Annotated in this window: 51 protein-coding genes (1 of these 51 running past the window's edge); 29 read left to right on the top strand and 22 right to left on the bottom strand. The window is 65.0% G+C overall.

Going from position 1 to position 57,671, the window contains the following annotated elements:
* Positions 1–715: the 5' portion of a LacI family DNA-binding transcriptional regulator gene (locus FFS18_RS02005; protein WP_137869573.1), read on the bottom strand. The gene continues 335 nt to the left of window position 1, outside the view; the window shows 715 of its 1,050 coding nt (coding positions 1–715); its start codon is at positions 713–715; the stop codon falls past the left edge of the window.
* Here FFS18_RS02005 and FFS18_RS02000 point away from each other — a divergent pair, their 5' ends adjacent.
* From FFS18_RS02000 to FFS18_RS01980, 5 genes are all read left to right on the top strand, one after another.
* A complete protein-coding gene (locus FFS18_RS02000; protein ID WP_137869572.1) occupies positions 716–910 on the top strand; it encodes a hypothetical protein in 195 nt (64 codons plus the stop codon). It begins immediately after the preceding gene.
* A 15-nt stretch (positions 911–925) separates the two neighbouring features.
* Positions 926–1,579, top strand: coding sequence for an RpiB/LacA/LacB family sugar-phosphate isomerase (locus FFS18_RS01995; protein WP_137869571.1), 654 nt, complete (start codon positions 926–928; stop codon positions 1,577–1,579).
* Position 1,580: 1 nt separating this feature from the next.
* Positions 1,581–2,336, top strand: coding sequence for a 2-dehydro-3-deoxy-D-gluconate 5-dehydrogenase KduD (gene kduD, locus FFS18_RS01990; RefSeq protein WP_120217576.1), 756 nt, complete (start codon positions 1,581–1,583; stop codon positions 2,334–2,336).
* 121 nt (positions 2,337–2,457) lie between these two features.
* The gene (locus FFS18_RS01985; protein ID WP_137869570.1) at positions 2,458–3,471 is read left to right on the top strand and encodes a sugar kinase; all 1,014 of its coding nucleotides are present in this window, start codon (positions 2,458–2,460) and stop codon (positions 3,469–3,471) included.
* On the top strand, positions 3,458–4,984 hold the full coding sequence (locus tag FFS18_RS01980) for a carboxylesterase/lipase family protein (RefSeq protein WP_249340257.1): 1,527 nt from the start codon (positions 3,458–3,460) through the stop codon (positions 4,982–4,984). The genes FFS18_RS01985 and FFS18_RS01980 overlap by 14 nt, the downstream gene beginning before the upstream one ends.
* 88 nt (positions 4,985–5,072) lie before the next feature.
* Here the strand turns inward: FFS18_RS01980 and FFS18_RS01975 are convergent, their stop codons facing one another.
* Genes FFS18_RS01975 through FFS18_RS01965 form a run of 3 tightly spaced genes read right to left on the bottom strand, consistent with a single transcriptional unit; the run spans position 5,073 to position 7,818 of the window.
* Positions 5,073–6,044, bottom strand: a complete 972-nt coding sequence (locus FFS18_RS01975; protein WP_137869569.1) for an alpha/beta hydrolase — start codon at positions 6,042–6,044, stop codon at positions 5,073–5,075.
* A complete protein-coding gene (locus FFS18_RS01970; RefSeq protein WP_137869568.1) occupies positions 6,041–6,442 on the bottom strand; it encodes a cupin domain-containing protein in 402 nt (133 codons plus the stop codon). The genes FFS18_RS01975 and FFS18_RS01970 overlap by 4 nt, the downstream gene beginning before the upstream one ends.
* Before the next feature lie 2 nt (positions 6,443–6,444).
* Positions 6,445–7,818 (bottom strand): pectate lyase family protein, encoded by a 1,374-nt coding sequence (locus FFS18_RS01965; protein WP_137869567.1) that lies wholly within the window; start codon positions 7,816–7,818, stop codon positions 6,445–6,447.
* A gap of 260 nt (positions 7,819–8,078) precedes the next feature.
* On the opposite strand from FFS18_RS01965, the gene FFS18_RS01960 reads away from it, so the two are divergent.
* Together FFS18_RS01960 and FFS18_RS01955 are read left to right on the top strand one after the other, a co-directional pair.
* On the top strand, positions 8,079–10,940 hold the full coding sequence (locus tag FFS18_RS01960; protein ID WP_137869566.1) for a TonB-dependent receptor: 2,862 nt from the start codon (positions 8,079–8,081) through the stop codon (positions 10,938–10,940).
* Positions 10,941–11,033: 93 nt separating this feature from the next.
* Complete coding sequence (locus FFS18_RS01955; RefSeq protein ID WP_137869781.1) at positions 11,034–12,623, top strand: family 43 glycosylhydrolase; 1,590 nt, start codon at positions 11,034–11,036, stop codon at positions 12,621–12,623.
* A 188-nt stretch (positions 12,624–12,811) separates the two neighbouring features.
* Here FFS18_RS01955 and FFS18_RS01950 read toward each other — a convergent pair whose 3' ends face one another.
* Positions 12,812–14,317: a UxaA family hydrolase gene (locus tag FFS18_RS01950; RefSeq protein WP_137869565.1), complete on the bottom strand. Its 1,506-nt coding sequence runs from the start codon at positions 14,315–14,317 to the stop codon at positions 12,812–12,814.
* 43 nt (positions 14,318–14,360) lie between these two features.
* Between FFS18_RS01950 and FFS18_RS01945 the strand changes: the two genes are divergently transcribed.
* The 4 genes from FFS18_RS01945 to FFS18_RS01930 are packed head-to-tail and all read left to right on the top strand — an operon-like array spanning position 14,361 to position 19,201.
* Positions 14,361–15,143: a 2-keto-4-pentenoate hydratase gene (locus FFS18_RS01945; RefSeq protein ID WP_137869564.1), complete on the top strand. Its 783-nt coding sequence runs from the start codon at positions 14,361–14,363 to the stop codon at positions 15,141–15,143.
* Positions 15,144–15,163: 20 nt separating this feature from the next.
* On the top strand, positions 15,164–16,471 hold the full coding sequence (locus FFS18_RS01940) for an MFS transporter (protein ID WP_137869563.1): 1,308 nt from the start codon (positions 15,164–15,166) through the stop codon (positions 16,469–16,471).
* Between the two features lie 4 nt (positions 16,472–16,475).
* On the top strand, positions 16,476–17,888 hold the full coding sequence (gene uxaC / locus FFS18_RS01935; RefSeq protein ID WP_137869562.1) for a glucuronate isomerase: 1,413 nt from the start codon (positions 16,476–16,478) through the stop codon (positions 17,886–17,888).
* Positions 17,885–19,201 (top strand): mannitol dehydrogenase family protein, encoded by a 1,317-nt coding sequence (locus FFS18_RS01930; protein WP_249340256.1) that lies wholly within the window; start codon positions 17,885–17,887, stop codon positions 19,199–19,201. The genes uxaC and FFS18_RS01930 overlap by 4 nt, the downstream gene beginning before the upstream one ends.
* A gap of 115 nt (positions 19,202–19,316) precedes the next feature.
* Here FFS18_RS01930 and FFS18_RS01925 read toward each other — a convergent pair whose 3' ends face one another.
* Positions 19,317–20,204: a LysR family transcriptional regulator gene (locus FFS18_RS01925; RefSeq protein ID WP_137869561.1), complete on the bottom strand. Its 888-nt coding sequence runs from the start codon at positions 20,202–20,204 to the stop codon at positions 19,317–19,319.
* 98 nt (positions 20,205–20,302) lie between these two features.
* Between FFS18_RS01925 and FFS18_RS01920 the strand changes: the two genes are divergently transcribed.
* From FFS18_RS01920 to mmsB, 9 genes are all read left to right on the top strand, one after another.
* Positions 20,303–21,796: a CoA-acylating methylmalonate-semialdehyde dehydrogenase gene (locus FFS18_RS01920; RefSeq protein WP_137869560.1), complete on the top strand. Its 1,494-nt coding sequence runs from the start codon at positions 20,303–20,305 to the stop codon at positions 21,794–21,796.
* Positions 21,797–21,850: 54 nt separating this feature from the next.
* Complete coding sequence (locus FFS18_RS01915; RefSeq protein WP_137869559.1) at positions 21,851–22,363, top strand: hypothetical protein; 513 nt, start codon at positions 21,851–21,853, stop codon at positions 22,361–22,363.
* Between the two features lie 23 nt (positions 22,364–22,386).
* A complete protein-coding gene (locus tag FFS18_RS01910; RefSeq protein ID WP_137869558.1) occupies positions 22,387–22,692 on the top strand; it encodes an I78 family peptidase inhibitor in 306 nt (101 codons plus the stop codon).
* The gene (locus tag FFS18_RS01905) at positions 22,685–23,086 is read left to right on the top strand and encodes a RidA family protein (RefSeq protein ID WP_137869557.1); all 402 of its coding nucleotides are present in this window, start codon (positions 22,685–22,687) and stop codon (positions 23,084–23,086) included. The genes FFS18_RS01910 and FFS18_RS01905 overlap by 8 nt, the downstream gene beginning before the upstream one ends.
* Entirely contained in the window at positions 23,083–23,550 is a 468-nt protein-coding gene (locus FFS18_RS01900) for a hypothetical protein (RefSeq protein ID WP_120217563.1), read from the top strand. Before FFS18_RS01905 ends, FFS18_RS01900 begins: the two co-directional genes overlap by 4 nt.
* 2 nt (positions 23,551–23,552) lie before the next feature.
* On the top strand, positions 23,553–24,698 hold the full coding sequence (locus tag FFS18_RS01895) for an acyl-CoA dehydrogenase family protein (RefSeq protein ID WP_137869556.1): 1,146 nt from the start codon (positions 23,553–23,555) through the stop codon (positions 24,696–24,698).
* Positions 24,695–25,741 (top strand): enoyl-CoA hydratase/isomerase family protein, encoded by a 1,047-nt coding sequence (locus tag FFS18_RS01890; protein WP_137869555.1) that lies wholly within the window; start codon positions 24,695–24,697, stop codon positions 25,739–25,741. The genes FFS18_RS01895 and FFS18_RS01890 overlap by 4 nt, the downstream gene beginning before the upstream one ends.
* Positions 25,742–25,855: 114 nt before the next feature.
* On the top strand, positions 25,856–26,638 hold the full coding sequence (locus tag FFS18_RS01885; protein ID WP_137869554.1) for an enoyl-CoA hydratase-related protein: 783 nt from the start codon (positions 25,856–25,858) through the stop codon (positions 26,636–26,638).
* A 118-nt stretch (positions 26,639–26,756) separates the two neighbouring features.
* Positions 26,757–27,632, top strand: a complete 876-nt coding sequence (gene mmsB, locus FFS18_RS01880; protein ID WP_137869553.1) for a 3-hydroxyisobutyrate dehydrogenase — start codon at positions 26,757–26,759, stop codon at positions 27,630–27,632.
* A gap of 230 nt (positions 27,633–27,862) precedes the next feature.
* Here mmsB and FFS18_RS01870 read toward each other — a convergent pair whose 3' ends face one another.
* The 10 genes from FFS18_RS01870 to FFS18_RS01825 all read right to left on the bottom strand — a co-directional run bounded on the left by FFS18_RS01870 (position 27,863) and on the right by FFS18_RS01825 (position 39,172).
* Positions 27,863–28,090, bottom strand: coding sequence for a hypothetical protein (locus FFS18_RS01870; RefSeq protein ID WP_249340255.1), 228 nt, complete (start codon positions 28,088–28,090; stop codon positions 27,863–27,865).
* Between the two features lie 153 nt (positions 28,091–28,243).
* Complete coding sequence (locus tag FFS18_RS01865) at positions 28,244–30,277, bottom strand: 3-hydroxyacyl-CoA dehydrogenase NAD-binding domain-containing protein (protein ID WP_137869550.1); 2,034 nt, start codon at positions 30,275–30,277, stop codon at positions 28,244–28,246.
* A 110-nt stretch (positions 30,278–30,387) separates the two neighbouring features.
* Positions 30,388–31,590, bottom strand: a complete 1,203-nt coding sequence (locus FFS18_RS01860; RefSeq protein ID WP_137869549.1) for a serine hydrolase domain-containing protein — start codon at positions 31,588–31,590, stop codon at positions 30,388–30,390.
* Between the two features lie 10 nt (positions 31,591–31,600).
* Entirely contained in the window at positions 31,601–32,404 is an 804-nt protein-coding gene (locus tag FFS18_RS01855; protein ID WP_137869779.1) for an SDR family NAD(P)-dependent oxidoreductase, read from the bottom strand.
* Positions 32,404–33,180 carry an SDR family NAD(P)-dependent oxidoreductase gene (locus tag FFS18_RS01850; protein WP_137869548.1) on the bottom strand — a complete coding sequence of 259 codons (777 nt, stop codon included), beginning with the start codon at positions 33,178–33,180 and terminating at the stop codon, positions 32,404–32,406. Before FFS18_RS01850 ends, FFS18_RS01855 begins: the two co-directional genes overlap by 1 nt.
* On the bottom strand, positions 33,177–34,244 hold the full coding sequence (locus tag FFS18_RS01845) for a phosphotransferase family protein (protein WP_137869547.1): 1,068 nt from the start codon (positions 34,242–34,244) through the stop codon (positions 33,177–33,179). Before FFS18_RS01845 ends, FFS18_RS01850 begins: the two co-directional genes overlap by 4 nt.
* Entirely contained in the window at positions 34,241–35,332 is a 1,092-nt protein-coding gene (locus tag FFS18_RS01840; protein ID WP_137869546.1) for a Zn-dependent alcohol dehydrogenase, read from the bottom strand. Before FFS18_RS01840 ends, FFS18_RS01845 begins: the two co-directional genes overlap by 4 nt.
* A gap of 123 nt (positions 35,333–35,455) precedes the next feature.
* Positions 35,456–36,745, bottom strand: a complete 1,290-nt coding sequence (locus FFS18_RS01835; RefSeq protein WP_137869545.1) for an acyl-CoA dehydrogenase family protein — start codon at positions 36,743–36,745, stop codon at positions 35,456–35,458.
* Positions 36,746–36,857: 112 nt separating this feature from the next.
* Positions 36,858–38,318 carry an MFS transporter gene (locus FFS18_RS01830; RefSeq protein ID WP_171005191.1) on the bottom strand — a complete coding sequence of 487 codons (1,461 nt, stop codon included), beginning with the start codon at positions 38,316–38,318 and terminating at the stop codon, positions 36,858–36,860.
* Positions 38,315–39,172: an SDR family NAD(P)-dependent oxidoreductase gene (locus FFS18_RS01825; RefSeq protein ID WP_137869543.1), complete on the bottom strand. Its 858-nt coding sequence runs from the start codon at positions 39,170–39,172 to the stop codon at positions 38,315–38,317. Before FFS18_RS01825 ends, FFS18_RS01830 begins: the two co-directional genes overlap by 4 nt.
* A 170-nt stretch (positions 39,173–39,342) precedes the next feature.
* Here FFS18_RS01825 and FFS18_RS01820 point away from each other — a divergent pair, with 170 nt between their 5' ends.
* The 4 genes from FFS18_RS01820 (at position 39,343) to FFS18_RS01805 (ending at position 43,440) form a co-directional block, all read left to right on the top strand.
* Positions 39,343–40,524 (top strand): acyl-CoA dehydrogenase family protein, encoded by a 1,182-nt coding sequence (locus tag FFS18_RS01820; RefSeq protein WP_137869542.1) that lies wholly within the window; start codon positions 39,343–39,345, stop codon positions 40,522–40,524.
* 3 nt (positions 40,525–40,527) lie between these two features.
* A complete protein-coding gene (locus FFS18_RS01815; RefSeq protein WP_137869541.1) occupies positions 40,528–41,646 on the top strand; it encodes an acyl-CoA dehydrogenase family protein in 1,119 nt (372 codons plus the stop codon).
* 153 nt (positions 41,647–41,799) lie between these two features.
* Positions 41,800–42,603, top strand: coding sequence for an SDR family oxidoreductase (locus FFS18_RS01810; protein ID WP_137869540.1), 804 nt, complete (start codon positions 41,800–41,802; stop codon positions 42,601–42,603).
* 318 nt (positions 42,604–42,921) lie between these two features.
* Positions 42,922–43,440, top strand: coding sequence for a hypothetical protein (locus FFS18_RS01805; protein WP_137869539.1), 519 nt, complete (start codon positions 42,922–42,924; stop codon positions 43,438–43,440).
* A 96-nt stretch (positions 43,441–43,536) separates the two neighbouring features.
* Here FFS18_RS01805 and ppc read toward each other — a convergent pair whose 3' ends face one another.
* The 3 genes from ppc to FFS18_RS01790 all read right to left on the bottom strand — a co-directional run bounded on the left by ppc (position 43,537) and on the right by FFS18_RS01790 (position 48,101).
* Entirely contained in the window at positions 43,537–46,215 is a 2,679-nt protein-coding gene (gene ppc / locus FFS18_RS01800) for a phosphoenolpyruvate carboxylase (protein WP_137869538.1), read from the bottom strand.
* Positions 46,216–46,322: 107 nt separating this feature from the next.
* Positions 46,323–47,459, bottom strand: a complete 1,137-nt coding sequence (locus FFS18_RS01795) for an MBL fold metallo-hydrolase (RefSeq protein ID WP_137869537.1) — start codon at positions 47,457–47,459, stop codon at positions 46,323–46,325.
* Between the two features lie 3 nt (positions 47,460–47,462).
* Positions 47,463–48,101 (bottom strand): DUF1013 domain-containing protein, encoded by a 639-nt coding sequence (locus tag FFS18_RS01790; protein ID WP_120218340.1) that lies wholly within the window; start codon positions 48,099–48,101, stop codon positions 47,463–47,465.
* Between the two features lie 281 nt (positions 48,102–48,382).
* On the opposite strand from FFS18_RS01790, the gene FFS18_RS01785 reads away from it, so the two are divergent.
* Entirely contained in the window at positions 48,383–48,727 is a 345-nt protein-coding gene (locus FFS18_RS01785) for a hypothetical protein (RefSeq protein ID WP_120217543.1), read from the top strand.
* On the opposite strand, the gene FFS18_RS01780 is transcribed toward FFS18_RS01785, so the two are convergent.
* A complete protein-coding gene (locus FFS18_RS01780) occupies positions 48,724–49,704 on the bottom strand; it encodes an NAD(P)H-quinone oxidoreductase (protein WP_120218339.1) in 981 nt (326 codons plus the stop codon). The two genes, FFS18_RS01785 and FFS18_RS01780, sit on opposite strands and share 4 nt — an antisense overlap.
* Before the next feature lie 119 nt (positions 49,705–49,823).
* On the opposite strand from FFS18_RS01780, the gene FFS18_RS01775 reads away from it, so the two are divergent.
* Positions 49,824–50,021, top strand: coding sequence for a DUF1192 domain-containing protein (locus FFS18_RS01775; RefSeq protein WP_120217542.1), 198 nt, complete (start codon positions 49,824–49,826; stop codon positions 50,019–50,021).
* Positions 50,022–50,173: 152 nt separating this feature from the next.
* On the opposite strand, the gene FFS18_RS01770 is transcribed toward FFS18_RS01775, so the two are convergent.
* Positions 50,174–51,646, bottom strand: coding sequence for a helicase HerA domain-containing protein (locus FFS18_RS01770; protein WP_137869536.1), 1,473 nt, complete (start codon positions 51,644–51,646; stop codon positions 50,174–50,176).
* Between the two features lie 286 nt (positions 51,647–51,932).
* Here FFS18_RS01770 and FFS18_RS01765 point away from each other — a divergent pair, with 286 nt between their 5' ends.
* The 3 genes from FFS18_RS01765 (at position 51,933) to map (ending at position 56,424) form a co-directional block, all read left to right on the top strand.
* A complete protein-coding gene (locus FFS18_RS01765; RefSeq protein WP_137869535.1) occupies positions 51,933–52,202 on the top strand; it encodes a hypothetical protein in 270 nt (89 codons plus the stop codon).
* 817 nt (positions 52,203–53,019) lie between these two features.
* Complete coding sequence (gene clpA, locus FFS18_RS01760; protein WP_137869534.1) at positions 53,020–55,368, top strand: ATP-dependent Clp protease ATP-binding subunit ClpA; 2,349 nt, start codon at positions 53,020–53,022, stop codon at positions 55,366–55,368.
* A gap of 216 nt (positions 55,369–55,584) precedes the next feature.
* A complete protein-coding gene (map, locus tag FFS18_RS01755; RefSeq protein ID WP_120217536.1) occupies positions 55,585–56,424 on the top strand; it encodes a type I methionyl aminopeptidase in 840 nt (279 codons plus the stop codon).
* A 54-nt stretch (positions 56,425–56,478) separates the two neighbouring features.
* Here the strand turns inward: map and argJ are convergent.
* The coding region (gene argJ, locus FFS18_RS01750; protein WP_137869533.1) for a bifunctional glutamate N-acetyltransferase/amino-acid acetyltransferase ArgJ at positions 56,479–57,671 on the bottom strand (1,193 nt) is incomplete at its 5' end.

The raw sequence follows: 57,671 nt of genomic DNA, 5'->3' as shown, positions 1-57,671 counted from the left end.
CGATCCCGGCGGCATAGCGGTAATTGCCCGGCGCGTTATAGGCGTCCGGCAGGTCGAGCCCCGCTTCGGCGAGCGCTTCCATAAATCCCTTTTCGCGCTCGGCGGCCGAGCGGAAGCCGACCGGACCGCGCACGAAACCGATGCGGCGATGGCCGAGCGTGATCAGCGCGCGGACCGCTTCGGCAACCACCTCGCGGTCATTCGACGACACGCAATGTTTAGCATCGTCGAGCGGCGCCGACCCGACGCGCACATAGCGCACACCAAGATCTTCGCAGAGCGCGGCCAGCGCGTTGTTTTCGGAAATCGGCGGCAACAACAGCGCACCGATCGGGCGCTGCTTTTCGAGAAAGGTGCGGACGTCGTCAAGCAGCTGATCGGATCCGCGATCGACCGGGCGGACGAGCAGCGCCAAGTCGCTGTCCTTGATCGCGTCGAGTACGCCTTGCTGAAAGTTCAGCACCGTCTGGGCATTCGGATTGTCGTGCAGCAGCGCGATCAGGAAATTGCGCCGGAACGCCAGCGCACGCGCTTGCGGGTTGGGAACAAAACCCAGCGTCTCGATCGCCTGTTCGACCGCCTTGCGCGTCTTTTCGGTCAGAAATTCCGACCGGTTGATCACCCGGCTGACGGTCTTTTTCGATACCCCGGCGAGCGCCGCGACATCGTTGATCGTCGGCTGCTTGCCCCCCGGCCCCTTGGTCTGTGCCGCCATATGCGCCTTTTCCTCTGCGGGTTCCCGATGCTGTCCCGCCGTTCGCCCGCCGTGATGGGCGCGGGGCCGGGCGAAATCAACCGCGACAACCGCCATCTGCCGAAAACTGATACCGGTGTCCAGCGCAAGCCTCAAATCGTCAAGGCAGTGATATTGACACCGGTTACCAAAATGATTAGCGTGTCGCAAACCTAGCAAAGGAACCGCATCATGAAGATCGCGCTGATCACCGAGAACAGCCAGGCTGCCAAGAACGCCATCATCCACGACGCGCTGACCACGGTGGCCGAGCCGCTGGGACATCAGGTGTTCAATTACGGCATGTATTCGGCCGACGACAAAGCGTCGCTGACCTACATCATGAACGGCCTGCTCGCGGGCATCCTGCTCAACTCGAAGGCCGCGGATTTCGTCGTGACCGGTTGCGGCACAGGCATGGGCTCGATGCTCGCGTGCAACGCGATGCCGGGGGTGTTCTGCGGGCTGGTGATCGATCCGACCGATGCCTTCCTGTTCGGCCAGATCAACGACGGCAATGCAATTTCGATGCCTTATGCCAAGGGTTTCGGCTGGGCCGCCGAGCTCAACCTGCAAGATGTCTATCGCAAATTGTTCGATGGCGAACGCGGGCTGGGCTACCCCAAGGAGCGTGCTGAAATCATGCGGACGAACCGCGGCATCCTGAAAGATCTCAAGGCCGCGTCGTGCCACGACATGCTGACCGTGCTGAAAACGGTCGATCAGGACCTGCTGCGCGCCGCGATCGCGGGCGAGAAATTCGCAGAATATTTCTACGCCAACTCGCAGGACGAGGCGATCAGCGCTTATCTGAAGAGTGTTTCGGCGGAGCCGGCGCTCGCCTGACATGAGCAAGCTGTTTGACCTTTCGGGCAAGGTGGCGCTCGTCACCGGCGCCAATACGGGCATTGGGCAGGGGATTGCCCTCGCGCTCGCCGAAGCGGGGGCGGACGTCGCCGCTGCGGGGCGCTCGGCCGCCGATCAAACCGTGGGCAAGGTGCGCGCACTTGGCCGCAAGGGCGAAAACTTCGCCGCCGACCTGTCGAGCGTCGGCGCGGTGCAGCCGCTGGTCGATGCGGTGCTCGCCGAATTCGGCCGCATTGACATCCTCGTCAACAATGCCGGGATCATCCGCCGCGCCGATGCGGTCGACTTCACCGAGGCCGACTGGGACGCGGTGATGGACACCAATTTGAAGACCTTGTTCTTCCTCTGCCAGAGCGTCGGGCGCCACATGATCGCGCGCGGTAGCGGCAAGATCATCAACATCGCATCGATGCTGACCTTTCAGGGCGGCATCCGCGTGCCGAGCTATACCGCGTCGAAATCAGGGGTCGGCGGGCTCACCAAGCTGCTCGCGAACGAATGGGCGGCGAAGGGCGTGCAGGTCAACGCGATCGCACCCGGCTATATTGCAACCAACAACACCGCCGCGCTGCAAGGCGACGAAACGCGCAATCGTCAGATCATGGAGCGCATTCCCGCGGGCCGCTGGGGCGACCCCGCCGACATCGGCGGCGCCGCGGTGTTCCTCGCGTCGGGCGCGTCGGACTATGTGCAGGGGCATATCCTCGCCGTCGACGGCGGCTGGCTCGCACGCTAGGCTCGAAAACATCACCGTAGCCCTGAGCAAGTCGAAGGGCGCTTATCCGCGTTAGGCGCCCTTCGACAGGCTCAGGGCTATGGTCAAGATATAAGCCGGTTATCCGGCGAATGGAGTTGGGATGGGGCAAGGCAAGCTAGTCTTTTTCGGCGAATTGCTGATCCGCCTGACCGCGCCGGGCAACGAACTGCTGATGCAGTCGCCGTCGCTGGCGCTCCATGTCGGCGGCGCCGAGGCGAATGTCGCGATCGGGCTGGCGCACCTTGGCCATGACTGCGCGATGGTCAGCAGGGTTCCTTCGAATGCTCTGGGTCGCGGAGCAGTGGCGGCGGTGCGCGGCGGCGGCGTCGATTGCACCGCCGTCACCACGGGTCCCGGCCGGATGGGCCTCTATTTCCTGAGCGTCGGTGCAGGGCTACGGTCGTCCGAAATCGTCTATGATCGCGCGGGGTCCAGTTTCGCGGCGACCGGTGCCGACGATTATGACTGGGACGCCCTGCTCGCCGGTGCAGGCCTGCTCCACCTGTCGGGCATTACTCCTGCGCTCGGGCCGCGCTCGGCAGAGGCTGCACTCGCGGCGGCGCGCGCGGCGAAGCGGCTCGGCGTGCCGATAAGCTTCGACGGCAATTACCGCGCGATGCTGTGGGAGGCGTGGGACAGCGATCCGCGCGCAATCCTGTCCGAACTGATCGGCCTCGCCGACATCCTTTTCGGCAACCACCGCGACCTGTCGCTGGTGCTGGGGCAGGAATTCAGCGGCGACGGGGCGGACAGGCGGCGCGAGGCCGCCGAGGCCGGGCTCGCTGCCTTTCCGGACCTCCGGCTGATTGCCTCGACCGCGCGGCACACCGTCACCGCCGATCACCACCGCATCGCTGCGCGCGTCGATGTGCGCAGCGGTGGCCACCAGACCGGCGAGATCGACGTCACGGGCATCGTCGACCGGATCGGCGCGGGCGATGCCTTCGCCGCCGGGGTGCTCCATGCGCACCGCGCGAGCGGCGATGCGCGGGCGATGGCGGAAAGCGGGCTCGCGCTGACCGCGCTCAAACATTCGCTGCCGGGCGACGCGAGCCGTTTCGGGCAGGCCGACATCGATGCGTTCCACGGCGGCGGGCTTGATGTCCGGCGCTGACCCGATCGACCGCCGCGCGCTACTGGCTACGGCTGGCAGCACGCTCTTTCTTTCGGGGCTTGTGCGCGCCGAGATTGTGACTCCAATCCACCATATCGGGGCGGTCAGCGCGCCCGACGGTTCTTATCGTTCAGATAAGCGTCGCAGCTTTGGTGACGGCCAGTCCTGGAGCTTCACGGGTATCCGCTATGGCCGTGCCGCGCGTTTTCGTGCGCCGGTCGCGGTGACCAGCGCCGAGCAATTGCGCGGCGACGTCTTTGGTCCCGCCTGCCCCCAGACGGGCAGCCGTTACCAGCCGCAGGACGAGGATTGCCTGTTCCTCAACGTCTGGACGCCCGACATCGAACGGCCAGCGAAGCGCCCGGTGATGGTCTATTTCCACGGCGGCGCCTATTCGACCGGCAGTGTCACCGATCCGGTCAACGACGGCGCGCGCCTCGCCGCGCGCGGCGATGTCGTGGTCGTCACCGTCAACCACCGGTTGAACGCGCTCGGCTATCTCTATCTCGCCGGGCTCGATGCGCGCTTTCCTGACAGCGGCAACGCGGGGCAACTCGACCTGATCGTTGCGCTCCAATGGGTCCAGCGCAATATCGCTGCCTTTGGCGGCGATCCGGCCAATGTCACCGTCTTCGGCCAGTCGGGCGGCGGCGCCAAAATCGCGACGCTGATGGCGATGCCCGCGGCGAAGGGGCTGTTCCACAAGGCGATCACGATGAGCGGGCAGCAGGTCACCGCGTCGGGTCCGCTCAACGCGACGAAGCGCGCGCAGGCGTTTCTCGAAAAGCTCGGCAAGGATGTCGATCCGGCGACGGTGCCGGTCGAGCAATTGATCGCGGCATTGTCGGCCACCGATCCGATCCTCGGCGGCGGGGTTTATATGGGGCCGGTGCTCGACATGAGGCATCTGACGCGCCACCCCTTCTGGCCCGACGCCGCGCCGCAGTCGCTCGCTATTCCGATGATGCTCGGCAATACGGTGATGGAAACGCGCGCCTTCTATTCGCCGGACGGCAAACAGCTTGCCGGGCTGGGTTTCGATAATCTCGCGGCTCGCATCGCGCCCGAAATGCGGATCGACATCGAACCATCGTGGGTCGTCGCGCAGTTTCGGGGACGCTATCCTGCGGCAGATCCGCTCGAACTGTTCCACCGCATCGTCACCGCGGCGCGCAGCTGGCGCGGGCAGGTCGAGGAGGCCGAAGCGCGCGCGCGGGCGGGGCATCCGGGGTTCGTCTATCAGCTCGATTTCGAGGCTGCGAAGCACGCCGACGATATTGCGCTCAGTTTTGGCACCGTCGCTGACCCGACCCCGGCGCAGCAGGCGATGAGCGACCGGATGATGGACGCCTTCGTCCGCTTTGCGCGCACGGGCAATCCGGGCTGGTCGGCCTATGATCTGGCCAAGCGGCAGACGATGATCTTCGACACGGAAAGCCGGGTCGAAAATGGCCCGCGCAAGTGGGAGCGCGAGCTGTTCGCGCGCGCGCCGTATATCCAGCCGGGATCCTAACGCGTCATTGCGAGCGAAGCGAAGCAATCCAGAGCGGCTTACGCCACGCTGGATTGCCGCGTCGCTTCGCTCCTCGCAATGACGGAGATCAGACGATCCCCTGCGATCCGAGCCAGTTCCACAGCAGTTCGGGCCAGATCGCGACGGGCAGCCCTGCGGTCTTCATCAACCCGAAGCCATGCTCGCCGCGCTCGAAGAAATGCGCTTCGGCGGGTGCGCCGATGCCGCGCGTCGCTTCGCGGAGCCGCACGCTGTTGGCGACCTTGACGACGCTGTCATCCTCGGCGTGGAGCAGCCACAGCGGGGGCTGGTCGGCGCGGACGTTAAGCTCGGGCGAATAGAGTTTCTCGCGCGCCGCATCGGGCGTCGCGCCGATCAGTTTCTCGCGGCTCACCGCATGCGCGATCGCAGGGTCCATCGACACGACGGGATAGATGGCGGCAAGCGCGTCGGGCCGTGCGGGCAGCGGGTCGGCAGCGTCGACCGGATCATAGACCTCTGCGTCGAAGCGCGTGAGCAGGCTCGTCGCAACCTGTCCGCCCGCCGAGAAACCGCCAAAGGCGACACGCGCCGGATCGATGCCGTCGAGCTTCGCGCGGCTGCGCACCAGCCGCACCGCGCGCTGCGCATCGGCGAGCGGGGCGTCGGCGCCGTTCGTCCAGCCGTCGCCGGGCAGGCGATAGAAGAGGACATAGACGGTGACGCCGCGGTCCTTCAGCCAGCGCGCGAGCTCATAGCCTTCCTTGTCGATCACGACATAGCGATAGCCACCGCCAGGGGCGAGGATAACCGCCGCGCCGTTGGGCTTTGCCGGGCGGAAGATATCGAGGCGCGGGCGCGTGATCTTCTCGAGCATCCGGTCGCTGGCGTTCGGATCATCGCTGCGCTGGACGACCGCTTCGACGAGGCCCGGTGGCGGCTTGATATGGCCGTCCGGCCACAGCGCGATGCTCGCGTCGGGCGTCAGGCCCGCGGGCCGCGTCCACGCCGCCTCGGCCGCCGCGCTCGCAAAGGGCAGCGTCAGCCCCGCCGCCAACAGCGTGCGGCGACCCAGCGTCATGGCGCGGGCGCCTTGTTGGGATAGGCGATAATCAAGACCAGGGGTTCGCCGCCGGTCTGGCGGATACCGACCTTTGCGCCCTTGTAGAGCCACGCCGCGGTTCCGGCCTTCAATTCCTGTTCCTCGCCGTCCGAATGGACGATGCCGGTGCCGGAAAGGACATAATATATCTCGTCATGGTCGATCGGGTGGATGCCGATCGCAGCGCCCACGTGCAGCGCGCGCTTGCGAAATTCGAAGCTGCGCGGCGCCGGGACCGAATCGCTGATCCGGTAGGCAGTCGACATCCCGATTGCGCCATGCGGCGGCGCCTCCTCACGGACCGTCGTCGTCTCGTCGATCACGACCATCGCGGGGGCAGTTCCGCCAGCGAGGAGCAGGGCGAGCAGCGCGCTCATCGTCAATTCCCCGTCCGCGACGCGCGGTCGCGCGCCGACAGATTTTCCTGCGGCAGCGGCGCCGTCTGGCCGGGATAGATGCCCGACTTCGGCTCCATCGTCGCAAGATCCCAGTCTCCCTCGACAAAGGGCGCGCGCACCTCCTTGACCTTGGGGTAGGCGCTTACTTCCTGCTCGTCGTCGATCACTTGCCCACGCCCTTCGGCGACGAAAAAGAGCACACGGATTTCATCGGCGTCGCGCGCCCAGGGCCGCGCGCCGGCGGTCGACAGCACCGATGTTTCGACATCGCGCACCGGCAGGATGGTATAGCCGCCCACCGGCGCGAGCGGCGCCTTGGCGCGGATCAGCTTCGCCTGCGTCTCGCCATAGCGGCCGAATTCGGGCAGCGCCGCGCCGTGGCGATCGACGTGGAGATTGTCCTTGCCATAATATTCAAGGTCGCCGTCGCCGCCCAGCATCAGGAACGGCAGCTGCTCGTCGGTGTCGTTGCCGCCGCGCATCACGTTGCCGATCGCGGTGATCTGCCCTGTCACATAATCATGCCCGACCCATTCGAGGTTCATGAGGTTGTAATGCACCGCGCGGTGCTGCGGGTTATAGATCAGATTGTTGATCATCAGCGCCTGTCCGCCGCCCTTGATCAGCGGGTTGCGCTCGACATTATGCGCCCAGACATTGCGGTAAAAGACGATGCCCGTCGCATTGTCGTGGATCAGCGACCCCTTGCTGTGCTCGCCCTTGGGATGGCTCGCGTCGGCGAGGCCTTCGGCGGCGAGGTTGTTCGAAAAAGTGATATTGTGGCTCGTACCCGCCCGCCATTCGGCGACGCTGTTGCCGGTGAAGCGGGGGCCGGACGCCGACATATTTTCGTCGATCCCCCACATCAGCGTGCAATGGTCGACAATGACATTATGCGCCGCCACGGTCGAAAAAGTGTCGGCTTCCCAGCCGCTGCGTTTCGGTTGCCCATCGACCCCGGTGTAGATGCGCAGGTGGCGGATCACGACGTCGTGGGTCTTTACGTCGATGCCGGTGCGGATCAGCGTGATCCCGGGCCCCGGCGCGGTCTGCCCGGCGATGGTCAGAAATGGATGGGTGACGCTGATCGTCTGGCGTCCCATGTCGATGACGCCGCCGACCTCGAACACGATGATGCGCGGTCCGGGGGTCTCGATCGCAGCCTTCAGCGACCCCGGCCCGTCGGCCGCCAGCGTGGTCACGCGCAGGATCTGGCCGCCGCGACCGCCAATGGTGTGCGCAGCGGGGCCGACCGCACCCGGGAAGGCCAGCGGCGCCGCATCGGCGGCGAGCGCTGGGCTCGCAGGCAGTGCAAACGCCAGAAAAAGCGCGGCCAACCAAGGTTTTTTGGGCATCCCGTCTCTCCGATTCATTGGGGTATTGACACGGCTGTTCCAATCCCTCTATCTTCCTGACACCGGTTACCCCAATCGGTCAACGAGAAAATTTTCAAGGGAGAGGGGATAGGGCGGCCAGTCGCGACAGGCGACGGCGCCATCATCACTCTCAAAAAAAATTCCGGCCAGGCGATCATGCCGATTTGTCTGGTCTCGCAAAGTAACCGGTGTCATTTCTTGCTTCGGCAAGAGTTTCGGCCGATCAAGGGAGGATGATAATGGCTATTCATGCAACGCGGGGCCTTCGCGCTTTGACCCAATTGGCGTGCGGCGCTTCGCTTGCCGCGATCGCGGTGTCACCGGCTTTTGCCCAGGACGCCGCCGCGCCCGTCGCCGACGATACGGTCGCGACCGAAGACGAGATCGTCGTCACCGGCTTTCGCGCCTCGCTCGACAAGGCGCTCGACGTGAAGCGCGATTCGGTGGCCGCGGTCGACGCGATCGTCGCCGAGGACATCGCCAAATTCCCTGATCAGAACCTCGCGGAATCGTTGCAGCGCATTCCCGGCATCACCATCCAGCGCGACGGCGGCGAGGGCCGCGGCATCACCGTGCGCGGTCTCGGATCGCAATTCACGCGCGTTCGAGTCAACGGGCTCGAAACCGTTGCGACCTCGACCGACGGCGCCTCGGCGAACCGCGACCGCGCATTCGACTTCAACGTCTTTGCTTCCGAACTGTTCAGCTCGATCGTCGTCCACAAGACCGCGTCGGCCGAACTCGACGAAGGCTCGCTCGGCGCCGTCGTCGACCTCAACACCGGCAATCCGCTGGCGGGCAAGAGCGGCTTTACCGCGGCGCTGTCGGCGCAGGGCAGCTACAACGACCTGTCCGAAAAGGTCGGCCCGCGCGTGGCGGGCCTGCTCAGCTGGGTGAACGACGCCGGAACGCTCGGCTTTGCGGTGTCGGCGGCCTATTCGGACCAGAAGACGCTCGAGCTTGGCAACAACACGGTGCGCTGGGCGCAGGCGCGCTTCGATTCGGTCAATGGCGCCCCGTGCTTTACCACCACCGCAACGAGCGGCATCGGCGTCGCCAATTCGGGCGGCGTTTATACCAACGGCCGCTCCGCCGCGTGCGATTCGGTGGCGCTCGCCTTTCACCCGCGCATCCCGCGTTATGGCGAGATCGCGCACGACAAGAAGCGCCTCGGCATCACCGGTTCGATCCAGTTCGCGCCGACCGATGCGACCAAGATTTCGCTCGACGGGCTCTTCTCGAGCTTCAAGCATCAGCGCCGCGAGCGTTGGGGTGAAGTGCTGCTGCGCAGCAACGAACGCTCGATCAACGTCCGCGACTATGTGATCGACAACGACAATAACATGATCTCGGCGACGCTCGACGACGCATGGGTGCGCACCGAACATTATCTGCGCCAGGCCAAGACCGAATTTTATCAGTTCGGCGGCAGCTGGGATCAGGATGTCGGCGACAATTTCCGCTTCACCCTGCTCGGCGGCCTGTCGAAATCGATCGCGTCGATCCCGCTGGAAACCACGCTGGTCTTCGACGACCGCGACGCGCAGGGCTATCGCTACGACTATACCGACATGGCGAACCCGGTGCTGACCTTTGGCACCAGCGTCACCAATCCGGCGAATTTCCAGCTCGCCGAAATCCGTGACCGCCCGTCGGAGGTCGAGAACAAGTTCCGGACCGCGCAGCTGCGCACCGAATGGGACGTCACCGACGGCTTCACGGTCAAGGCGGGCGGCGTCTATCGCCGTTTCGATTTCACCAGTGTCGCCTTTACCCGCGACACCGTGGTGTGCGGCAACGGCGGTGTCGATCGCGTGCTCGGCACGCTGACCTGTTCGCCGTCGTCGGCGTTCGGCCCGACTGCGATCTACGGTTTCCCGGTGACGTCGTCGCTCGCCGAGCTGTTCAGGCTGGGGAAGGCGGGGCAGCCCGCCGGAACGACCACCGAATGGCTGGTCCCGAATCTGGAGGCGGGGACCGCCTTTACCGGCCTGTATAACCGCACCCCCGCGCTCGACGCCGGCAACAACCGCAGCGTGCGTGAAGAGGTCACCGGTGGTTATCTGCAATTCGACGCCAAGGGCGAATTGGGCGGGCTCGACTATGCGCTCAACGCCGGGATCCGTTACGTCCACACCGCGCAGACGTCGAGCGGGCTCAGCAGCGGCGCTGCGGTGACCGTGAAGCGCAGCTATGAAGATTGGCTGCCGTCGGTGAACCTGGCGTTGTTCCCGCACGAAGACATCATCATCCGCGCTGCGGTTGCCGATGTGATGACGCGCCCGACGCTCGGCAACCTGACCCCCGGCGGCTCGGTCGACGGGTTCAACTATCGGATCAACTACGGCAACCCGTTCCTCGATCCGTTCCGCGCCACCGCGTACGACCTGGCTTTCGAATGGTATTTTGCGCCGCAATCGATCTTTTCGGTCGCGCTGTTCAAAAAGGACATCGCAAGCTTCCCGGTCGCAACGACGAGCAGCGGCACCTTTGCCTCGACCGGTCTACCGACGTCGATCATCCCGCCGAGCAGCCCTGCCGCGATCAACCCCGAAGGCCAGCTGTGGACGATCAACTCGATCGGCAATGGCGAAGGCGCCAGTCTGAAAGGGGTCGAAGTTTCGCTGCAGGCTCCGTTCACCTTCCTGCCAGGGTTCCTTTCGAACTTCGGCGGCATCGTCAACGCGACCTTCATCGACTCGGACGCCGACTATTCGGTGGCGGGCCCGTCGGTCGTGCCTGGCGGTGCCAACGTCGGGGCGATCCGCAACGGCACGCTCTTCAACCTGTCGAAGCGCGCCTATAACGGCACGCTCTATTATGACGACGGCAAGTTCAGCGCCCGTGCCTCGATCAGCTATCGCAGCCGTTATGCCGACGCCAACAGCGGCACCGGCAATGTGTTCGAAGGCTATGGTTCGACGATCAACGTCGATGCGTCGATGCGCTATGCGATCACCGACAACATCGAAATCTCCGTCGAGGGCATCAATCTGACCGACGAATATCGCTATCGCTTCACCGACATCGACGCGAACCGCAATTACGAGAACAACCATTTCGGTCGCACCTTCCTGTTCGGTGCGCGCGTCAAGATTTGACGTCGACAGGTTAGTCCCGGTGAGGCCCGGTCTTCGCTTGCGGGGGCCGGGCCTTTCTTTTTCAAGGAGAGCAAATTGACCGATCGCCGCGAGATGCTGAAGCTGGCCGGGACGGGATTGATGGCTACCGGTCTGTCGGGCCTCGCCGGACCGTCGGCGCTGGCCGCCGCGTCGTCATCGCCATCGGCCCCGCCATGGGCGAAGGGCTTCGACGGTCAGCGCAAGCCCGATCTTGGCGACGGGCGTTTTCTCAATCCGATCATGGCCGGCGACCATCCCGACCCGTCGATCCTGAAGGACGGCGCCGATTATTACATGACCTTCTCGACCTTTGACTCCTATCCGGGGCTGGTCATCTGGCATTCGCGCGACCTGGTGAACTGGCGCCCGATCGGTCCGGCGCTCCACAAGAATATCGGATCGGTGTGGGCGCCCGAGCTGGTGAAGCATGGCGGCCGTTTCTTTCTGTACATCCCCACCAAAGGCCCGAACACCAGCTGGGTGATCTGGGCCGACACGATCGAGGGGCCGTGGAGCGAGCCGGTCGATCTGAACCTGCCCGACCATATCGACCCCGGTCATGCGGTCGGCGAGGACGGATCACGCTGGCTGTTCCTGTCGGGCGGCGACCGCGTGCGATTGTCCGACGACGGGCTGTCGCGAATCGGCGAGCCGGAACATGTCTATGATCCGTGGCGCTACCCCGCCGACTGGGTGGTCGAGGGTTTCGCACCCGAGGGGCCGAAGATCACGCGCCACGGCGACTATTTTTACATGATCACCGCGGTCGGTGGCACCGCGGGTCCGCCGACGGGTCATATGGTGATCGCGGCGCGGTCGAAGTCGATCCACGGTCCGTGGGAAAATTGCCCCGCGAACCCCATCGTTCGCACCACATCGGCCGCCGAAAAATGGTGGTCGCGCGGCCATGCGACGCTCGTCGAGGGCCCGGGGGGCGACTGGTGGAGCGTCTATCACGGGTTCGAAAATGGCTATTGGACGCTGGGGCGGCAGGCGCTGCTCGACCCGATCGAATGGACCGCCGACGGCTGGTTCCGCATGAAGGGCGGCGACCTGTCGCAACCGATCGCCAAACCGGCAGGCGGGACCGTCGCGGGGCCCCATGGCATGGCGCTGTCGGATGATTTCGGCGCGCTGGCGCTCGGCGCGAAATGGAATTTCTTCAAGCCCGGCCCCGACGAGCGCAGCCGTGCGCGCGTCGCGGATAACGCCCTGGTGTTGACGGCGCGCGGCAAGGCGCCGGTCGATTCATCGCCCTTGCTCTTGATCGCGGGCGATCAGGCCTATCGGTTCGAATGCGACATCGAGATCGCACCCGGCGGCACCGCGGGCTTGATCCTCTTCTACGACGAGAAGCTCTATTGCGGGCTCGGCTTCGACGGCGGGCGCTTCGTCACCCACCAATATGGCATCGAACGCGCGCGCCCCGCCAATCCGCACGGGCGGCGGATGCGGGTGCGCGTCACCAACGACCGCCATATCGTGACATATGACACCAGCGGCGATGGCGGGAAGACCTGGGTCCGTTTCGACCGCGGCATGGAGGTGTCGGGTTACCACCACAATGTCCGCGGCGGTTTCCTGATGTTGCGCCCCGGGCTTTACTCAGCCGGGGCGGGCGAGGCGCGGTTCCGCGACTTTCGCTTTGAGGCGCTCGGGTAGCGATTTTTCGTTTCGCACAAAGACACAAAGACACGAAGAGGGATCATCATTTTTCCCAAAGGCGGTTTCCCGCCGAAGGCGATATTTGAAAGCGCTTCGCGCTAATCGCAACCTACGGCAGGCCATGGAGCAGACCCCTTCGTGTCTTTGTGTCTTTGTGCGAAATTTTTCCCAGCGCTACGTTGGCTTCAAAGCGTCACGCCCGATTTCCAGATCGCTATGTCGCGTTCCTCATTGGCTTCCGCCTTGGTGATGGCGCCTGACGCGGTGGCGACGATCAGATCGCGCAGTGCGTTCGACGCCGCGTCAAACCCGTCGTCGATCACCGTCCCGGCATCAAAGTCGATCCACCCCGCCTTGCGCGCGGCCAGATCGCTGTTCGAGGCGATCTTCAGCGTCGGCGCCGGAAAGCCGAGCGGCGTGCCGCGTCCGGTGGTGAACAGGATCACCGTCGCACCCGCGGCGGTCAGCGCGGTCGACGACACCGCGTCGTTGCCCGGCGCTTCGAGCAGCGTCAGCCCCGCCAGCCGCGCCTCGCCGCCGTAGCGCTGGACATCGACGAGCGGCACCTGTCCACCCTTCTGCACCGCGCCCAGCGATTTTTCCTCGAGCGTCGTGATCCCGCCGGCGATATTGCCGGGCGAGGGGTTCTCGCTCACCGGCTCGCCGTTGCGGATGAAATAGTCCTTGAAGTCGCGGACCAGCGCCGCGGCTTCGTCGAACACCGCGCGCGATACGGCGCGGTCCATCAATATCTGCTCGGCGCCGAAAATTTCCGGAATTTCGGTAAGGATGACCTGGCCGCCCGCGGCGGCAACGGCATCGGCCATGCGCCCGACGAGCGGGTTGGCGGTGAGGCCCGAGAGGCCGTCCGACCCACCGCATTTCACCCCCAGGGTCAGCTTGGACAGCGGCACCTCGCGGCGCGGCGTATCGGCGCATCCGGCGACGAGTTCGTCGATCAGTGCGAGGCACGCGGCCTCGTCATCCTCGACCGCCTGCGCCGACAGGGTGCGGATATGCCCGCGGCGGTCGGCGGGGATCAGCGCGGTGAGCGCGCCGAGCTGGTTGCTCTCGCACCCGAGCCCGACGATCAGCACGCCCCCGGCATTGGGATGCTGCGCCAGTGCGGCGAGCACGGCGCGCGTATGGCCAAGGTCGTCGCCAAGCTGCGAACAGCCAAAGGGATGTTTGAAGGCATGGATGCCGTCGACGCGCCCGGCATGGCGAATGCCCGCGATGCGCGCGACGCGCGCGGCGAGATTGCCGACGCAGCCGACGGTCGGCAGGATCCAGATTTCGTTGCGCGTGCCGACGCGCCCGTCGGCGCGGACATAGCCCGAAAAGCCCGGCGCCGATGCTGCGGTGGGCGGTGCGTCGGTCGGCACCCCGGTATATTGATAGTCGCCGTCGCTACCGAGCGCGGTCGCCAGATTGTGGCTGTGGACATGCTCGCCGGGCGCGATGTCGGCGGTCGCGATGCCGATCGGAAAGCCATATTTGATCACCGCAGCGCCCCGCGCGATCGGCGCGGTCGCAATCTTGTGCCCGCGCGCGACGGCAATTGCGGCGCAAACATCGTCGCGTGCGATCGGCTTCGCGCCCGCCGCAATATCGGCAATCGCGGTCGCGACATTGTCCGCCGCATGCACGCGGATGGCCTTGTCGATCGGATATTCGCTTGCTTTTGACACCGGTGTCTCTTAGACGGTTTCGCGGAAGAGGGAAATGACAAAGATGCCGGCAACAGCTGATCACGAAAATGTCGCCCGCGCGTTTCTGGCCGCTCGCGCGAAAAAGACACCGCTTACCTTGTATCCGGGAGCGATGCCGCAAACGATGGCCGACGCCTATGCGATCCAGGATCGTGCGATTGCGCTCGACGGGCGCCGCGTCGGCGGATGGAAGGTCGGGCGAATCGCGCCCGATCTGGTCGATCGCTACGGCGGCAACCGCCTGACCGGCCCGATTTTTGTCGACGAAATTCATGATGGGTCCGCGCAGCCGGCGATGCCGGTCTATGCCGACGGTTTCGCCGCCGCCGAAGCCGAGATATTGCTCTGCTTTGGCGAGGTCGGAACGCGCGATTATGACATCGACAGCGTGCGCGATTGCATCGTCGACGTTCGCACCGGGATCGAGATTGCAAGCTCGCCCTTTCCCGAAATCAACCGCCACGGCCCCGCGGTCACCGCGTCGGATTATGGCAACAACAAGGGGCTGGTGCTTGGTCCTTCGATCGTCGGCTGGCAGGACGCCGACCTTATTCGCATGCCGGTCGAAATGGCGATCGACGGTGAAACGGTCGGTGCCGCGACGATGGAGGCGATGCTCGACGGTCCGTTCGGATCGGCGCTGTTCCTGATCGAAATCCTGCGCGCGCGCGATATTGCGATTCCGCCCGGTACCCTGGTGTCGGCGGGCGCGATCACCGGCATCCATGAAGTCAGGCCCGGGCAACGTGCCGAAGCGCTGTTCGACGGAAAAATCCGCGTCGGTTGCTCGATTACAAGCTATTAAAGCAAGAACGGGAGAGGTTTATGGCACAGGCATTCGCGGACGGAGGGACGGCGGCGCCAGTGCCGCGGTCGGGGCGGTATCGCTGGCTGATCGTCGCGCTACTGTTCGCCGCGACCACGGTCAATTATATCGACCGCACCATGCTCGGCCTGCTCGCGCCGACGCTCGGGCAGGAGCTCGGGTGGAGCGAGAATGACTATGGCAACATCGTCACCGCGTTCCAGGCCGCCTATGCGCTTGGCTTCCTCCTCATGGGCTGGCTGATCGACCGTTTCGGACCGAAAATCGGCTATGCGATCGCGATCAGCATCTGGACCGTCGGCCATGTCGCGCACGGCTTCGCCTCGTCGGTCGCCTCCTTCATGATGGCCCGCGTGATTCTCGGCGTCGGCGAGGCAGGGCATTTCCCGTCGGTCGTGCGCGCGTCGAGCGAATGGTTCCCGCAAAAGGAACGCTCCTACGCGATCGGCTGGGTGAACAGCGCGACGACGATCGGCGTCATCCTGACCGCGCCGACGATCGCATTGTTCATGGTGTGGATGGGTTTCGACTGGCGTGAAACCTTCATGTATACCGGCGCCTTCGGCGTCATCCTGCTTGTGCTCTGGCTCTGGCTCTACAGCAACCCGCGCGAGAGCGGGAAAGTGAGCGAAGCCGAGCTGGCGTGGATCGAACATGATCCGCCCGAAAAGATGGAGCGGCTCGGCTGGGGCGCGATCGTCACCAAGCGCGAGGCGTGGGCCTATGCGATCGGCAAATTCCTGACCGATCCGGTCTGGTTCCTGATGCTTTTCTGGCTGCCCAAATATTTCAGCACCACCTACAATGTCGATTTGAAAGTCGTGCTGTTGCCGATGATCATCATGTATCTGCTGTCGGACGTCGGCAGCATCCTTGGCGGCTGGGTATCGTCGAAGCTGATCCAGACCGGACATAGCGTCAATTTCGCGCGCAAGGCGACGATGCTCGGCGCGGGTTGCTGTGTGCTGCCTTTGCTGTTCGTTTCGGGGCTCGACAATATGTGGCTCGCGGTGGTGCTGATCGGCATCGCGCTCGCGGGGCATCAGGCCTTTTCGTCGACGATCCTGTCGATCCCGCCCGACATGTTTCCGAAACGCGCGGTCGGGTCGGTGATCGGGCTTGGCGGCTTTGCGGGCGGCGTCGGCGGGATGATCATGGCGAAGTCGACCGGGCTCGTGCTCGACGCGACGGGGGGCAATTACACGATCATCTTTGCGGCCTGTACCGTCGTCTATTTCCTCGCTGTGGCTGCGATCCATAGCCTGAGCCCGCGGCTTGCACCGGTCACCGTGGGCGTGGTGAAATAAGTCGATGCCGCGTCCGTTGCTGCTGTCTCCCGACCGTCTCTTTCCGTCCGACCCGGCGCAGCGCGACATCGCGCGCCGGCTCTATGCGGAGGTTGCGGACCTGCCGATCATCAGCCCGCACGGCCACACCGACCCGAGCTGGTTCGCGGGCAATGCGCCGTTCGGCAATGCGGCGGAGCTCTTGCTCCATCCCGACCATTATGTGTTCCGGATGCTCTATTCGCAGGGCGTTTCGCTCGATGCGCTCGGTATCCGCAATCCGGACGCCGACCCGCGCGAAAGCTGGCGGCTGTTTGCGCAAAATTACCATCTCTTCCGCGGCACCCCGAGCCGCATGTGGATGGACTGGGTGTTCGCTGAGGCGTTCGGTTTCGACGTGCAATTTTCCGCCGAAACCTCGGACCTCTATTACGATCGCATCACCGAGGCGCTGACGACCGACGCTTTCCGTCCGCGCGCGCTGTTCGACCGCTTCGGGATCGAGGTGATCGCGACGACCGAAAGCCCGATCGATACGCTCGAGCATCACGCTGCCATCCGCGCTGCGAACGACAGCGGCGAATGGGGCGGGTGCGTAGTCACCGCCTACCGCCCCGACCCGGTCGTCGACCCCGAATTCGAACGCTTTCGCGACAATCTGCAACGCTTCTCCGACCTTTCGGGCGAAGATGCCTTCTCCTATGCCGGCTATCTCGCCGCGCACCGAAACCGCCGCGCCTTCTTCGCCGCGATGGGTGCGACCTCGACCGACCACGGCCACCCCACCGCGGCGACCGCCGACCTATCGGAGGCACAAGCCGAGGCGCTGTTCGCGCGTGTGACCGGCGCCGACGTCAGCGCAGCCGACGCCGAGCTGTTTCGCGCGCACATGCTCACCGTGATGGCGGGGATGAGCCTCGACGACGGGCTGGTGATGCAGATTCATCCCGGCGCCCTGCGCAACCACAATCCCTGGCTGTTCGACCATTATGGCCGCGACAAGGGCGCCGATATCCCGACGGCCACCGACTATGTCCATGCGCTGCGCCCGTTGCTTGGGCGTTATGGCAATGAGGCGGGGCTGACCATCATCCTCTTCACGCTCGACGAGACGAGCTACGCGCGCGAACTGGCGCCGCTCGCGGGCCATTATCCGGCGCTGAAGCTTGGCCCCGCCTGGTGGTTTCACGACAGCCCCGAAGGGATGCGCCGCTTCCGCAGCCAGACGACCGAGACCGCGGGCTTCTACAACACAGTCGGTTTCAACGACGATACGCGCGCCTTCCTGTCGATCCCCGCGCGCCACGACGTCGCACGCCGCATCGACTGCGGTTTCCTCGCGCAGCTCGTCGCCGAGCACCGGATGGAGGAATGGGAGGCCGCCGAACTCGCCGCCGACCTCAGCTACAATCTCGCCAAGGCTGCGTACAAGCTGTGAGGCTGTCGGCTGAAACGCCGCTCCCGGCGTCGGTGCAGGCGCCGGGTTACGACCGCGCCTCGCAGGCGGCGGGGATCGCCCATATCGGCATCGGCGCGTTCCACCGCGCGCATCAGGCCGTCTATACCGACGATGCGATGGGGGCGGGTGAGCGCGATTGGGGCATAGTCGGCTTGTCGCTTCGTTCTCCCGGTGTTGCCGCGCAGCTAAATCCGCAGGACGGGCTCTATACGGTCAGCACGCGCAGCGCTGCGGGGACCGGGTTGCGCCTGATCGGGGCGGTGCAGAAGGTGCTTGTCGCGGCCGACGAGCCGCAGGCCGTCATCGACGCTATCGCCGCATCGCCGACGCACATCGTCAGCTTCACCGTCACCGAGAAGGGCTATCTGCGCCGCTCTGACGGCACGCTCGATCTCGATGCGGCCAAGGGACCGTCGAGCCTCTACCGCTTTATCGGCGCCGGACTTTCCGCACGCAAGGCGAAGGGCTTGCCGGGCCTGACCCTGCTCAGCTGCGACAATCTGGCGAACAATGGCGCGGTGCTGAAGGCACTGATGCGCCAGTATCTTGCCGTGGAATATCCCGTTCTGGTGGATTGGTTCGACCGCGAATGCCGCTGTCCCGCGACGATGATCGACCGCATCGTGCCCGCGACCACTGACGCCGACCGCGCGGCGATCGAGGCCGAACTCGGCGTCCGCGACGAAGGCGCTGTCGTCACCGAAGGCTTCAGCCAGTGGGTGATCGAGGATGATTTTGCGGGGCCGCGCCCGCGCTGGGAACAGGTCGGCGCGCAGCTCGTCGCCGATGTTGCCCCCTATGAGACGGCAAAGCTGCGCATGCTCAACGGCGCGCATTCGGCGCTCGCCTATATCGGGCTGGGGGCAGGGCATGACTATGTCCATCAGGCGATCGCCGATCCCGCGATCCGCCCCGTCATCGACCGGCTGATGCGCGATGAGGCCGCGCCGACGATCGACGCCGCCCCGGGGCAGGATCTCGCCGCCTATGCCGATGCGCTGCTCGAGCGCTTCGCCAATCCGGCGCTTCACCACCGGCTGATCCAGATCGCGATGGACGGCAGCCAGAAGATTCCGCAGCGCTGGCTCGAAACGCTGGCATGGCATCAGGCGCGCGGGGCGCGCTGCTCGTCGCTCGAAGCGGCGATCGCCGCGTGGATCGCTTTTCTTCGGAGCGACCATCCGATCGACGATCCGCTGGCCGATCGGCTGAGGGCCGCAGCGGCGGGTCCCTATGCGATCGAACGGATATTCGGCGACGGCGGGCTGGTCGCCTCGGATTGGTGGCCATAAGCCCATATGAAATCCGTTCGTGCTGAGCTTGTCTAAGCACCGTTCTTCTTTTTTCCGACGTCGCAAGAAAGAACGGCCCTTCGACAAGCTCAGGGCGAACGGATTGAGGTAGGCGCTAAACCGGCACCAGCAGCCCTTTACTCTCCCTTACCTCGGCATCCAGCCAGTCGATGAACGCCCGCATCCGCGGTTGCGGCGCGACGTCGCGGTGGAGCGCAAGCCAGAAGGCACGCGCGATCGCCTGATCGGGACGCACGCGGACCAGCGCGGGATCGCCCGCTGCGAGGAAGCAGGGGAGGACGCCGACCCCCGCGCCGCCCGCGATCATCCGCCGCTGCGCGAGGATCGACGAAGACCGGACATTGGCGCGTAGCCCCGGCTCGATTTCGCCCAGATAGTCGAGTTCGGGGGCGTAGAGGATGTCGGGCATATAGCCGATCACCGGGATGCCCGCGCGCGACAACGGCGCTGCGGTCACAGCCGCCTGCCAGTCGCTCCGGTCCGCGGGCGCATAGAGGCCAAGGCTGTAGTCGGACAGCTTGCGCGTGATCAGTGGGCCTTTGCGTGGCCGCGCCAGCAGCACCGCCATATCGGCCTCGCGCCGCGACGGATTGAGAAAGCCCGACGAGGCGACAAGGTCGATCTCGAGCTCGGGATGCGCATCGACGAATTTGCCGAGCCGCGGGGCGATGAAGCTGTTGCCGAAGCCTTCGGACACGCTGATGCGCAATTGCCCTGACAGCGGCGATCCGCCGTCGGGCGCCATGTGGATGCGCGCCGCCGCCGCCGCCATCGCCTCGGCGTGCGGAACGAGCGCCCGACCTGCCGCCGTCAGAACGAAACCCGTCGGCGCCCGTTCGAACAAGGTCTGCTGGAGCGCGGCTTCGAGCGCGCTGACCTGACGGCTGACCGTCGTCGCATCGACGTGCAGCGCCGCCGCGGCACGCGCCAGCGTGCCGTGACGCGCGACAAACAGGAAATATTGCAGCTTGTCCCAGTCCATATGCCTGCAAATATGCAGGATAAGGCTGCAAGTCTATCCCTTGCAATCGCCCCCTAACTCGGCTGTTGCAGCGGCAACATTTTTTGGGAGACTCGGATATGCGACAGATCGACCATCATATCGTCGGCGGCGCCGGCAGCAGCAGCCGCTTCGGCGACGTCCTCGACCCCAATAATGGCGGCGTGCAGGCGCAGGTCGCATTGGGCGACCGCGCTATCCTCGACCGCGCCGTCGCCGCGGCGAAAGCCGCGCAGCCCGCCTGGGCCGCAACGAACCCGCAGCGCCGCGCGCGCGTGATGTTCGAATTCAAGCGCCTCGTCGAAGCCAATATGAACCAGCTCGCGGAGATGTTGTCGAGCGAACATGGCAAGGTGATCGCGGACTCGAAGGGCGATATCCAGCGCGGGCTCGAGGTCATCGAATTCTGCTGCGGCATCCCGCATGTGCTGAAGGGCGAATATACGCAGGGCGCGGGGCCGGGCATCGACGTCTATTCGATGCGCCAGCCGGTCGGCATCGGCGCGGGGATCACCCCGTTCAACTTCCCCGCGATGATCCCGCTGTGGATGGGCGGCGTCGCGACCGCGACGGGCAACGCCTTCATCCTCAAGCCCAGCGAGCGCGACCCGTCGGTGCCCGTCCGCCTGTCGGAGCTGTTCCTCGAAGCCGGGTTGCCCGAGGGCATTTTCCAGACCGTCCATGGCGACAAGGAGATGGTCGACGCGATCCTCGACCATCCCGACATCGGCGCGGTCAGCTTCGTCGGCTCGTCGGACATCGCGCATTATGTCTATAATCGCGGCGTCGCGAACGGAAAGCGCGTGCAGGCGATGGGCGGCGCGAAGAACCACGGCATCGTCATGCCCGACGCCGATCTCGACCAGGTCGTCAATGACTTGACCGGCGCCGCCTTCGGCTCGGCGGGTGAGCGCTGCATGGCGCTCCCCGTCGTCGTCCCCGTGGGCGAGGACACCGCGAACCGGCTCCGCGAAAAGCTGATCCCCGCGATCGAAGCGCTGCGCGTCGGCGTGTCGACCGATGCCGAGGCGCATTACGGCCCCGTCGTGACGCAGGCGCACAAGGAAAAGGTCGAAGGCTGGATCGCCAAATGTGCCGAGGAAGGCGCCGAACTGGTTGTCGACGGCCGCGGCTTCACCTTGCAGGGGCATGAAAAGGGCTTCTTCGTCGGCCCGACGCTGTTCGACCATGTCACCACCGACATGGAAAGCTACAAGGAAGAAATCTTCGGCCCGGTGCTGCAGATCGTCCGCGCCCCCGATTTCGAAACCGCGCTCGAACTGCCCAGCAAGCACCAATATGGCAATGGCGTCGCGATCTTCACGCGCAACGGCCACGCCGCGCGCGAATTCGCGGCGCGCGTGCAAGTCGGCATGGTCGGCATCAACGTGCCGATCCCGGTGCCCGTCGCCTATCACACGTTCGGCGGCTGGAAGCGTTCGGCGTTCGGCGACACCAACCAGCACGGCATGGAAGGCGTCAAATTCTGGACCAAGGTCAAGACGATCACCGCGCGCTGGCCCGACGGGTCGCCCGACGGCGGTAATGCGTTCGTGATTCCGACGATGGGTTGACGGGGGCAACCCGTGAGCCGGCTCGGACATTTCTCCTGTCGAAGGAGAAGGACGATGAAGATCTGGACGATGCCCGCGCTGCTGCTGCTCGCGGCGTGCGGCGGTGGCGACGAGCGATCTGACGCGGAGGATGCGGCTGCGCCCGCGACCCCCGCCGATGTGCCGAATACCGAAGTCGATGCCGACCTGCGGACAGCAAAGGAGGAAGCGTCGACCAATCCCGCGAGCGATCCCGTCGCGGGCGCTGGCGCGGCGATCCCGGCGGCGATCCGTGGCCGCTGGGCGCTGAACACTGCCGATTGCACCGCGAAAAAGGGCGCCGATCTGACCGCGGTGACGATCGATGCGACGAACCTGCGCTTTTACGAATCGCATGGCGAACTCGCGCGCGTCCGCGAAGGCGGTGCGAACCGGCTGGTCGCCGATTACCGGTTCAGCGGCGAGGGGCAGGAATGGGATCGGCGGATCGAGCTCGCGCTTGCCGATGGCGGCAAAATGCTCGTCCGCCGCGATATGGGTGAGGGTGCCGCGGCGGGCGCGATGCGCTATACGCGCTGCGCCGGATGACGGTTTTGAAAGGGAGACTCACGATGGATATTCGCTGGATTGCAATTGCCGCCGCCCTGCCGCTCGCCGCCTGCGCGAGCAGCGAAGCCCCGGTCGAGTCGACCCCGGCGGCACCCGAAGCCGCAATGACGTGCAAGGCCGATGCGGTGCAGAGCCATGTCGGCCATGTTGCGAGCGCGGAAATGGGCGCGGCGATCCTCAAACAATCCGGCGCCCGCACCTTGCGCTGGGGCCCGCCGCGCAGCGCGATGACGATGGACTACCGCCAGGACCGCGTGAACATCATGTACGACGACGCCTACAAGATCACGCAGGTCACCTGTGGCTGATTCGGGTCGTCGCAATCATAGCTCGGCCTCCCCGTTCGAACCCGTTTATGGCTACAGCCGCGCGGTTCGGGTGGGGGACCGTATCGATGTCGCGGGCTGCGCGCCGATCGAGGCCGATGGCAGTTCGACGCTCGGCGATGCGGGGGTTCAGGCGGCGCGCTGCCTGACGATCATTCGCGAGGCGTTGGAAGCGCTTGGCGGTTCGCCCGCCGACGTCGTGCGCACGCGCATGTATATCACCGATCCGGCGGACGCGGATCTGGTGGGGCGGGCGCATGGCGCGATGTTCGGCGACATCCGCCCCGCCTCGACGATGCTCGTCATCCCCGCGCTGATCCGCCCCGAGTGGAAAGTCGAAATCGAAGCCGAAGCCATCGTTGGGGGCAACGGATGATATGGCGCCTTTTCCTGATAGGATGCGCTGCTGCGATCTCGTGCGACGCTCCTGCTATAGCCGCCGAATTGGACGGTCCGGCCCGGTTTTGCGGTTATTCGCCTATCATCGATCTCCTGCCTGGAGAGCGTGTCGAAACGCTCACTGGAGGAATCCATGGTGGCTCCTTCCGTTGGAGCGGCGATTTCGGATCACTTGTCGTTCATGGCAACGGGTGGGCGAGTAAGCCTAAAGGTGCTGTCGCGTTAAAGCGAAATGCAAAGGGCCACGTCCGTTACGCTTCGCGGAAAAGCGGAGGCGAATACGGGGTTGCCATCTGGAACCGCAGGCACGGGGCTGCTTATTTTTCATCGCCGAAGCCACTGACCGATGCGCAATTGACCGCAATCGACCGGGTCGATCTCTTCAACGAGGGTGAAGACCCAGACGGCTGCGATTTGCGAACAATTTTTTCTTGGGAATGACCATGACCGACCAGTTCCAGCTTACCGACGACCAGCTCGCCATTCAGGACATGGCGCGCAAGTTCACCGCCGACCGCATCACGCCCTTTGCCGCCGAATGGGACGAGAAATGCCATTATCCGGTCGAGGTGTGGAAGGCCGCGGGCGAGCTTGGCTTCGGCGCCATTTATGTCGCTGAGGAATCGGGCGGCATCGGGCTGGGGCGGCTCGAGGCGGCGCTGATCATGGAGGCGATGGCCTATGGCTGTCCCGCCACCAGCGCTTATGTGTCGATCCACAATATGGCGACGTGGATGATCGACCGTTTCGGCGGCGCGGCGATCAAGGACCGCTACCTGCCGAGCCTGGTCAGCATGGACAAGATCGCGAGCTATTGCCTCACCGAACCCGGCTCGGGGTCCGACGCCGCGGCACTCAAGACGACCGCGAAAAGGGACGGCGACCATTATGTGCTGAACGGCACGAAGCAGTTCATTTCGGGCGCCGGGGTCAACGACATCTATGTCTGCATGGTCCGCACCGGCGAGGAAAAATCGAAGGGTATTTCCTGCCTCGTCATCGAAAAGGACACGCCGGGATTGAGCTTCGGCGCCCCCGAAAAGAAGCTCGGCTGGAATGCCTCGCCCACCGCGCAGGTGATCTTCGAGGATTGTCGTGTACCGATCGAAAATCTCGTCGGTGCCGAGGGCGACGGCTTCCGCTTTGCGATGGCGGGGCTCGATGGCGGCCGCCTTAACATCGGCGCCTGTTCCTTGGGCGGTGCGCAGCGCTGCCTCGACGAGGCGATCGCCTATACCAAGGACCGCCAGCAATTCGGGCAGCCGGTCGCCGATTTCCAGAACACCCAGTTCATGCTCGCCGACATGGCGACCGACCTCGAAGCCTCGCGCGCCTTGCTCTATCTCGCCGCGGCCAAGGTCACCGCGAATGCGCCCGACAAGTCGCGCTTCTCGGCGATGGCGAAGCGGCTCGCGACCGACAATGGCAGCAAGATCGTCAACGACGCGCTGCAATTGTTCGGCGGCTACGGCTATTTGCGTGATTATCCGATCGAGCGTTTCTGGCGTGACCTCCGCGTCCACTCGATCCTCGAAGGCACCAACCAGGTGATGCGGATGATCGTCGGAAGGGATTTGCTGCGCCAATGACCGAAGACATTCTCATCTCCACCGACGGTCGCATCGGCCGCCTGTCGCTCAATCGCCCCAAGGCGATCCATGCGCTCAACCTCGCGATGTGCGAAGCGATGATCGACGCGCTCATCAAATGGCGCGATGACGACGCGATCGAAGCGGTGATCATCGACCATAGCGAGGGGCGCGGCTTCTGCGCTGGGGGCGACATCCGCATGCTCGCCGAGAGCGGTGCGAAGGACGGGGTCGAAGCGCGCGCCTTCTTCCATACCGAATATCGTCTCAACCATCTGCTGTTCACTTACCCCAAGCCCGTCGTCGCTTTCATGGACGGGATCACGATGGGCGGCGGGGTCGGCATTTCGCAGCCGGCGAAATATCGCATCGCGACCGAGCATACGCGCTTTGCGATGCCCGAGACGGGGATCGGCCTGTTCCCCGACGTCGGCGGCGGCTGGTACCTCCCACGACTCGAAGGCCGCGTCGGGGTGTTCCTTGCGCTTACCGGGGCGCGGCTCGACGGCGCCGAATGTCTCGCGCTCGGACTCGCGACGCATTATCTGCCGTCCGAACATCTGGCCGAAGCGAAAAAGCGGATCGCCGTGCATCCCGATCGCATCGGCGGCATATTGGGCGAACTGTCGGTCACCGCGCCGCCCGCGGAGATCACGCACCAGATCGACAAGATCAACCGGCTGTTCGCCAGCGACACCTATGAAGACATTCTCGCCGCGCTCGAAGCCGATGGCGGAGAATGGGCGGAAAAGGAGCTTGCGGCGCTGCACAGCAAATCGCCGCAGACTTGCAAGGTCGCGCTCCGCCAATTGAAGGAAGGCGGGGCGATGCACGACTTTGCCGCGCAGATGACACAGGAATATGCGATCGGCAGCCGCGTCGTCGCGATGCACGATTTCATCGAAGGCGTCCGCGCGCTGATCATCGACAAGGACAACAGCCCGAAATGGGATCCGCCGACGCCCGAAGCGGTGACCGACGACTGGATCGACGCGATCTTCGCGCCGCTGCCCGAGAATGAGAAATGGACGCCGCTTACCTGAGCCTTTGCCGCTACCCTGCCTCGTCACCCCGGACTTGATCCGGGGTCCATTCGGGCCTCGCTGGAATGGATGCCGGATCAAGTCCGGCATGACGATTGATCGGAGAATTTGAAAATGACCTACGAAACCCTCCTCGTCGAAACGCGCGGTGCCGTCACGCTGGTGACGCTCAACCGCCCGCAGGCGCTGAATGCGCTCAACTCCAGCGTGCTCGACGATCTGATCGCGGCCTTCGCGGCGTTCGAGGCCGACGACAGCCAGCGCTGTGCGGTGCTCACCGGATCGGGCGACAAGGCCTTCGCCGCGGGCGCCGACATCAAGGAAATGGCCGACAAGCCCGCGTCCGATTTCTACCTCGAGGACTTTTTCTCGAAATGGACAAGCGATTTTGTGAAGAAGGTGCGCAAGCCCTGGATCGCCGCGGTCAACGGCTTCGCGCTGGGCGGCGGGTGCGAACTGGCGATGATGGCCGACTTCATCATCGCGTCCGAAAAGGCGAAATTCGGCCAGCCCGAAATCAAGCTCGGCGTCGCGCCTGGCATGGGCGGATCGCAGCGGCTGACGCGCGCGATCGGCAAGGCGAAGGCGATGGAAATGTGCCTGACCGGCCGGATGATGGACGCTGCCGAAGCCGAACGCTCGGGCCTCGTCGCCCGCGTCGTTCCGCATGACACGCTGGTAGACGAAGCGGTGAAGACCGCGACCATCATCGCGTCGATGCCGCCGATGGCCGCGATGGTGAACAAGGACATGGTCAACGCCGCCTTCGAAACGACGCTCGATCAAGGGCTGATCTACGAACGCCGCCTGTTCCAGATCCTCGCCGCGACCGAGGACAAGGCCGAGGGCATGGCCGCCTTTATCGAGAAACGCGAAGGCGTTTGGAAGGGGCGGTGAGCCCAGTCCCCCTCCCGCTTGCGGGAGGGGTTAGGGGAGGGTCTGTTTCCTCTCCACCAGTTCAATATTCGGGACAGGGCCTCCCCCGGCCCCTCCCGCAAGCGGGAGGGGAGACAAAATGAAAATCGCATTCATCGGACTCGGCAACATGGGCGGCGGGATGGCCGCGAACCTCGCCAAGGCGGGCCATGAGGTCCGCGCCTTCGACCTCAGCGAAGAGGCTCTCGCACGCGCCGTCGAGGCGGGCTGCACCCGCGCCGCCTCCGCCGCCGACGCGGTGACCGGCGCCGAAGCGGTCGTCACGATGCTGCCCGCGGGCAAGCATGTCGCGTCGGTATATGAAGCCGACGTCTTTCCGAACGCCGCGCCGGGCACGCTGCTCCTCGATTGCTCGACGATCGACGTCGCGACCGCGCGCGCCAATATCGAAGCCGCGACGGCCAAAGGCCTCGTCGCGGTCGATGCGCCGGTTTCGGGCGGCATCGCCGCTGCCAATGCGGGGACGCTCACCTTCATGGTCGGCGGTACCGATGAAGGCTTTGCACGCGCGGAACCGATCCTCGCCAAAATGGGCAAGGCGGTGATCCATGCGGGCGATGCTGGGGCGGGGCAGGGCGCGAAGATCTGCAACAACATGCTGCTCGGCGCGTCGATGGTCGCGACGTGCGAGACGCTTGCGCTCGCGCAGAAGCTCGGACTCGACCCGCAGAAATTCTTCGACATCGCCAGCGTGTCGTCGGGGCAGTGCTGGTCGCTGACCAGCTATGCGCCGCTGCCCGGTGTCGGCCCGACGACCCCCGCCGACAATGACTACAAGGGCGGGTTCGCCGCGGCGCTGATGCTCAAGGACTTGCGGCTGGCGATGGAAGCGGCGGCCAGCGTTAACGCCGATGTTCCGATGGGATCGAAGGCGCGTGCGCTGTACGAAGCGTTCGTCGAGGCCGACAAGGACGGCCGCGATTTTTCGGCGATCATCCAGACGTTGCAGGGCTGACGCATTACACCCAACTCCGTTCGCATCGAGCGAAGTCGAGATGCGTCTGGCGCTGTTCTGCCGTGTCTCGACTTCGCTCGACACGAACGGGAGTTTGGGTCGGTTCTAGGGTCGGCCCTGCTCAGGCTGAATCAAGCCATCGTAGCCCTGAGCCTGTCGAAGGGCGCTTCTCGGCGAGAAGTGCCCTCCGACAAGCTCAGGGCTACGGATCAATTTGAACAGGACAGACTCTAGTAAAAATCCGCCGTCTGGCCGCCGTCCTTGCGTTCGCCGCGATGCACCTGCGTCGGCGCGCGGCGGTCGCCCGTCCGCACCTCGATCCGGCCATCGACGCGTCGCACCTCGGCGGGCGCCAGGACGCGCGCCCGCGCCACTCCGACCGCGCTTGCTGGCGGAGCGGCTACCGGAGCGGCGACCGGAACGCTGCCCGTGAGCAGCAGCAGGGCGAAAAACGACATGGCAATCATGCTCTGCCGTAACGGCAGGCGTTGCCAGCGCTTTAACCCTGAATCGCAACTATTTGCGTCCGCCCGCGGCGGCATTCGGCAAAAGCAAAGGCCGCCTGCCCCGGGTCGGGACAGACGGCCTGCTGATCGTAATCGAAAGCGGGTTTAGAAGCCGCTCTTTGCCTCGGCCTTTTCCTTGAGCAGCGGTGCGATCTCGAACCCGTGCTTCTCGAGCGCCGCGACGATCTTGTCGGTGCCTTCCAGCCCCGCCCAGAACATCGGGCCGCCGCGATAGACTGGCCAGCCATAGCCATAAATCCACACGACATCGATATCCGAGGCGCGCTGCGCCTTGCCTTCGGAGAGGATTAGCGCGCCTTCGTTGACCATCGGGTACAGCGTGCGTTCGATGATCTCCTGATCGGTGATCTCGCGCTTCTCGACCCCCGCCTTGCCGCGGAACTCCTCGATCAGCTCGGCAACGCGCGGGCTCTCCGACGGCTGGCGCTTTTCGTCATAATCGTAAAAGCCCGCCTGCTTCTTCTGGCCCCAGCGGCCCTCGGCGCACAGCGCATCGCGGATGCTTTCGATGCGATTGGGGTCGCGGTGCCAACCGATGTCGACACCGGCAAGGTCGCTCATCTGGAACGGCCCCATCGGCATCCCGAATTCGACATGCACCTTGTCGACCTGCGCCGGTGTCGCGCCTTCCATCAGCAGCTTCATCGCTTCCAGCTGGCGCGGCTTCAGCATGCGGTTGCCGATGAAGCCGTCGCAGACGCCCGCAACGACCGCCACCTTGCCGATCTTCTTGCCGATCGCCATCGCGGTGGCGAGCGCGTCGGGCGCGGTCTTTTCACCGCGCACGACTTCGAGCAGCTTCATGACATTGGCGGGCGAGAAGAAATGCATGCCCAGCACGTCGCCGGGGCGGCTCGTCGCGGTGGCGATTTCGTCGATGTCGAGATAGCTGGTGTTCGACGCCAGGATCGCGCCGGGCTTGGCGATCTTGTCGAGCTTGCCGAAGATGTCCTTCTTGACGTCCATATTCTCATAGACCGCCTCGATGATCAGATCGCAGTCGGCAAGATCGTCGAGGCTGAGGCTGGGGGTCAGGATGCCCATCATCTGGTCGACCTGTTCGGGCTTGAAACGCCCCTTGGCGGCTGACGCGTCGTAATTCTTGCGGATCACCCCGACGCCGCGGTCGAGCGCGTCCTGCGCCATTTCGACGATCGTCACCGGAATGCCCTTCTGCAGGAAGTTCATCGAAATCCCGCCGCCCATCGTGCCGGCGCCGATCACGCCGACCTTCTTGATGTCGCGCAGCTGCGTGTCCTTGGGCAGGCCGTCGATCTTCGCGGCTTGACGTTCGGCAAAGAAGATGTGCCGCTGCGCCGCCGACTGGCTGCCGAACATCAGCTTCATGAATTGCTCGCGCTCGAACGCGAGGCCTTCCTCGAACGGCAAGCGCGTCGCCGCTTCGACGCAGGCGAGGTTGGCGTAAGGCGCTTCAAAGCCGCGCCAGCGCTTGGCATTGGCGGTCTTCAGCTGTTCGATCACCGCAACGTCGCCGAACAGCGGGCGTTCGCGCGTCGGGCGCGGGCCGTCGGCGATCTTTGCGCGCGCAAAGGCGATGGCGTCGGCGGCAAGGCTGTCTTCGCCCGCCAGTTCGTCGACGAGGCCGAGTTCTTTCGCTTTCGCGGCGGGCAGCGGATCGCCGGTCGAGGTCATCGTCGCCGCGGCTTCGACGCCGACGACGCGCGGCAGCCGCTGGGTGCCGCCCGCGCCGGGCAGCAGGCCGAGCTTCACTTCGGGAACGCCCAGCTTCGCCGACGGCACCGCGATACGATAATGACAGACGAGCGCGGTTTCCAGGCCGCCGCCGAGCGCCGTGCCATGGATCGCAGCAACGACCGGCTTCGACGCCGCTTCGATGCTGTTGAGCACCGCGTTGAAATCGGGACCGCGCGGCGGCTTGCCGAATTCGCTGATGTCGGCGCCCGCGATAAAGGTTGCGCCGGCGCAGCGCAGCACGATCGCCTTGACGCTATCGTCGGCGAGCGCGGCGGTGAAATTATCTTCCAGCCCCTGACGGACGTGCCAGCTCAGCGCGTTGACCGGCGGATTGTTGACGATGATGACGGCGACCTCGCCATCCTTTTCCATCGTGACGGAAACAGGGGTATCTTCGGACATTTCAGGCTCCTTAAAAGATGCCGTTCGCTTCGAGCGAAGTCGAGAAGCGTCTAGCGCTGCGCTTCGCGTGTCTCGACTTCGCTCGACACGAACGGGGGTGGGTTCTCAAATCAGTCGTCAATCGCGGCGTGGACCAGTGTCTTGACCTCGCGCCGCACGGGATAGGTGGAGGATGGCATCAGCTGCGTCATGAACACCATGCAGATTTGCTCGACCGGATCGACGAAAAAGCCGGTCGAGAACATGCCGCCCCAGTAAAAATCGCCGACTGACCCGGGGGTCATCGTCTGCGCCGGGCTTTCGTTCACCGCAAAGCCAAGGCCAAAGCCGACCCCGGCATTTTCGGCCTCCGAAAAGATACCGACGCTGTGCTGGACGAGGTCGCCGCCGCCGACCAGGTGGTTCGACGTCATCAGGTCCAGCGTCTTGCGGCTGATGATCCGCACATCGCCAAGCTTGCCGCCACCGAGCAGCATCAGGCAGAAACGGTGATAGTCGTGCAGGGTCGAGGCGAGTCCGCCGCCGCCCGAATGAAAGCTGCGATCCTTCGCCCAGCGGCTCTTGTCGCCGCTATCGAAGGGCTTCATCTTGGCCACGGGATCGAAGGCGTAGCAATCGGTCAGCCGGTGCTGCTGGTCGGCGGGCACCTTGAACCCGGTGTCGACCATGCCGAGCGGGCCAAAGATGCGCTCCTGCAAGACTTGTGCGAACGGCTTGCCCTCGATCCGCTCGATCACCGCGCCGAGTACGTCGGTCGCCATCGAATAATTCCAGCGCGCGCCGGGGTCGAACTGGAGCGGTATTTTTGCCAGCCCTTCGATGAAGCTGTCCATCGTATAATCAGCGTCGAAATCGTCGATCCGGGCCTTGCGATACGCGGCATCGACCGGGGTGCGCTCCTGAAAGCCATAGGTGAGTCCCGCGGTGTGGCGCAGCAGGTCGACCATGCGGATCGGCTGCGTCGGCGGCCGGGTCAGGAACGGCACATTGCCGCCGCCCGCGACGAAGACGCCGGTGTCCTTGAACTCGGGGCAAAATTTGACCAGCGGATCGGACAGCGCGACCTTGCCCTCCTCGACCAACATCATGAATGCGATGCTGGTGATCGGCTTGGTCATGCTGGCGATGCGGAAGATCGCATCCTCTTTCAGCGCCGCGCCCGGACGCGCCTCGCCGATGCACGAGCGATGCGCGATCTCACCGCGCCGCGACACCAAGGTCGCCGCGTGCGGCAAGCGGCCGGGGCCGACATATTTGGCCTCAAGAAAGGCGGGGATGCGGCCCAGCCGCGCCGTATCGAAACCGTGACCCATATCTATCCTGTCAATGCGATGTCTGGCCAAGCAGCTGGCGCGTCACCGGATGCGAACTGGTGAGCCCGCCGTCAACCGCGATCGCCTGCCCGTTGACATAGCTCGCCTGATCGCTCGCAAGGAACAGCGCGACATTGGCGAGCTCTTCGGGCTGCGCGGCGCGCTTCAGCGGGTTGAGCTGGCCCAGCTTGTGGGTGACCTCCTTCGCCTTCGCATAGTCAAACGTCGGCTTGGTCATCCCCGTTTCGGTGAGGCCGGGGCAGATCGCGTTGACGCGCACGCCGCTGGTGGTCAGCTGCTGCGCCGCGGTCTTGGCAAGGTTGATGACCCCCGCCTTCGATGCCGAATAGGCGCCCGGACCCGCGCCCGAATTCAATCCCGCGACGCTCGCGGTCAGCACGATTGCACCGCCGCGCCCCTGATCGACCATCGCTTTCCCGGCATGCTTCACCATCAGCGCCGGACCGATCAGGTTGACGCGCAAGGTCTCGGCCCAGGCGGCGGGATCGAAATCGAAGATGCCGCCCATGTCGCCGATGATCCCGGCGTTAGCGAAGGCGATATCGAGGCCGCCAAAGCTGTCCTTCGCGGTCGCGACCATCGATGCGACGTCGGCTTCGACCCCGGCGTCGATCTCCAGCGCGACCGCATCGCCGCCCGCATCCTTCACCAGCTGCGCGGTTTCGTGCACCGCCGCCGTCTTGTCGCCGAGCACCAGCTTCGCGCCCTCGGCAGCAAAGCGCAGCGCGCTCGCGCGGCCGATTCCCGAACCGGCACCCGTGATGATCGCAACCTTGCCGTCCAACGCGCCCATCATGCGCCTCCTGAAATCGTGGCACCGCCATCGCACACGATGGTCTGGCCGGTGGTGAATGCCCCCGCCTTGCTGGCGAGGAAGACCGCGGCACCCGCAATCTCGTGCGGTTCGCCGATCCGCTTCAACGTCGAGGCGGCGGTCGATCGTTTGAGATTCTCGGGATTTTCCCACAAGGCGCGCGCCATGTCGGTGCGGATCAGCCCCGGCGCGATGCAGTTGACGCGCACGCCCTTGGGCCCGAATTCGACCGAGAAATTGCGCGCGACCTGCATGTCGGCGGCTTTCGAAATCCCGTAAGCACCAATGATCGGCGATCCTTTCAGCCCGCCGATCGAGCTGATGATCGTGATCGATCCTTCGCCGCGTTCGAGCATTTCGGGCGCGACCATCGTGATCAACCAGTGGTTGGACAGGATATTATTGTCCATGATCTTGCGGAACTGCTCGTCGCTGATGCCAAGGCCGGGGCCATAATAGGGGTTCGACGCCGCGTTGCAGACGAGCGCGGTGACCTTGCCGAAAGCGGCGCGCGTCTCGTTGACGAGGTTCTGGAGGTCGTCCTTCGACGAGATGTTGGCGGCGACCGCAATTGCGGTGCCGTCGCCGAACCTTGCGTTGATCTCTGCGGCGGCCTGATCGCACGCATCCTGTTTGCGGCTCGAAATCACGACCTTCGCGCCCTGTTCGGCCATCGCCTCGGCGGTGGCCTTGCCGATGCCGCGCGACGATCCGGTGATCAGCGCGACCTGGCCGGTCATGTCGAACAGGCTCATGCGCCCGCCTTTCGTGCAAATTCCCACGCCCGCGCCGCGAGCGGCTGCACGCGCTCTGACATCGCCTTGGCATGGGCCGACGAAGCGGTGCCATCGATGACGCGCTTCTTGATTCCCTGCATGATCCCGGCGAGGCGGAAGAAGTTATAGGCGAAATACCAGTTCATGTCGGGCACGCCGTCGCGCCCGGTGGCGGCGCAATAGCGTTCGACCATTTCGTCGAGTTCGGGAATGCCGAGCGCGGCGCGATCGAGATCCATCACTCCCGAACGCCCGCCATTTTCGGTCACCCACGCCATCGCGACATAGGTGAAATCGGCGAGCGGATCGCCCAAGGTCGACAGCTCCCAATCGAGTACCGCGAGCACTTCGGGCCGATCCTTGGCATAGATCATATTGTCGATGCGGTAATCGCCATGGACGACGCTGGTGCGCGTCTGTTCGGGGAGCGTGGCGGGCAGCCACGCGATCAGCCGCTCCATCTCGTCCATCGTCTCGGTCTCGGCGAGCTTGTACTGCTTGGTCCAGCGGTCGACCTGCCGTCCGAAATAATTGCCGGGCTTGCCGAAATCGGACAGCCCCGCCGCCTCGACATCGACCTTGTGCAGCGCGGCGAGCGTGTCGATCATTGCCTCATAGGTCGCGCGGCGGTTCTCCGGCGTCGATCCCGGCATCGACCCGTCCCAGATCGTCTGCCCATCGACCATGCCCATCACATAAAACCAGCTGCCGACGATGCTGTCGTCGGTGCAGAGGCCATATTGGCGCGCGACGGGAAAGCCCATTTTGTGCAGCCCCGCCTGCACCTTATATTCGCGGTCGACCGCGTGCGCGGAGGGGAGCAGCGGGCCATAGGGCTTGCGGCGGAGCACATAATTTCCCGACGGTGCCGAAATCTTGTACGTCGGGTTCGACTGGCCGCCCGCAAATTTGCTCTGGGTCAGCGGGCCTTCGAACCCCTCGACATTCGCTTCCATCCACGCGGTGAGCTTCACTTCGTCGAGCACGTCGGCGCCTTCGGGCGCAACGGTACCGCTGAAGGCTTTCTGGGCGTCGAGCGTCACTGGTCGAAAACGATCACCGACCGTGCGGCGTCGCCTTTCTTCATCTTGTCAAACCCTTCATTGATCCGCTCCAGCGGGATCGTCTCGGCGACGATGCTGTCGAGGTCGAGCAGGCCGCGCAGGTAGAAGTCGACAAGCCGCGGGATGTCGACCGGAAAGCGGTTGCCCCCCATGATCGCGCCCTGCAGTTTCTTGCCCGACAGCAGGTCCATCGCCGACAGCCCGACCTTCTCGGTCAGCGGCATCATGCCCAGGATCGTTGCGGTGCCGCCGCGGCGCAGCGATGCGACCGCGAGGCTCGCCGAGGCCGGACGCCCGACGGCTTCAATCGCGTGATCGACCCCGCCCTTGCTGATCTCGAGGATCTGCTTGGCCGCGTCGCCGTCCATCGCATCGACGACGTCGGTCGCGCCCAGCTTCTTCGCCAGCTCGCGCTTTTCGGGAACCGGGTCGGCCGCAATGATTCGCCCCGCACCAGCGATTTTTGCGGCGTTGATCGTCGCGAGGCCGACCCCACCGCAACCGACGACGACGACGGTTTCGCCCGGGGTGACCTTGCACGCGTTAAAGATCGTCCCTGCGCCGGTCGTCACCGCGCAGCCGATCACCGCGGCGCGGTCGAGTGGCATGTCGGGGTCGATCGCAACGCACGCATGTTCGTGGACCAGCATCGTTTCGGAGAACGCCGACAGGTTGAGCATCTGGTTGACCGGCGACCCGTCGGGGCGGGTGATGCGCGGTGCCGATCCGGCGGGCCGCCGCGTGTCGCCGCCCATGCAAAGCGACATGCGCCCCGAAACACAGAATTCGCAGTGGCCGCAGAAGGCGCTGAGGCAGGTGACGACCGCATCGCCGACCTTCACCGTGCGCACTTCGCTGCCGACCGCCTCGACGATGCCCGCGGCTTCATGGCCGGGGATCGCGGGCAGCGGATGCGGATAGGCGCCGTCGATGAAATGCAGGTCCGAATGGCAGAGGCCGCACGCCGCGGTGCGGATGCGCACCTCGTGCGGGCCGCAATCGGCGATCTGGACGGTTTCGATCGACAGCGGCTGGCCGGGTTCGATCAGGATCGCGGCTTTGGTCATTCAAAATCTCCGTTCAGTCCCCCTCCCGCTTGCGGGAGGGGCTAGGGGAGGGCATGTCAATTCCGAACGGGAGAGGAACAAGCCCTCCCCCAACCCCTCCCGCAAGCGGGAGGGGATTTGTATTTATCGCGAAACCCCGACGTCGCCCGACGAAAAGCCGGGATCGGCAGCGTCGCTATATTTGGCGAACTCGATGCGGGCGATCGCGCGTTCATGCACCTCGTCCGGACCGTCGGCCAGACGCAAAGTCCGTTGATGCGCATAGGCCTTTGCCAGCCCGAAGTCCTCGGACACGCCCGCCGCGCCATGCGCCTGGATCGCGTCGTCGATGATCTTCAGCGCCATGTTCGGCGCCTGCACCTTGATCATCGCGATCTCGGCCGCGGCCGACTTGTTGCCGACCTTGTCCATCATGTCGGCGGCCTTCAAACACAGCAGGCGGGTCATTTCGATGTCGATGCGCGCGCGCGCCAGACGATGTTCCCAGATGCTATATTCGGCGACCTTGCGGCCGAACGCGACGCGCGACTGGAGCCGTTTCGCCATTTTCTCGATCGCTTCCTCGGCGACGCCGATCGTGCGCATGCAGTGATGGATGCGGCCCGGGCCGAGCCGCCCCTGCGCGATCTCGAAGCCGCGACCCTCGCCGAGCAGCATCGCTTCCTCGGCATTGACGCGGACGTCCTTCAGCACGATTTCCATATGGCCGTGCGGCGCATCGTCATAACCGAACACCGGCAGGTGGCGCTTGATCGTCACCCCCGGCGCATCGAGCGGCATCAGCACCATCGACTGCTGCGCATGGCGCTTGGCGGCAAAATCGGTCTTGCCCATCACGATCGCGACCTCGCAGCGCGGATCGCCCGCGCCCGACGACCACCATTTGGTGCCGTTGATGACATAATCGTCGCCGTCGCGCTCGATTCGCGTTTCGATGTTCGTCGCGTCGGACGAGGCGACCGCGGGCTCGGTCATCAGGAACGCCGAACGGATTTCGCCATTCATCAACCGGCCGAGATATTTCTCTTTCTGCGCGCGCGTCCCGTAACGGTGGAAAACCTCCATATTGCCCGTGTCGGGCGCCGAGCAGTTGAACACCTCGCTGGCGAAGCCAATGCGCCCCATTTCCTCGGCGCACAGCGCATATTCGAGGTTGGTGAGGCCTGGGCCTTCGAACTCGAAGGTCTCGTCGACATGGTGGTGTGCGCTGCTGCGCGGCGGCATGAACAGGTTCCAGATGCCCGCGGCCTTCGCCTCGGCCTTCAGATCCTCGACGACCTGGATGACTTTCCAGCGGTCGCCCGCCTTGTCCTGCTCGTTATAGGTGGGGACGGCGGGACGGACCTTGCGCTCGATGAAATCGCGCACCCGGTCGCGCCAATAGACCTGCCGGTCGGTAAGGTCGAAATCCATCTGAGCATCCTTTCCGTTTACGTTCGCGTAAGCCTTTGGACCGATTCGTCCTGCTTTGCCAACCCCTGCGGGCCGATTATTACCTCATTTGGTCGCGCGCTGACATTTTCCGTTACGGATGCGCTCCACTTCCGTCGGGTTCGGCGCGCGCCGTATCGTCGAGCAGCGCCAGCCGCGCCTCGTGATCGGCGCGCGAAATCGGGAAGCGCCGCATCACGATCAGCCCCAGCGTCCCGATCACCAGCACCGCCAGCGCATAGCCGAGCGCAAGGTCGCCGAGGACCGCGCGCTCGATCTCGCCCGGCTTGGCCGACGCCGGAAACGCCGCGAACGACAGGATCAGCCCGGCGATGAAGATGCCGATGCCGGTCGCGCATTTCTGCATGAAGAAATAACCGGCAAAGAACAGCCCTTCCGACCGCCGTCCGGTCTCGCTTTGCGATGCCTCGACCACGTCGGCCATCATCGAAGATGACAGGATCATCAGCATGATCGAAAAGCTGTTGGAAATGAACACCAGCGCGAACATCACCGCCGCGCTCGGCTTGCCGGGCAGGCCCGGAAAAACCCCCTGGATCCACGCCAAATACATGCCGCTGTTGACGAGCAGCGCGATCGCCCCGGCGACGATCGCGCCGTCGCGCTTGCCGAGCCGCGCCGACAGCGGCGCGACGAACAGAAAGGCGGCGATCATCGATCCGAACAGCAGAAAGACATAGGCGATCAGCTCGCCTTGCGTCAGCTGCCAGAAAAAGCCGAGCAGATAATTGGTCATCGAAAAGGTGATGCCCTGGTTCACGAAGCCGAACAGCGCGGCGAACACCAGCCACAGAAAGGCGCGGTTCGACAGCGTGTCGCGCATTTCGCCGAGCACCTGGCGCAGCGTCATCACGGGTTTGACGTCGGCCAGGTTCGACACCGCGATCCGCCGATGCTGCCCCGCCGCCGAAATCACCACCGCGCCCAGCATCATCAGCGCCCCGGTGAGTGCATAGGGACCATAGCCGTCGGGATCGACCAGCCCCTTGGGCCCGCCGAAAAACACCCCATAGGCAAGCAGCAGGATCAGCAGCCCGCCGCCCCAGCCGAACAGGAAGCGATAGCGCATGACGATCGTCCGCTCGTCATAATCGGCGGTCAGTTCGGGGACGATCGCCACCGACGGCACCTCGCAGCACGACACCAAAGTCCGCACGATAATCGCAAAGCCGATCAGCCAGAGCACCGTCATCGAATCGGACATGGCGGGCGGGTGCCACAGCAGCATCCACGCGATGGCGAGCGGCACCGGCGCAATATAGAGCCAGGGCAGGCGGCGGCCCCAGCGGCTCCGCGTGCGGTCGGTCAGCTCGCCGATCACCGGATCAACAAAGGCGTCGGCGATCAGCGCGACCATGATCGCGGTGCCGACGATCCCGGCGTCGAGGCCGACGACCTGATTGTAGAACAGCAGCAGAAAGGTCGAAAAACCATTGTCCTTGACGCCATAGGCGATGCTGCCGAGCCCGTGCGTCGCTTTCAGCCACACGGGCAGGCGCCGGGTTTTCGGCACCGCCGCGGCTGACGCGTTCACGCCGCCGCTCCGGCCTTCGCAGCCTCCTCCATCTGGACCAGCGCGTCGAACATGCCCGGCGTTTCCTTGTCCCACGCGTGGCGCTGGCCGATCGTCAGTCCGCCATCGACGAGCAGGTGGGTGCCGGTCATGAAACTCGACTCCTCGCTCGCGAGGTAAGCGACCGCGTTGGCGATATCCTCGGGCTGGCCGCCGCGCGCGACCGGCTGCGCCTGCGCGCTCATCCCGGCGATGATCGCATTCGCCTGTTCCTTCATCTCGCCGGGGACGTCGAGCGACGCGGTGAAGATATTGGTGTTGATGAAGCCGGGGCAGATCGCGTTCACGCGGATGCCATATTGCGCCAGATCAGTGGCGGCGACCTTGCTAAGGTGCAGCACCCCCGCCTTCGCGACGGCATAGGCGATCGGCGAATAGCCCGCGCCCAGCGCCGCGACGCTCGCGGTGTTGACGATGCTCGCGCCCTTCCGCGCCTTCATGTGCGGCGCGGCGTAACGGATGCCCATCGCGACCGATTTCAGCACCAGGTCCATCGTCCGGTCCCAGCCTTCGGGGGTGATCTCGTCGATCGGCGCGCGGTCGCCGCCCGCGGCGGCATTGTTGAAGACGATGTCGATGCCGCCGGCCTTCGCCGCGGCTTCCTTCATCAGCGCCTCGATGTCCGACGGCCGCGTCACGTCGCAGCGGACGAAATCGATCTTGCCGTTCGATGCTTCGGCGAGCGCGCGCCCGCCCGCTTCGTCAATGTCGGCGGCAAACACATGCGCGCCTTCGCCCGCCAGTTTCAGGACCGTGGCCCTGCCGATACCCGATGCCGCGCCGGTGACGACGGCGACCTTGCCTGCGAATCGCATATCCTGCTCCCGTTTTCTTTTGCCACTTAGCTTAGGCGCCAAAGGGGACGCGTCAACGGCGGCCTGTCGGACGCTACGGCGCCGTAACGGCAGGTGGGCCCGCCCAAGTTGACGCTTGCGTAAAGTAGCGAAGCCGACGTAGGTTTGCGGCCAGAAGAGGAGCCAAAAGGATGAGCGAACTGGACGCTTTCCGCACCGAGGTGCGCGAATGGCTGGAAGCCAATTGTCCCGCCGAAATGCGCGAGCCGATCCGCGACGAGGATGACATCTGCTGGGGCGGGCGCAACTTCAGGTTCAAGAACGATGCCCAGAAGGCGTGGCTCGATGCCTGCGCCCAAAAGGGCTATACCGTTCCCGACTGGCCCAAAGCCTATGGCGGCGCCGGGCTCACCCCCGAACAGACGAAAATCCTCAAGCAGGAAATGAAGCGAATCAAGGCGCGTTCGCCGCTCGACAGCTTCGGCATCTGGATGCTCGGCCCCGCGCTCCTGCAATTCGGCACCGAGGAGCAGAAGGTCCATTATCTGAACCCGATCGCGCGCGGCGAAATCCGCTGGTGCCAGGGCTATTCGGAACCCGGTTCGGGCAGCGACCTCGTCAGCTTGCAGACCTTCGGCGAAGACAAGGGCGACCATTGGGTCGTCAACGGGTCGAAGATCTGGACGAGCTACGCCGACAAGGCCGACTGGATCTTCTGTCTCGTCCGCACCGACAAGACGAATAAATATCAGGGCATCACCTTCATGCTCTTCGACATGGAGAGCCCCGGCGTCACCACCAAGCCGATCCTGCTCATCAGCGGCAACAGCCCGTTCTGCGAAACCTTCTTCGACGATGTGAAGGTGCCGAAGGACCAGTTCGTCGGCGAGATCAACCGTGGCTGGGACGTCGCCAAATATCTGCTCGGCCACGAACGCGAGATGATCTCGGGCGGCGGCGCCGGCGGCGACATGATCAGCATCGGCGGCGCCTTTGCCAAGGCGTTCGGCAAGAACGCCGCCGGCGAGCTCGACGACCCGATCCTGCGCGCCGAGATGGCGGCGTTCGACACCGACGTCTTTGCCTATCGCGCGATGGGAGAGCGCTTCATGGACATGTGGAAGACCGGCCGCGCGCATCCGGCCAGCTCGAACATGATGAAATATGTCGGCACCGAACTCAACAAGCGGCGCCATGAGCTGGTGATGTCGGGCGGCGGCAGCGAAGCGCTCGAATGGGACAGCGAAGAAAGCAAGGGCGGCGCGCGTGCGCGCAGCTGGCTGCGCACCAAGGCCAATTCGATTGAAGGCGGGACGAGCGAAGTGATGCTCAACGTCATCGCCAAGCGTATTCTCGACCTGCCCGGAGCCTGACCCATGCCTTTGTACCACAATGACGATCAGGCGATGCTCAAGGACAGCGTCGCGCCCTTCGTCGCCGAACAGGCGCCGGTGTCGCACCTGCGCAAACTCCGCGACAGCGCCGACGCCACCGGCTTCTCGCGCGACCTGTGGGCGCAGTTCACCGAAATGGGCCTGCCCGGCATGCTCGTTCCCGAAGCCCACGGCGGCCTCGGCATGGGGCATATGGAAACGGGGATCGTGCTCGAGGAAATCGGCCGCAACCTGACCCCGTCGCCTTTCCTGTCGACCGGCGTCGGCGCGGTCGCCGCGCTGGCGAAAGCGGGCGGCACGCAGGCGGGCCGCTGGCTCCCCGCCATTGCCAGCGGCGAGGCAATCGTCGCGCTCGCGATCGACGAGGGCGCCAAGCACCGCCCCGATCGTATCGCCACCACCGCAACGCGCGCGGGCAACGGGTTTCGGTTGGACGGCAAGAAAAGCTTCGTCCTTCACGGCCATGTCGCCGACATGAGCATCGTCGCGGCGAAGACCGACGGCGGGATCACTTTGTTTGCGGTGCCGAAGGATGCGAAAGGCCTGACCGCCGACCCGCGCCGCCTCGTCGACTCCAGCCTCGCGAGCCATGTCACGCTCGACGGCGTCGAGGTCGATGCCGACGCGGTGATCGGCGAGGTCGATGCCGGCGGCGAGATCCTCGACGCGCTGCTCGCTGCGACGCGCACCGGTGCCGCCGCCGAAATGGTCGGTGTCGGGCAGGGCGCGATGGACATGACCGTCACCTACCTCAAGGAACGCAAGCAGTTCGGCAAGCTGATCGGCGAATTCCAGGGCCTCCAGCACCGCGCCGCGCATCTCTATGGCGAAATGGAAGTCGCGCGCGCGACCGTGATGAAGGCGCAGCAGCTGCTCGACGAGGGCAGCGAAGGCGCAAAGCTGATGGTCTCGGTCGCCAAGGCCAAGGCCGGCCGCGCCGCCAATCTTGCCGTCCGCGAGGGCGTGCAGATGCACGGCGGCATCGGCATGACCGACGAATATGACATCGGCCTCTACATGAAACGCGACCGCGCGCTCGCCGAATTTATGGGCGATGTGCATTATCACATCGACCAGGTCGCGCGGATGAACGGCTACTGATCCAGATCACGCCCTCCCCTTCAGGGGAGGGCAGCGAGACTTGGCAGCTTGCTGCCTAGTCGCAGCGGGTGGGGGCCAGAGGCCTTGCGCTACGCCGCGAGCCCCCACCCCCAACCCTCCCCTGAAGGGGAGGGGCTTAGAAAGGATAACGCCATGAACCTCCAGGACATGTTCGGCCTCGACGGCCGCATCGCGCTCGTCACCGGCGGCTCGCGCGGCATCGGCAAGATGATCGTCGAGGGCTATCTCGCCGCAGGCTGCGCCCGCGTGTATATCTCTGCGCGCAAGACCGCGCAGATCGAGGAAGCCATCGCCGATTTCGAAACGCGCTACCCCGGCAAGGTCATCGGGCTGCCCGTCGACCTGTCGACCGTCGAGGGGTGCCGCGCACTGGCGAAGGAGCTAGAAGCGCGCGAGGAACGCCTCGACATCCTCGTCAACAACGCCGGTGCCGCGTGGGGCGAACCCTTCGAGGGCTTCCCCGAAGCGGGCTGGGACAAGGTGATGGACATCAACGTCAAATCGCCCTTCTTCCTGACACAGGCGCTGCACGGGCTGCTCAAGGCGGGCGGTTCGCATGAACGCCCGGCCAAGGTCATCAACATCGGCTCGATCGACGGCCAGCGTCTCAACCCGTGGGAAACCTATAGCTACCACGCGTCGAAGGCGGCGATCCTCTACCTCACCAAGCGGCTCGCGGCGCGCCTCGTTACCGATCATATCCTTGTCACCGCCATCGCGCCGGGCGCCTTCCAGTCGGATATGAACAAGGCCGCGCGCGACCATGGCGATACGGTCGCGAAAAGCATCCCCGTGAAGCGCATCGGCGTGCCCGAGGACATGGCCGGGGCCGCGATCTTCCTCGCGTCGAAGGCGGGCGATTATGTCGTCGGCGACACGATCACCGTCGACGGCGGGCTGGTCCACGGCGATTTGAAGACCAGCATCGACGCGTAAGGCCGGTCCTCAATCTTCGCGTCACCCCGGACTTGATCGGCGGTGATACTTGTCGACCCGGTATCTGCTCCCCGGCGAAAGCCGGGGCCCAGGGCGCCCTAAAGCAACGCCTGTTTTGGCACGCCCTGGACCCCGGCTTTCGCCGGGGAACAGCTCTTCGCTCGGTTTCAAGAGACTAGGTGCGGAGTTGATCCGGGGTCTCGCTCGGCGACGCCGGAATGGCGAGATGCCGGATCAAGTCCGGGATGACGAAGCTGCGAAGTTGACTCCGCAAACTCGAGGGTGTATTATTGAACTAATGCACCAAGGAGAAAGCCCATGCGTTTCGCTTTCCTGATCCCCCCGATGATGCTCCTCGCCGCCTGCGGGCAGGACGAGAAGGCCGCAGACAGCCCCGATATTTCGATCAACGCCGACGGCGATAATGGCGGCAAGGTCCAGATCACCTCGGGCAAGGATGGCGGCAAGATCAAGATCGGCGGCGACGGGGTCAATATCGACCTCGACATCCCCGATCTGGGCGACATGGACATCAACACCGATTTCGATATCGACGGGGTGAAACTCTATCCCGGCAGCAAGATCGACAAGATGGACATCGACGCCAGCGACAAGAATGGCGCCGACACCGCGACGGTCAAATTTGGCTTCAGCTCGCCCGCCGCGCCCAAAGTCGCCGCGGACTGGATGGGCGCCGAATTTGCCAAGCGCAACATCCAGGTCGAACGCGCCGGTACGACGCTGCGCGGCACCGACAAGGATGGCGACGATTTCACGATCAGCTTTGCCCCCGATGGCGCCAATGCCAAGGGCGAGGTGGTGATCGTTTCGAAATAATTCGTCGCCCCCGCGAAGGCGGGGGCCGCTCGAAAGCCTTTCCAGCACTGCCGCGAAAGCCGCCAGTGGCCCCCGCCTTCGCGGGGGCTACGGATATTAACCGCTATTCCTGAGCGCCGTCGCAATCGCGTTGATCGTCAGCTGGATGCCCTCGGCAATTCTGGGGTCCGTTTCCCCGGCACGATGCCGCTTCATCAGCTCGATCTGGAGCAGGTTGAGCGGCTCGATATAGGGCAGCCGCAACCGGATCGACGCCTCGAGCGCCGGGTTCTTTTCAAGCAGCCGCGTCTGGCCGGTGATGGCGAGCAGCCCGTCATGCGCGCGGTTCCAGCCGTCGCGGATGCGGTTGAAGATTGCCGCATGGCCTTCGACTCCGCTCGCCAGTTCGGCATAGCGCGCCGCGATCCCTATATCGGATTTCGCGAGCACCATCTCCATATTGCCGAGCAGCGCAGCGAAGAACGGCCAGCTTTGCGCCATGTCGGCGAGCAGCGCCTTGTCGCCGAACGCTGCAAAGCCTTCGCCCGTCCCGTACCAGCCGGGCAGCATCGCGCGCGCCTGCGCCCAGCTGAACACCCAGGGGATCGCGCGCAGATCCTCGATCGCGCTCGATTTGGTGCGGCTCGACGGGCGCGAACCGATCTTCAGCGTCGCAATCTCGGCGATCGGGGTCATCGCGCGGAAGAAATCCTTGAACGTCGGTGTATCGTACACCAGCCCGCGATAGGCGGCGAAAGCGCTGCCCGACAGCGCGTCCATCGCGGCGGTAAAGCGCGCCGCGTCGGCGTCGCTCAGCGCCTCGGGCTCGAGGCTCGCGAGCAGGCTCGCCGACACCATCGCTTCCAGATTGGTCGCCGCGCTCGCCGCGGTGCCATATTTCGCCGCGATCACCTCGCCCTGTTCGGTGATGCGGATGCGCCCCTGCACCGTGCCCGCGGGCTGCGCGCGGATCGCGGCAAAGGCGCTGCCGCCGCCGCGCCCGACCGCGCCGCCGCGGCCGTGGAACAATTGCATCGCGGTATCGGCCTCATCGAACACCGGGGTCAGCGCCTGCGACGCCTGATGCAATCCCCAGGTCGAGGTGAGATAGCCGCCATCCTTGTTCGAATCCGAATAGCCGATCATCACTTCCTGATGCCCGCGCTGGCCGATCTGCGGGCCGATCTCGGGCATCGCGAAGTAGCGCGCCATGATGTCCGGCGCCTTGTCGAGATCGGCGATCGTCTCGAACAAGGGGACGACCATCAGGTTGCTCTGCCCCGCCGCTTCGCCGCTGCGCCATAATCCGGCTTCGCGGGCGAGGACATGGACTTCGAGCAGGTCGGACAAAGTCTGCGCCATGCTGATGATCCACTGGCAGATCGCGTCCTTGCCCAACCGCGCCCGCACATCGGCGGCGGCATGGACGATCGCCAGTTCGCCCGCGGTCTCGTCGCTCCATTCGTGCCACGGCGCGGCGAGCGGTCGGTCGCTGGCGAGCTCGGCAGTCAGCAGTGCGACGCGCGCTTCCTCGTCGAGCGCGCGATAGTCGGCGCATACGCCCGAAATCGCCAGCAGCTCGGCCAGCACCCGCTCGTGCACCGCGCTGTTCTGCCGCATGTCGAGCGTCGCGAGGTGGAACCCGAACACCTCGACCGCGCGGATCAGCCGCCCAAGCGCACCGATACCGCCGAACTGGCCCTGGCTGTTCGCCGACAGCCCGTTGGCGATGGTCACGAGGTCGCGGCGAAAATCGGCGGGCGTTGCGTAAGCCTCCCCCTTCAGAGCCGATGGTCGCGGCGGCGCCTTGCCAACAATCTGCGTATAGGTCGCGCAAAGCCGCGCATAAATGCCCGACAGCGCGCGGCGATAGGGTTCGTCGCGGCGGCTCGGCGCGTTGTCGCCGCTTGCCTCGGCCAGCGCCTCGACCGCCTCGGGAACCGCGGCAAGGCTGGCCGACACCGACAGCTCGGCGCCCAGACCATGCACCGCGTCGATATAATGGCCCAGCACCGCCGCCGCGTTGCGCCCCGTCGCCATGACCATCGTCTCGGCGGTGACGAACGGATTGCCGTCGCGGTCGCCGCCGATCCAGCTGCCGACGCGCAGGAAACTTGCGGGGCGCTGTCCCAGCTCGGCTTCCCAGCGCGCGTACAGCTTGGGTACCACGGGCAGGAAAACATCGCGCAAATAGGTCAGCGCATTGTCGATCTCGTCGGCAACGAACAATTTTTCGGTGCGCAGCGGGCGCGTCTGCCACAGCAGGATGATCTGCCGCCGGATCGCCTCCTCGACGACATCGCCCTCGGGGGTCTCGTCGGCGCCGGCATCGCGCAGCAGCATCAACTCGGCAATGCGGTTCTTGTGGTCGAGCACCGATTTGCGCCGCACCTCGGTCGGGTGCGCGGTCAGCACCGGCGCGACGAGCGAGGCGCTCAGCAGCGCAGCGATCGCGTCGCTGTCGATCCCGTCGCCCTTCAGTTTCTCGATCGCTGCGGCAACGGTGGCCTCGGGCTCCGCCGCGACCCCCTGCCGGTCCTCGGCCAGGTTGGCGAGCATCGAAAACAGCATGAACCCGCGCACGAACGCGATCGTGTCGTCGAGGCTCAGCGCATCGAGCCCCGGATCGATCGCCTCGGCCCCCGCTATGCCGCGGTGGCGGTCGACGCTCGACGAGCGGATATATTCGGTCTGGCGAAACAGCTTGTCGCCGCCATAGGCGCGGATGACATCACCCAGGATCCGCCCCAGGTAGCGGATGTCGGGATTTTGCGAGATCTGGATCGGCGGCCCCATGGCGCGATTGCTGCACCTGCGAAGGCGCAGCGTCAAGCCGCGCATAGCTATGCGCCGTCCGCGCTATTCGTCATTGAGACCGGGCGGAGTTTTCTGCCTGCGCGCCCTTATGCGACGCCGTGATACCACCACACCCCGTCGCGGTCTTCGCGTTTCACGCGGCCTTCGACTTCGAGTCGCTTGAGGTGCGCCAGCGCTTCGCCGGTCGCCAGCCCCAGATTATGCTCGCCGATCGGGCGGTTGAAGAGCAGCGGAAAGCTGTCGATCGCACGCATCGGCGCCTTGGCCGCGGCTTCGGCCAGATTATACAGTCGCATCCGATGCTCGTCGCGTAGCGCCATCAACCGGACGTGCAGCCCCTTGAACGGCTCGCCATGTGCAGGACACACGATGACGTCGGCGGGGATGGTCGCCAGCAATTTGTCGATCGAGGACAGCCATTCGCCCAGCGGGTCGGCGTCGGGTTCGGTGATGTTGACCGATACGTTCGAACTGATCCGCGGCAGAACCTGGTCGCCCGACACCAGCACGCCTTCCTCCTCGTTCCACAGGCACGCATGTTCGGGGCTGTGCCCCGACCCCGTCACGACGCGCCATTGGTGCGCGTTAAAGCCGAGCCGCTCGCCGTCGCGCATCCGCACATAGCTGCGCGGCAGGGTAAAGATCATGCGCTGGAACATGTTCCAGCCGCGCGACCGCTGCGCCTCGATCGCCGTATCGTTCCAGCCCGCGGCGCGCGATTGCGCCAGCACCTCGTCGGGCGCGGTGTCCGCCGAATCGGCGACGATCGCGCGCGCGGTAAGCATCTCGCCGCGCGTCATCCACAGCTTGACGCCCTGTTTCTTTGCGATCCAGCCCGCGAGGCCGATATGGTCGGGGTGCAGATGCGTGCCGATGACGCGCGTGATCCGCTTGCCGTTCAGGGCGCCCGCATAAAGCGCCTTCCACGCGTCCGAGCACATGGTCAGGCAGATGCCTGTATCGACGATCGCGACGCCATCATCACCATCGGCATCGTCGTCGAGCAGCCAGCTGTTGATATGGCCGAGCGACCCCGGCATCGGGATGCGCGCCCAGCTGATCCCCGGCGCGATACGGATCACCTCGCCGGCGCCCGGCGCCGCGTCGCCCCACGGATAGGTCAGGCCGGCGTGGCTGGTCGCGGTAAAGCTATCGTCTTGGGTCAGCGATGCGTCCGGCGAGCCGCTGGCCGCCGGGATCTGGTCGTCATCGCTGCCCGGCATGGACTATGCCTCGCCGTCGGTTTCGGCGGTTTCCTCGGCGGCGCGCGCCTCGTTGGCGGCGGTGCGTTCGGCGCGCAATTCTTCGAGCAGCGCTTCGCGATCACCCTCCAGCCGGTTGTCGGTCGGCGCTTCGATACCGGCCTTTTTCGCCGCCTTGGCGACCAGCGCATCGAGTTCGCGCTGCGAGCACAGGCCCAGCGTCACCGGATCCTTGGCGACGATGTTCGCGCTGTTCCAATGGCTGCGGTCGCGGATCGCGCCGATCGTGTTGCGGGTGGTGCCGATCAGCTTGCCGATCGCGCCGTCCGACACCTCGGGGTGATTCTTCAGGATCCAGGCGATGCCGTCGGGCTTGTCCTGGCGCTTGCTGACCGGGGTGTAGCGCGGGCCGCGGGTGCGGCGGATCGTGTCCTGCGCCTGCTTGCTCATCTTGAGCTTGTAGTTCGGGTCGTTCTGACCCTTTTCGATTTCTTCCATCGACAGCTCGTGCGCGCGCACCGGGTCGCGGCCGGTATATTTGGTCGCGGCGGTCTCGTCGGCGATCGCCTGCACTTCCAAGATATGGATGCCGCAATATTCGGCGATCTGGGCAAAGGTCAGGCCGGTGTTGTCGACCAGCCAGGCGGCGGTCGCATGCGGCATCAGCGGGGTGGCGTCGGCGGTGGCCATGGCGATTTCTCCAAGCGGAAATAAAAGGGCCGCCCCTCGCGGAGCGGCCGAATAATGGCGGCGGCTGTAAACCGGATTGGCAAAAGGGGCAAGGGGCCAGCCATATCGGGCGATTGCCGCGACCGGCGACCAGCGTACCGGTACGGCGCTGACGTTGCCGCCCGATCTGCAAAGCGTTACGCCTTGGGGCGTTGACCTCAGCGCAATATATGTCAATCATCCGTCAAATACAGATATTTCAGGAGCGGAAGTTCATGAAGACGATCAGGTCGGGCGCTGCCATCATCAGCAGCATCGCGCTGATGCTCAGCGCCGGTGCGGTTTCGGCCAATGATGCCACCGACGTCGAGCGCCCCGATGCGCCGAAAATGACGCTGGCCGAAATCCGGGCGTTCAACGCGAAACTGCCCAAGGATCACCGCTATTATATCGTCTGCAAGCGCGAAGGGACCACCGGCTCGCTGGTCAAGGCGATTCGCACCTGCCAGACGCGCGAAGACATCGAACGTCTGGCGCGCGATGCGCAGGACGGTACCCGCGAAGTCATGGACCGCGCGCGCGTGCAGCCGGGGTGCCCCGGCGGACTATGTCCGGGCTAAGCCGCGGCCAGGACAATCTTTCCGACATGCTCGCCCGCCTGCATCCGCGCGTGCGCGGCGCTGGCCTCTGCAAGCGGGAATATCCGATCCATCGCGGGCTTCCACCCGCCCGCGGCAAGGCGCGGCCACAGCGTACGGTGAATCTCGTCGGCCAGCGCGGCCTTGAAGTCGGCGCTGCGCGCGCGGAGCGTCGATCCGGTCAGCGTCAGGCGGCGGCGCATGACATCTGAAATGTCGATCTCGACCTTTGCACCGCGCTGAAACGCGATGGTGACGTGGCGCCCGTCCTCGGCGAGGCACGCCAGGTTGCGCGGCACATAATCGCCGCCGACCATGTCGAGCACGGCGTTGACCCCCTTGCCGCCGGTAAACGTCTTGACCGCGTCGACATAATCCTCGGCCGAATAGTCGATCGCTTGGGTCGCGCCCAGCGCCATTGCCGCGGCGCATTTGTCGGCGCTGCCGCACGTCACGATGACCTTGATATCGAACAATTTGCAAAGGCCGATCGCGGTCGTGCCGATGCCGCTGGTGCCGCCATGGACCAGCACCGTTTCACCCTCCGCGATCCACGCGCGCTCGAACAGATTGTGCCAGACGGTGAAGACGGTTTCGGGCAGCGCCGCGGCCTCGGCCATCGTAAAGCCCGGCGGTACCGGCAGGCAGCTGCCGACCGGCGCGAGGCAATATTCGGCATAGCCGCCGCCCGCGACCAGCGCGCACATCGCCTGTCCCAGCAATTCCGGATCGCCGCCCGGCCCGACCGCCACGATCGTCCCCGCGATCTCCAGCCCGGGCAGGTCCGATGCGCCCGGCGGCGGCGGGTAAAATCCCATCCGTTGCAGCACGTCGGGGCGGTTGACCCCCGCGGCGGCGACGCGGATCAGCACTTCGCCCGGCCCCGGCTGCGGCACCGGACGCTGCTCGGGGACCAGAACCTCGGGTCCGCCGGGCGCGCTGATGGCGATCGCGGTCATGCTCGCTGGCAGGCTGGTCACGTTGATTTTCCCCACTTTTCACTTCGCCCTTACGGCCACCTTATTGACAGCGCGGCGCACCGGGTCAACAGTCGCGAGGCTTTTCAGGAGGAACCGCCATGGACGATGACGATCTTCCCCGCCGCCGCGACGATGCGCTCGCGGCGCTGACCCGGCAACCGCTCGACCCGCTGTCGGTGAGCGAACTCGATGACCGTATCGCGACGCTCGAGGCCGAAATCGCGCGCGTCAAGGCGCACCGCGCCGCCGCCACCAGCCACAAGGCGATCGCCGACGCGCTGTTCAAAAAGGGGTAGGGGCGACGCATTTGGCGGCCGCTCCCATCATCCGTTCGCCCTGAGCTTGTCGAAGGGCCGTTCTTTTCTTTCTGCGTTGGGAAGAAGGGCAGTGCTTCGACAAGCTCGGCACAAACGGCTTTTTCGACAGCCGCGTCAACAAGCGGTTCGCCTCACTCCGCCTCGGTGCTGAGTCCCAGTTCGGGAATGCCGATCGATCGCCGTCCGCCGAAATCCGAACGCACAACGATCGCGCCCTGCTTCTCCATATATTCGACCAGCCGCCGGATGCGCCCCGGCGAATGGCTGCCATAGGCGCGGCCCAGCACCTCGTCGTCGGGACAGGGTTCGCCGTCGAGCGCGGCGCGGGCGATTTGCAGGAAGGGTGCGAGCATATCGTCGGGCAGCCGCTCGGCGACGCGCAAGGCCTCCGCCCAGCGCGGCTCCGACGGGTCGAACACGCCGCCCTTGGCCAGCGCAAAGCGGCGCCGGAACGCGGCGAGATCGAGCGGCACTTTCTTCAGCTTCGCCATCCGGCACCGCACCGAAAAATCCTGATACAGAAAGGCCTCGGGCTGAAACGCGCTGTCGGGGTCGGCGAGCATGTCCTCGAGCATCGCGACCACCACCGCGTCGCTCTGTTCGGCCTCTTCGACCGCGGCGACGATGTCGAGCACCGGCGGCGCATCGCGATCTTCGTGAAGTCCTTCGCTCGCCGCGATGCGCTCCAGCACCTCGCTTGCTGCGACCGGCTCGGGTTCGGGCGCAAAGACGCGCGGCGCCACCGGCGCCTCCATCTCGGTGAACAGCATCGAGCGCATATCGTCGCCGCCCGCCGACGGCAGCGGCATCAGCCCGTGCGTACCCAGCCGCGTCGAGGTCTGCGTCGACCCGATGCGCACCGCGATCGGGCGGCGCGAGATCGCGGGGCCCAGCCCCAGGAAATGCCCGCGCTCCAGATCGCGGATCGCCTCCGCCTGCCGCCGTTCCATGCCGAGCAGGTCGGCGGCGCGCGCCATGTCGATGTCGAGGAAGGTGCGCCCCATCAGGAAATTGCTCGCCTCGGCGGCGACATTTTTCGCAAGCTTCGCCAGCCGCTGCGTCGCGATCGCCCCCGCCAGCCCGCGCTTGCGCCCGCGGCACATCAGGTTGGTCATCGCACCGAGGCTCGCGCGGCGGACCGTGTCGGCGACGTCGCCCGCGACGCTCGGCGCGAACATCTGCGCCTCGTCGACCACCACCAGCGCGGGGAACCAATGCTCGCGCGGCGCGTCGAACAGCGCATTCAGGAACGCCGCGGCGCACGTCATCTGCGCTTCGATGTCGAGCGATTCGAGGCTGAGGATGATCGATGCACGATGTTCGCGAATGCGCGCACCCATCGCCGCAATCTCGCGCTCGTTATAGTCGCCGCCGTTGATCACAACATGGCTGTACGCGTCCGCCAGCGTCACGAAATCGCCCTCGGGATCGATGACGATCTGCTGCACCAGCGCGGCGCTTTCCTCGAGAATCCGGCGCAAAAGGTGCGACTTGCCCGACCCCGAATTGCCCTGCACGAGCAAACGCGTCGCGAGCAGTTCCTGCACGTCGACGCGCACATTTTGCCCCGCGCTGTCGGTCCCGATGTCGATGCTGGTCTTCACGCTGGCCGCCCTATCGGGCGCCTTGGGCAAAGACAACTGGATCAACAACCTTCCCCCTTGATGGGGGAAGGATACGAAGCCTTGCCGCGGAGCGGCTAGGCGGAGTTGGATGGGGGTGACGGTGCGTTCTTGCGTCGCCGCTTCGGGTCGAGAGATCACCCCCCACCGCTGCGATTAGGCAGCAAGCTGCCAAGTCTCGCTACCTCCCCCATCAAGGGGGAGGGAAAAAAACGGAACCGACGCTGGCCCGACTTGCCAAGCGGCGTGAAGCGTCCAAAAGGACGACATGGATTTCGACGACCAGCTCCGCCGCTACTTCGGCACCGCCGACCTCGCGGCGATCCACCCCGAAGCACACGCTGCGGGCACCGAACGCATGAGCGTCGACTTCGGCCTCGAAACCAACCCCGGCCGCCGCTTCGCGCTGTGGGCGCTAATGTACATGCTCGGCGTCGCCCCGGACCTAGACGTCGCGTTCAAGGATGAGAGCGAGCGCGACACGGCGCGCGACTTCATGGATATGGTGGATCGGACGGGCGCGGAGGACGGCAGGTAACGACCGATTGCGGACATTCAGACAGGCTCGACGACTGTCAAATCGATTCCACACTTGCTGCAAATCTTGGCGGGCCAAGGCACGCACCATATCCCACGCATGAACAGCGAGCGACTGCAAGCGGGGCAACGGAAGATAGTGAGCATAATGAAGCCGTGGCAGAGCCAAAAAGCACCGCCGATTGTTGCGCCCGCCTCACCAAAGTAGCGCGTTAAAACACTCCACCATATTGGGAAACTGAAGAAGACCGCCCAGGTCCACATCATAAAAAGCCAAGACTTCTTGTAGACCGACATCTACGCTTAATGCCTTCTTGGCTGGGTAAAGGCAACGGCCGCTTCCCACCCCAAAACAGAGATTGGGCGAGCGACAAAAAAATCGCTGTCCTACTTTATTCCGCCGTGCCAGCCTCCGCCACGCTCTTTGAAATGGTCGGCTTCAGCAACCCTCGCCCAAAGCGACACAGGAGACATTTTTCGACGTGCACATCCGCGCCCTTTGTCGCCTTAAGGCCACAAAGGACACAGTTTCGAGGCGCCCATGCGGGGCCTTTGTGACTTTAAGGCCCGACGGATCGCAAATACCGCATGCGCCCAAAGCCCAGGGCCGCGTTTTCTACCCTTGAACGGATTGTCGCGAGGCGGATTGCAGAACCTCGACCCAATCCGAACATCCCGTTAACCATAATACAACCCCGTCATCGTAATTTCACAAAGCCGACCGCTTTTCCCTTGCGGTGGGGCGGCGGCATCGCCACGTTACGTTCCTAAGGGGGCCGCCATCTCCCCGGCGTCGTCCCCGCAAGGAGATGAGACCCATGCCGTCCTTTTCGGAAAGCCTCGAAAAGACCCTCCATAACGCGCTGAAGGCCGCTTCGGAGCGCCACCATGAATATGCGACGCTCGAGCATCTGCTCTATGCGCTGATCGACGACGAGCATGCCGCCGAAGTGATGCGCGCCTGCGGTGTCGCGCTCGATGACCTGCAATCGGCGGTCGTCCACTATCTCGACACCGAACTCGACAGCCTGAAGGTCGAGGGGCACAGCGATCCGTCGCCGACGTCGGGTTTCCAGCGCGTCGTCCAGCGCGCGATCCTGCACGTCCAGTCGTCGGGCAAGGATGAAGTGACGGGCGCCAACGTCCTTGTCGCGCTTTTCTCCGAACGCGAAAGCTATGCCGTCTATTTCCTCCAGCAGCAGGATCTGACGCGTCTCGACGCGGTCTCCTATTTGAGCCACGGCGTCGGCAAGGGGGGCAAGCCCTCGCCCACCGCCGAGCCCGAGGAAAAGGAAGAAACGAAGGACAAGGCAGACGGCAAGTCGAAAAAGGAAACCGCGCTCGACCAGTTCACCGTCAACCTCAACGAGAAAGCGAAGGGCGGCAAGGTCGACCCGCTGATCGGACGCAGCGCCGAGGTCGACCGCACGATCCAGATCCTTTGCCGCCGCAGCAAGAACAACCCGCTCTATGTCGGCGATCCCGGCGTCGGCAAGACCGCGATCGCCGAAGGCCTCGCGCGCAAGATCATCGAGGGCGACGTGCCCGAAGTGCTGCTGCCCGCGGTCATCTATTCGCTCGACATGGGCGCGCTGCTCGCCGGAACCCGCTATCGCGGCGATTTCGAGGAGCGGCTGAAACAGGTCGTCACCGAACTCGAAGGGCTGCCGCACGCGATCCTGTTCATCGACGAAATCCACACCGTCATCGGCGCCGGCGCGACCAGCGGCGGCGCGATGGACGCGTCGAACCTGCTGAAACCCGCGCTGTCGGGCGGCGTGATCCGCTGCATCGGCTCGACGACGTACAAGGAGTTCCGCAACCACTTCGAGAAGGACCGCGCGCTGCTGCGCCGGTTTCAGAAGATCGACGTGGTCGAGCCGACGCTCGAGGATACGAAGAAGATCCTCGCGGGCTTGCGCAGCGCGTTCGAGGCGCATCACCAGGTGCGTTACACGCAGGATGCGATCAATGCCGCGGTCGACCTGTCGGCGCGCTACATCAACGATCGCAAATTGCCCGACAAGGCGATCGACGTGATCGACGAGGTCGGCGCGATGCAGATGCTCGTCGCCCCGTCGAAGCGCAAGAAGACGATCACCGCGAAGGAGATCGAGGCCGTCATCGCGACGATGGCACGCATCCCGCCCAAGTCGGTGTCGACCGACGACAAGGCGACGCTCGCGAGCCTCGAAACCGATTTGAAGCGCGTCGTCTTCGGCCAGAACACCGCGATCGAGGTGCTGTCGTCGGCGATCAAGCTGAGCCGCGCGGGCCTCCGCGATCCCGAAAAGCCGATCGGCAATTATCTGTTCAGCGGCCCGACCGGCGTCGGCAAGACCGAGGTCGCCAAGCAGCTCGCGTCGATCATGGGCATCCCGCTCCAGCGTTTCGACATGTCCGAATATATGGAGCGCCATTCGGTCAGCCGGCTGATCGGGGCGCCCCCGGGCTATGTCGGCTACGATCAGGGCGGGCTCCTCACCGATGCGATCGACCAGAACCCGCATTGCGTGCTGCTGCTCGACGAGATCGAAAAGGCGCACCCCGACCTGTTCAACATCCTGCTTCAGGTGATGGACAACGGCCGCCTGACCGACCACCACGGCAAGACGGTCGACTTCCGCAACGTCATCCTGATCATGACGACCAATGCGGGCGCGAGCGACATGGCGCGCGAGTCGATCGGCTTCGGCCAGTCGACGCGCGAGGATGTGCAGGAAGAGGCGGTGAAGCGCATGTTCACCCCCGAATTCCGCAACCGCCTCGATGCGATCGTCCCCTTCGGTTATCTGCCGCCCGAGGTCGTCGCGCGCGTCGTCGACAAGTTCATCCTCGAACTCGAACTGCAGCTCGCCGACCGCAACGTCCACATCCAGCTCGACGATGCGGCGCGCGAATGGCTGACCGGCAAGGGCTATGACAAGCTGTACGGTGCGCGCCCGATGGGACGCCTGATTCAGGAAAAGATCAAGCAGCCGCTCGCCGAGGAACTGCTCTTCGGCAAGCTGGTCCATGGCGGCGAGGTCAAGGTGAAGATGAAGACCGGCGAGGACGCCCATGTCGGCAACCCGCTGGCGTTCGAAATCGTCTCGGCCCCGCCAAAAGCGGGCAAGGGCAAGGCCAAAACGCCAAAGGCCGACAAGGCAAAGAAGGCGGCGGAGTAACGCCCGCTCCTCTCCCGCCTGCGGGATGGGGAAGCGCGCGGTGAGATGCCTCTTTCCCGTCCCCGTGTTCGTGTCGAGCGAAGTCGAGACACCCATCGGGGTGGCCCTGACCTTCCGGGGTGTCTCGACTTCGCTCGACACGAACGGAAATCGGGTAACGGGTCCGGCCAAGGGTCGTCTCTCGCTTTTTCAGCACTCAGCGACTATATGGGTCTGATGTACGACTATGTCTCCGTAACCACCGCCGACGCTGGCGCCCCCACGCCGGTGCGCGACGGCACGATCAAGCTGCACGACGAAGCGGGCTTTGCGGGCATGCGCAAGGCGGGGCGGTTGTCGGCCGAAATCCTCGACGCGCTGGTCCCCTTCGTCCAGCCGGGAGTGACCACCGCGGCGATCGACGACCTTGTGCGCCAGATGATGCTGGACGGCGGCGGCATCCCCGCGACGCTCGGCTATCGCGGCTTCACGCACAGCTGCTGCACCAGCATCAACCATGTCGTCTGCCACGGCATTCCGGATGACAAGCCGGTGCGCGAGGGCGACATCGTCAATATCGACGTGACCTCCATCGTCGACGGCTGGCATGGCGACACGAGCCGCATGTATCTGGTCGGCGACGTGCCGATCAAGGCGAAGCGCCTCGTCGAAGTCACTTACGAATGCCTGATGCTGGGCATCGAGCAGGCGAAGCCCGGCAATCGGATGGGCGACGTCGCGCACGCGATCCAGACCCACGCCGAACGCCACCGTTATTCGGTCGTGCGCGATTTTTGCGGCCATGGACTGGGCCAGATGTTCCACGACGCGCCCGAGGTCGTCCATGCGGGCCGCCCCGGGACGGGCCCCGAGCTGCGTCCGGGCATGTTCTTCACGATCGAGCCGATGATCAACACCGGCAAATATGCGGTGAAGATGCTCGCCGACGGCTGGACCGCGGTGACCCGCGACCGCAGCCTTTCGGCACAGTTCGAACATAGTATCGGCATCACCGAAACGGGCTGCGAGATTTTCACCGCCAGCCCCAAAGGACTGAACGCTCCGCCCTGGAATTGACATCCGGGGGCGCCACGCCCGCCACCAGTCCGGGCAATGTCGCCGCGTCAGGCGTCAGCTGCGATAATCGGCGTTGATGCTGATATAGCCGTGCGTCAGATCGCACGTCCATACGGTCGCGCGCCCATCGCCAAGGCCGAGGTCGGCGCCGATGCGGATGTCCTGCCCCTTGAGGTGCGCGGCGACGGGCGCCTCGTCATAACCGTCGACGGGCAGCCCGTCTTTCGCCACCCAATGATCGCCGAAACGGATCGCGAGCCGGTCGCGGTCGGCGGGTTCGCCGGCCTTGCCCACCGCCATGACGACGCGGCCCCAATTGGCGTCCTCGCCCGCGATCGCGGTCTTGACGAGCGGCGAATTGGCGATCGCCAGCGCGACCCGCCTCGCGCTGTCGTCGCTGGTCGCGCCGCTGACCTCGATCTCGATGAACTTTGAAGCGCCTTCGCCGTCGCGGACGACCTGATGCGCGAGGTCGAGCGCGACCGCGCGGATCGCGGCATAAAGCGCATCGGCGCCCGGATCGTCGCGTGTGGTGAGCGTGGCTCCCCCCGCCTGTCCGGTTGCGAAGAGCAGCACCGTGTCGCTGGTCGAGGTGTCGCTGTCGACGGTGATCGCGTTGAAGCTGCCGCCGGTGGCTTCGCGCAGCATGTCCTGCAACAGCGCGGGCGCGACCGCGGCGTCGGTGAAGATATAGCCGAGCATCGTCGCCATGTCAGGGGCGATCATTCCCGATCCCTTGACGATTCCCGCGACGTGGACGGTCCGGCCATCGACGATCGCGCTGGCGGCGGAGCCCTTGGCGAAGGTGTCGGTGGTCCCGATCGTCTCGGCGGCGGCTTCCCATGAGCAGGGCTCGGCGGTGAGCGCGGCCGCGACCCCGGCGCGGGCCTTGTCCTTGGGCAGCGGTACGCCGATCACGCCGGTCGAGCTGACGAACACTTCCTTCGCGTCGCAGCCGAGATGCGCGGCCACCTGTTCCATGATCGCCTCGACCGCCTCGCGCCCGCGATAGCCGGTGAAGGCGTTGCTGTTGCCGGCGTTGACGATGAGCGCGCGGCCCTTGCCGCCCTTCACCTGCTCGCGGCCGAGCTCGACTTCGGACGAGCAGCAGACATTGCGTGTAAAGACGCCCGCGACCGTGGTGCTGGGCGCGAGCTCGACATAGGTGAGGTCGCAGCGATCCCAATTTTTATACTGCGCGCGCGCGACGCGGCGGGTGACCCCGGCGATCTCGGGGAGGGCGGGAA

It is taken from the genome of Sphingopyxis sp. 2PD (assembly GCF_005503695.1).
In the GTDB taxonomy this organism is placed as follows: domain Bacteria; phylum Pseudomonadota; class Alphaproteobacteria; order Sphingomonadales; family Sphingomonadaceae; genus Sphingopyxis.
This window is presented reverse-complemented; position numbering and strand designations above follow the sequence as displayed.

Bases quoted from the DNA above. Each gene is read 5' to 3' on its own strand.
- FFS18_RS01940 (WP_137869563.1), top strand. From the start codon at position 15,164: ATGGCACAGGCATTCGCGGACGGAGGGACGGCGGCGCCAGTGCCGCGG.
- FFS18_RS01865 (WP_137869550.1), bottom strand. From the start codon at position 30,277: ATGTCCGAAGATACCCCTGTTTCCGTCACGATGGAAAAGGATGGCGAG.
- FFS18_RS01765 (WP_137869535.1), top strand. From the start codon at position 51,933: ATGGATTTCGACGACCAGCTCCGCCGCTACTTCGGCACCGCCGACCTC.
- FFS18_RS01895 (WP_137869556.1), top strand. From the start codon at position 23,553: ATGACCGACCAGTTCCAGCTTACCGACGACCAGCTCGCCATTCAGGAC.
- mmsB (WP_137869553.1), top strand. From the start codon at position 26,757: ATGAAAATCGCATTCATCGGACTCGGCAACATGGGCGGCGGGATGGCC.
- FFS18_RS01970 (WP_137869568.1), bottom strand. From the start codon at position 6,442: ATGAGCGCGCTGCTCGCCCTGCTCCTCGCTGGCGGAACTGCCCCCGCG.
- FFS18_RS01960 (WP_137869566.1), top strand. From the start codon at position 8,079: ATGGCTATTCATGCAACGCGGGGCCTTCGCGCTTTGACCCAATTGGCG.
- FFS18_RS01995 (WP_137869571.1), top strand. From the start codon at position 926: ATGAAGATCGCGCTGATCACCGAGAACAGCCAGGCTGCCAAGAACGCC.
- clpA (WP_137869534.1), top strand. From the start codon at position 53,020: ATGCCGTCCTTTTCGGAAAGCCTCGAAAAGACCCTCCATAACGCGCTG.
- FFS18_RS01920 (WP_137869560.1), top strand. From the start codon at position 20,303: ATGCGACAGATCGACCATCATATCGTCGGCGGCGCCGGCAGCAGCAGC.
- FFS18_RS01945 (WP_137869564.1), top strand. From the start codon at position 14,361: ATGCCGGCAACAGCTGATCACGAAAATGTCGCCCGCGCGTTTCTGGCC.
- FFS18_RS01855 (WP_137869779.1), bottom strand. From the start codon at position 32,404: ATGGGCGCGTTGGACGGCAAGGTTGCGATCATCACGGGTGCCGGTTCG.
- FFS18_RS01955 (WP_137869781.1), top strand. From the start codon at position 11,034: ATGCTGAAGCTGGCCGGGACGGGATTGATGGCTACCGGTCTGTCGGGC.
- FFS18_RS01805 (WP_137869539.1), top strand. From the start codon at position 42,922: ATGCGTTTCGCTTTCCTGATCCCCCCGATGATGCTCCTCGCCGCCTGC.
- kduD (WP_120217576.1), top strand. From the start codon at position 1,581: ATGAGCAAGCTGTTTGACCTTTCGGGCAAGGTGGCGCTCGTCACCGGC.
- FFS18_RS01835 (WP_137869545.1), bottom strand. From the start codon at position 36,745: ATGGATTTCGACCTTACCGACCGGCAGGTCTATTGGCGCGACCGGGTG.
- FFS18_RS01785 (WP_120217543.1), top strand. From the start codon at position 48,383: ATGAAGACGATCAGGTCGGGCGCTGCCATCATCAGCAGCATCGCGCTG.
- FFS18_RS01820 (WP_137869542.1), top strand. From the start codon at position 39,343: ATGAGCGAACTGGACGCTTTCCGCACCGAGGTGCGCGAATGGCTGGAA.
- FFS18_RS01825 (WP_137869543.1), bottom strand. From the start codon at position 39,172: ATGCGATTCGCAGGCAAGGTCGCCGTCGTCACCGGCGCGGCATCGGGT.
- FFS18_RS02000 (WP_137869572.1), top strand. From the start codon at position 716: ATGCGCCTTTTCCTCTGCGGGTTCCCGATGCTGTCCCGCCGTTCGCCC.
- FFS18_RS01980 (WP_249340257.1), top strand. From the start codon at position 3,458: ATGTCCGGCGCTGACCCGATCGACCGCCGCGCGCTACTGGCTACGGCT.
- uxaC (WP_137869562.1), top strand. From the start codon at position 16,476: ATGCCGCGTCCGTTGCTGCTGTCTCCCGACCGTCTCTTTCCGTCCGAC.
- FFS18_RS01965 (WP_137869567.1), bottom strand. From the start codon at position 7,818: ATGCCCAAAAAACCTTGGTTGGCCGCGCTTTTTCTGGCGTTTGCACTG.
- FFS18_RS01860 (WP_137869549.1), bottom strand. From the start codon at position 31,590: ATGGGTCACGGTTTCGATACGGCGCGGCTGGGCCGCATCCCCGCCTTT.
- FFS18_RS01925 (WP_137869561.1), bottom strand. From the start codon at position 20,204: ATGGACTGGGACAAGCTGCAATATTTCCTGTTTGTCGCGCGTCACGGC.
- FFS18_RS01910 (WP_137869558.1), top strand. From the start codon at position 22,387: ATGGATATTCGCTGGATTGCAATTGCCGCCGCCCTGCCGCTCGCCGCC.
- FFS18_RS01790 (WP_120218340.1), bottom strand. From the start codon at position 48,101: ATGCCGCATGCGACCGCCGCCTGGCTGGTCGACAACACCGGCCTGACC.
- FFS18_RS01780 (WP_120218339.1), bottom strand. From the start codon at position 49,704: ATGACCGCGATCGCCATCAGCGCGCCCGGCGGACCCGAGGTTCTGGTC.
- FFS18_RS01985 (WP_137869570.1), top strand. From the start codon at position 2,458: ATGGGGCAAGGCAAGCTAGTCTTTTTCGGCGAATTGCTGATCCGCCTG.
- FFS18_RS01870 (WP_249340255.1), bottom strand. From the start codon at position 28,090: ATGTCGTTTTTCGCCCTGCTGCTGCTCACGGGCAGCGTTCCGGTCGCC.
- FFS18_RS01810 (WP_137869540.1), top strand. From the start codon at position 41,800: ATGAACCTCCAGGACATGTTCGGCCTCGACGGCCGCATCGCGCTCGTC.
- FFS18_RS01795 (WP_137869537.1), bottom strand. From the start codon at position 47,459: ATGCCGGGCAGCGATGACGACCAGATCCCGGCGGCCAGCGGCTCGCCG.
- FFS18_RS01850 (WP_137869548.1), bottom strand. From the start codon at position 33,180: ATGAGCCTGTTCGACATGACCGGCCAGGTCGCGCTGATCACCGGATCG.
- FFS18_RS01975 (WP_137869569.1), bottom strand. From the start codon at position 6,044: ATGACGCTGGGTCGCCGCACGCTGTTGGCGGCGGGGCTGACGCTGCCC.
- FFS18_RS01915 (WP_137869559.1), top strand. From the start codon at position 21,851: ATGAAGATCTGGACGATGCCCGCGCTGCTGCTGCTCGCGGCGTGCGGC.
- FFS18_RS01885 (WP_137869554.1), top strand. From the start codon at position 25,856: ATGACCTACGAAACCCTCCTCGTCGAAACGCGCGGTGCCGTCACGCTG.
- FFS18_RS01815 (WP_137869541.1), top strand. From the start codon at position 40,528: ATGCCTTTGTACCACAATGACGATCAGGCGATGCTCAAGGACAGCGTC.
- FFS18_RS01840 (WP_137869546.1), bottom strand. From the start codon at position 35,332: ATGACCAAAGCCGCGATCCTGATCGAACCCGGCCAGCCGCTGTCGATC.
- FFS18_RS01775 (WP_120217542.1), top strand. From the start codon at position 49,824: ATGGACGATGACGATCTTCCCCGCCGCCGCGACGATGCGCTCGCGGCG.
- ppc (WP_137869538.1), bottom strand. From the start codon at position 46,215: ATGGGGCCGCCGATCCAGATCTCGCAAAATCCCGACATCCGCTACCTG.
- map (WP_120217536.1), top strand. From the start codon at position 55,585: ATGTACGACTATGTCTCCGTAACCACCGCCGACGCTGGCGCCCCCACG.
- FFS18_RS01900 (WP_120217563.1), top strand. From the start codon at position 23,083: ATGATATGGCGCCTTTTCCTGATAGGATGCGCTGCTGCGATCTCGTGC.
- FFS18_RS01890 (WP_137869555.1), top strand. From the start codon at position 24,695: ATGACCGAAGACATTCTCATCTCCACCGACGGTCGCATCGGCCGCCTG.